Source organism: Ureibacillus sp. FSL K6-3587 (assembly GCF_038593165.1).
Lineage (GTDB): Bacteria > Bacillota > Bacilli > Bacillales_A > Planococcaceae > Ureibacillus > Ureibacillus suwonensis.
On the sequence record NZ_CP151969.1, the window covers coordinates 1,037,954 to 1,095,624 of the forward strand.

The 57,671-nt window shown below is 42.2% G+C and carries 50 protein-coding genes, 9 tRNA genes and 4 rRNA genes (1 of these 63 cut by a window edge); 3 read left to right on the forward strand and 60 right to left on the reverse strand.

Going from position 1 to position 57,671, the window contains the following annotated elements:
* The 14 genes from NSS77_RS05030 to lysS form a co-directional block, all read right to left on the reverse strand.
* Positions 1 to 1,506 (reverse strand): 16S ribosomal RNA (locus NSS77_RS05030); it reaches 47 nt to the left of the window's first position.
* A 109-nt stretch (positions 1,507 to 1,615) separates the two neighbouring features.
* A tRNA-Ala gene (locus tag NSS77_RS05035) sits at positions 1,616 to 1,691 on the reverse strand.
* Positions 1,692 to 1,701: 10 nt separating this feature from the next.
* Positions 1,702 to 1,778 (reverse strand) — tRNA-Pro (locus NSS77_RS05040).
* 15 nt (positions 1,779 to 1,793) lie between these two features.
* Positions 1,794 to 1,870: transfer RNA gene (locus tag NSS77_RS05045), tRNA-Arg, on the reverse strand.
* 7 nt (positions 1,871 to 1,877) lie between these two features.
* A tRNA-Leu gene (locus NSS77_RS05050) sits at positions 1,878 to 1,966 on the reverse strand.
* A gap of 3 nt (positions 1,967 to 1,969) precedes the next feature.
* Positions 1,970 to 2,044 (reverse strand) — tRNA-Gly (locus NSS77_RS05055).
* A gap of 13 nt (positions 2,045 to 2,057) precedes the next feature.
* A tRNA-Leu gene (locus NSS77_RS05060) sits at positions 2,058 to 2,142 on the reverse strand.
* 9 nt (positions 2,143 to 2,151) lie between these two features.
* Positions 2,152 to 2,226, reverse strand: a tRNA-Lys gene (locus NSS77_RS05065).
* 4 nt (positions 2,227 to 2,230) lie between these two features.
* Positions 2,231 to 2,306, reverse strand: a tRNA-Thr gene (locus NSS77_RS05070).
* 5 nt (positions 2,307 to 2,311) lie between these two features.
* Positions 2,312 to 2,387: transfer RNA gene (locus NSS77_RS05075), tRNA-Val, on the reverse strand.
* Between the two features lie 8 nt (positions 2,388 to 2,395).
* A 5S ribosomal RNA gene (gene rrf / locus NSS77_RS05080) occupies positions 2,396 to 2,511 on the reverse strand.
* 113 nt (positions 2,512 to 2,624) lie between these two features.
* Positions 2,625 to 5,551 (reverse strand): 23S ribosomal RNA (locus NSS77_RS05085).
* Between the two features lie 195 nt (positions 5,552 to 5,746).
* Positions 5,747 to 7,299, reverse strand: a 16S ribosomal RNA gene (locus NSS77_RS05090).
* The 16S, 23S and 5S rRNA genes sit together here with 9 tRNA genes alongside, the layout of an rRNA operon.
* Positions 7,300 to 7,883: 584 nt before the next feature.
* Complete coding sequence (lysS, locus tag NSS77_RS05095; protein WP_342470666.1) at positions 7,884 to 9,383, reverse strand: lysine--tRNA ligase; 1,500 nt, start codon at positions 9,381 to 9,383, stop codon at positions 7,884 to 7,886.
* Between the two features lie 185 nt (positions 9,384 to 9,568).
* Between lysS and NSS77_RS05100 the strand changes: the two genes are divergently transcribed.
* A complete protein-coding gene (locus NSS77_RS05100; protein ID WP_342470667.1) occupies positions 9,569 to 10,045 on the forward strand; it encodes a DinB family protein in 477 nt (158 codons plus the stop codon).
* Positions 10,046 to 10,122: 77 nt separating this feature from the next.
* On the opposite strand, the gene dusB is transcribed toward NSS77_RS05100, so the two are convergent.
* The 23 genes from dusB to pth form a co-directional block, all read right to left on the reverse strand.
* Positions 10,123 to 11,139 (reverse strand): tRNA dihydrouridine synthase DusB, encoded by a 1,017-nt coding sequence (gene dusB / locus NSS77_RS05105; protein ID WP_342470668.1) that lies wholly within the window; start codon positions 11,137 to 11,139, stop codon positions 10,123 to 10,125.
* Between the two features lie 69 nt (positions 11,140 to 11,208).
* On the reverse strand, positions 11,209 to 11,709 hold the full coding sequence (gene folK / locus NSS77_RS05110; RefSeq protein ID WP_342470669.1) for a 2-amino-4-hydroxy-6-hydroxymethyldihydropteridine diphosphokinase: 501 nt from the start codon (positions 11,707 to 11,709) through the stop codon (positions 11,209 to 11,211).
* Positions 11,702 to 12,073 carry a dihydroneopterin aldolase gene (gene folB / locus NSS77_RS05115; protein ID WP_342470670.1) on the reverse strand — a complete coding sequence of 124 codons (372 nt, stop codon included), beginning with the start codon at positions 12,071 to 12,073 and terminating at the stop codon, positions 11,702 to 11,704. Before folB ends, folK begins: the two co-directional genes overlap by 8 nt.
* A 19-nt stretch (positions 12,074 to 12,092) precedes the next feature.
* A complete protein-coding gene (gene folP / locus NSS77_RS05120) occupies positions 12,093 to 12,956 on the reverse strand; it encodes a dihydropteroate synthase (protein ID WP_342470671.1) in 864 nt (287 codons plus the stop codon).
* A gap of 195 nt (positions 12,957 to 13,151) precedes the next feature.
* The gene (gene cysK / locus NSS77_RS05125) at positions 13,152 to 14,087 is read right to left on the reverse strand and encodes a cysteine synthase A (RefSeq protein ID WP_342470672.1); all 936 of its coding nucleotides are present in this window, start codon (positions 14,085 to 14,087) and stop codon (positions 13,152 to 13,154) included.
* 128 nt (positions 14,088 to 14,215) lie between these two features.
* Entirely contained in the window at positions 14,216 to 15,166 is a 951-nt protein-coding gene (locus NSS77_RS05130; protein WP_342470673.1) for a peptidyl-prolyl cis-trans isomerase, read from the reverse strand.
* Entirely contained in the window at positions 15,135 to 16,031 is an 897-nt protein-coding gene (gene hslO / locus NSS77_RS05135; RefSeq protein WP_342470674.1) for an Hsp33 family molecular chaperone HslO, read from the reverse strand. The genes NSS77_RS05130 and hslO overlap by 32 nt, the downstream gene beginning before the upstream one ends.
* A gap of 20 nt (positions 16,032 to 16,051) precedes the next feature.
* Entirely contained in the window at positions 16,052 to 16,819 is a 768-nt protein-coding gene (locus NSS77_RS05140; protein ID WP_342471206.1) for a type III pantothenate kinase, read from the reverse strand.
* A gap of 125 nt (positions 16,820 to 16,944) precedes the next feature.
* Complete coding sequence (ftsH, locus tag NSS77_RS05145) at positions 16,945 to 18,999, reverse strand: ATP-dependent zinc metalloprotease FtsH (protein WP_342470675.1); 2,055 nt, start codon at positions 18,997 to 18,999, stop codon at positions 16,945 to 16,947.
* A 135-nt stretch (positions 19,000 to 19,134) separates the two neighbouring features.
* Positions 19,135 to 19,677 (reverse strand): hypoxanthine phosphoribosyltransferase, encoded by a 543-nt coding sequence (gene hpt / locus NSS77_RS05150; protein WP_342470676.1) that lies wholly within the window; start codon positions 19,675 to 19,677, stop codon positions 19,135 to 19,137.
* A 137-nt stretch (positions 19,678 to 19,814) separates the two neighbouring features.
* Positions 19,815 to 21,215 carry a tRNA lysidine(34) synthetase TilS gene (gene tilS, locus NSS77_RS05155; RefSeq protein ID WP_342470677.1) on the reverse strand — a complete coding sequence of 467 codons (1,401 nt, stop codon included), beginning with the start codon at positions 21,213 to 21,215 and terminating at the stop codon, positions 19,815 to 19,817.
* A gap of 23 nt (positions 21,216 to 21,238) precedes the next feature.
* Positions 21,239 to 23,620 carry a SpoIIE family protein phosphatase gene (locus tag NSS77_RS05160; RefSeq protein WP_342470678.1) on the reverse strand — a complete coding sequence of 794 codons (2,382 nt, stop codon included), beginning with the start codon at positions 23,618 to 23,620 and terminating at the stop codon, positions 21,239 to 21,241.
* Between the two features lie 519 nt (positions 23,621 to 24,139).
* Positions 24,140 to 24,565 (reverse strand): S1 domain-containing RNA-binding protein, encoded by a 426-nt coding sequence (locus NSS77_RS05165; protein WP_342470679.1) that lies wholly within the window; start codon positions 24,563 to 24,565, stop codon positions 24,140 to 24,142.
* A gap of 226 nt (positions 24,566 to 24,791) precedes the next feature.
* Positions 24,792 to 25,211: a septum formation initiator family protein gene (locus NSS77_RS05170; RefSeq protein WP_342470680.1), complete on the reverse strand. Its 420-nt coding sequence runs from the start codon at positions 25,209 to 25,211 to the stop codon at positions 24,792 to 24,794.
* A gap of 48 nt (positions 25,212 to 25,259) precedes the next feature.
* The gene (gene yabQ, locus NSS77_RS05175; RefSeq protein ID WP_342470681.1) at positions 25,260 to 25,754 is read right to left on the reverse strand and encodes a spore cortex biosynthesis protein YabQ; all 495 of its coding nucleotides are present in this window, start codon (positions 25,752 to 25,754) and stop codon (positions 25,260 to 25,262) included.
* Positions 25,751 to 26,050: a sporulation protein YabP gene (gene yabP, locus NSS77_RS05180; RefSeq protein ID WP_342470682.1), complete on the reverse strand. Its 300-nt coding sequence runs from the start codon at positions 26,048 to 26,050 to the stop codon at positions 25,751 to 25,753. The genes yabQ and yabP overlap by 4 nt, the downstream gene beginning before the upstream one ends.
* Before the next feature lie 113 nt (positions 26,051 to 26,163).
* Positions 26,164 to 26,454 (reverse strand): RNA-binding S4 domain-containing protein, encoded by a 291-nt coding sequence (locus NSS77_RS05185; RefSeq protein ID WP_342470684.1) that lies wholly within the window; start codon positions 26,452 to 26,454, stop codon positions 26,164 to 26,166.
* 3 nt (positions 26,455 to 26,457) lie between these two features.
* Entirely contained in the window at positions 26,458 to 27,915 is a 1,458-nt protein-coding gene (gene mazG / locus NSS77_RS05190) for a nucleoside triphosphate pyrophosphohydrolase (RefSeq protein WP_342470685.1), read from the reverse strand.
* 8 nt (positions 27,916 to 27,923) lie between these two features.
* Positions 27,924 to 29,543, reverse strand: a complete 1,620-nt coding sequence (locus tag NSS77_RS05195) for a polysaccharide biosynthesis protein (protein ID WP_342470686.1) — start codon at positions 29,541 to 29,543, stop codon at positions 27,924 to 27,926.
* 256 nt (positions 29,544 to 29,799) lie between these two features.
* Positions 29,800 to 30,336: a stage V sporulation protein T gene (spoVT, locus tag NSS77_RS05200; protein ID WP_342470687.1), complete on the reverse strand. Its 537-nt coding sequence runs from the start codon at positions 30,334 to 30,336 to the stop codon at positions 29,800 to 29,802.
* A gap of 242 nt (positions 30,337 to 30,578) precedes the next feature.
* Positions 30,579 to 34,112 carry a transcription-repair coupling factor gene (mfd, locus tag NSS77_RS05205; protein ID WP_342470688.1) on the reverse strand — a complete coding sequence of 1,178 codons (3,534 nt, stop codon included), beginning with the start codon at positions 34,110 to 34,112 and terminating at the stop codon, positions 30,579 to 30,581.
* Positions 34,113 to 34,246: 134 nt separating this feature from the next.
* Positions 34,247 to 34,474 (reverse strand): anti-sigma-F factor Fin, encoded by a 228-nt coding sequence (locus NSS77_RS05210; protein ID WP_342470689.1) that lies wholly within the window; start codon positions 34,472 to 34,474, stop codon positions 34,247 to 34,249.
* Positions 34,475 to 34,563: 89 nt separating this feature from the next.
* Positions 34,564 to 35,121 (reverse strand): aminoacyl-tRNA hydrolase, encoded by a 558-nt coding sequence (gene pth, locus NSS77_RS05215; protein ID WP_342470690.1) that lies wholly within the window; start codon positions 35,119 to 35,121, stop codon positions 34,564 to 34,566.
* A gap of 361 nt (positions 35,122 to 35,482) precedes the next feature.
* Between pth and NSS77_RS05220 the strand changes: the two genes are divergently transcribed.
* Positions 35,483 to 36,703, forward strand: a complete 1,221-nt coding sequence (locus tag NSS77_RS05220) for an IS110 family transposase (RefSeq protein WP_342468463.1) — start codon at positions 35,483 to 35,485, stop codon at positions 36,701 to 36,703.
* A gap of 208 nt (positions 36,704 to 36,911) precedes the next feature.
* On the opposite strand, the gene NSS77_RS05225 is transcribed toward NSS77_RS05220, so the two are convergent.
* The 15 genes from NSS77_RS05225 to metG form a co-directional block, all read right to left on the reverse strand.
* Complete coding sequence (locus NSS77_RS05225; protein WP_342470691.1) at positions 36,912 to 37,535, reverse strand: 50S ribosomal protein L25/general stress protein Ctc; 624 nt, start codon at positions 37,533 to 37,535, stop codon at positions 36,912 to 36,914.
* A gap of 174 nt (positions 37,536 to 37,709) precedes the next feature.
* Positions 37,710 to 38,669, reverse strand: a complete 960-nt coding sequence (locus tag NSS77_RS05230) for a ribose-phosphate diphosphokinase (RefSeq protein ID WP_342470692.1) — start codon at positions 38,667 to 38,669, stop codon at positions 37,710 to 37,712.
* A 13-nt stretch (positions 38,670 to 38,682) separates the two neighbouring features.
* Positions 38,683 to 40,047: a bifunctional UDP-N-acetylglucosamine diphosphorylase/glucosamine-1-phosphate N-acetyltransferase GlmU gene (glmU, locus tag NSS77_RS05235; RefSeq protein WP_342470693.1), complete on the reverse strand. Its 1,365-nt coding sequence runs from the start codon at positions 40,045 to 40,047 to the stop codon at positions 38,683 to 38,685.
* Between the two features lie 233 nt (positions 40,048 to 40,280).
* Positions 40,281 to 40,586: a septation regulator SpoVG gene (spoVG, locus tag NSS77_RS05240; protein WP_342470694.1), complete on the reverse strand. Its 306-nt coding sequence runs from the start codon at positions 40,584 to 40,586 to the stop codon at positions 40,281 to 40,283.
* Positions 40,587 to 40,785: 199 nt separating this feature from the next.
* Entirely contained in the window at positions 40,786 to 41,160 is a 375-nt protein-coding gene (locus NSS77_RS05245) for a RidA family protein (RefSeq protein WP_342470695.1), read from the reverse strand.
* Positions 41,160 to 41,987, reverse strand: a complete 828-nt coding sequence (purR, locus tag NSS77_RS05250; RefSeq protein ID WP_342470696.1) for a pur operon repressor — start codon at positions 41,985 to 41,987, stop codon at positions 41,160 to 41,162. Before purR ends, NSS77_RS05245 begins: the two co-directional genes overlap by 1 nt.
* 67 nt (positions 41,988 to 42,054) lie before the next feature.
* Positions 42,055 to 42,921, reverse strand: coding sequence for a 4-(cytidine 5'-diphospho)-2-C-methyl-D-erythritol kinase (ispE, locus tag NSS77_RS05255; protein WP_342470697.1), 867 nt, complete (start codon positions 42,919 to 42,921; stop codon positions 42,055 to 42,057).
* A gap of 168 nt (positions 42,922 to 43,089) precedes the next feature.
* Positions 43,090 to 43,284 (reverse strand): small, acid-soluble spore protein, alpha/beta type, encoded by a 195-nt coding sequence (locus tag NSS77_RS05260; RefSeq protein ID WP_342470698.1) that lies wholly within the window; start codon positions 43,282 to 43,284, stop codon positions 43,090 to 43,092.
* Positions 43,285 to 43,405: 121 nt separating this feature from the next.
* On the reverse strand, positions 43,406 to 43,669 hold the full coding sequence (locus tag NSS77_RS05265; RefSeq protein WP_342470699.1) for a Veg family protein: 264 nt from the start codon (positions 43,667 to 43,669) through the stop codon (positions 43,406 to 43,408).
* Between the two features lie 144 nt (positions 43,670 to 43,813).
* On the reverse strand, positions 43,814 to 44,692 hold the full coding sequence (gene rsmA / locus NSS77_RS05270; protein WP_342470700.1) for a 16S rRNA (adenine(1518)-N(6)/adenine(1519)-N(6))-dimethyltransferase RsmA: 879 nt from the start codon (positions 44,690 to 44,692) through the stop codon (positions 43,814 to 43,816).
* Positions 44,685 to 45,251, reverse strand: a complete 567-nt coding sequence (gene rnmV, locus NSS77_RS05275) for a ribonuclease M5 (RefSeq protein WP_342470701.1) — start codon at positions 45,249 to 45,251, stop codon at positions 44,685 to 44,687. Before rnmV ends, rsmA begins: the two co-directional genes overlap by 8 nt.
* A 400-nt stretch (positions 45,252 to 45,651) precedes the next feature.
* Entirely contained in the window at positions 45,652 to 46,845 is a 1,194-nt protein-coding gene (locus tag NSS77_RS05280) for a ubiquitin-like domain-containing protein (RefSeq protein WP_342470702.1), read from the reverse strand.
* Between the two features lie 133 nt (positions 46,846 to 46,978).
* Positions 46,979 to 47,749 (reverse strand): TatD family hydrolase, encoded by a 771-nt coding sequence (locus NSS77_RS05285; protein WP_342470703.1) that lies wholly within the window; start codon positions 47,747 to 47,749, stop codon positions 46,979 to 46,981.
* A gap of 179 nt (positions 47,750 to 47,928) precedes the next feature.
* Positions 47,929 to 49,716, reverse strand: a complete 1,788-nt coding sequence (locus NSS77_RS05290) for an IS1182 family transposase (protein ID WP_342470704.1) — start codon at positions 49,714 to 49,716, stop codon at positions 47,929 to 47,931.
* 139 nt (positions 49,717 to 49,855) lie between these two features.
* Positions 49,856 to 51,817: a methionine--tRNA ligase gene (metG, locus tag NSS77_RS05295; RefSeq protein ID WP_342470705.1), complete on the reverse strand. Its 1,962-nt coding sequence runs from the start codon at positions 51,815 to 51,817 to the stop codon at positions 49,856 to 49,858.
* 365 nt (positions 51,818 to 52,182) lie between these two features.
* On the opposite strand from metG, the gene NSS77_RS05300 reads away from it, so the two are divergent.
* On the forward strand, positions 52,183 to 52,464 hold the full coding sequence (locus NSS77_RS05300; protein ID WP_342470706.1) for an AbrB/MazE/SpoVT family DNA-binding domain-containing protein: 282 nt from the start codon (positions 52,183 to 52,185) through the stop codon (positions 52,462 to 52,464).
* A gap of 108 nt (positions 52,465 to 52,572) precedes the next feature.
* Here NSS77_RS05300 and rsmI read toward each other — a convergent pair whose 3' ends face one another.
* The 8 genes from rsmI to NSS77_RS05340 all read right to left on the reverse strand — a co-directional run bounded on the left by rsmI (position 52,573) and on the right by NSS77_RS05340 (position 57,577).
* Positions 52,573 to 53,445, reverse strand: coding sequence for a 16S rRNA (cytidine(1402)-2'-O)-methyltransferase (rsmI, locus tag NSS77_RS05305; RefSeq protein WP_342470707.1), 873 nt, complete (start codon positions 53,443 to 53,445; stop codon positions 52,573 to 52,575).
* Positions 53,417 to 53,704, reverse strand: coding sequence for a GIY-YIG nuclease family protein (locus NSS77_RS05310; RefSeq protein ID WP_342470708.1), 288 nt, complete (start codon positions 53,702 to 53,704; stop codon positions 53,417 to 53,419). Before NSS77_RS05310 ends, rsmI begins: the two co-directional genes overlap by 29 nt.
* Positions 53,688 to 54,437, reverse strand: coding sequence for a tRNA1(Val) (adenine(37)-N6)-methyltransferase (locus NSS77_RS05315; protein ID WP_342470709.1), 750 nt, complete (start codon positions 54,435 to 54,437; stop codon positions 53,688 to 53,690). The genes NSS77_RS05310 and NSS77_RS05315 overlap by 17 nt, the downstream gene beginning before the upstream one ends.
* A 60-nt stretch (positions 54,438 to 54,497) precedes the next feature.
* The gene (gene yabA / locus NSS77_RS05320) at positions 54,498 to 54,845 is read right to left on the reverse strand and encodes a DNA replication initiation control protein YabA (RefSeq protein WP_342470710.1); all 348 of its coding nucleotides are present in this window, start codon (positions 54,843 to 54,845) and stop codon (positions 54,498 to 54,500) included.
* Positions 54,846 to 54,869: 24 nt separating this feature from the next.
* Entirely contained in the window at positions 54,870 to 55,685 is an 816-nt protein-coding gene (locus NSS77_RS05325; protein WP_342470711.1) for a stage 0 sporulation family protein, read from the reverse strand.
* Positions 55,678 to 56,682, reverse strand: a complete 1,005-nt coding sequence (gene holB, locus NSS77_RS05330; RefSeq protein WP_342470712.1) for a DNA polymerase III subunit delta' — start codon at positions 56,680 to 56,682, stop codon at positions 55,678 to 55,680. Before holB ends, NSS77_RS05325 begins: the two co-directional genes overlap by 8 nt.
* A gap of 82 nt (positions 56,683 to 56,764) precedes the next feature.
* Positions 56,765 to 57,205 (reverse strand): YaaR family protein, encoded by a 441-nt coding sequence (locus NSS77_RS05335; RefSeq protein WP_342470713.1) that lies wholly within the window; start codon positions 57,203 to 57,205, stop codon positions 56,765 to 56,767.
* Positions 57,206 to 57,247: 42 nt separating this feature from the next.
* Positions 57,248 to 57,577 carry a cyclic-di-AMP receptor gene (locus NSS77_RS05340; protein ID WP_342470714.1) on the reverse strand — a complete coding sequence of 110 codons (330 nt, stop codon included), beginning with the start codon at positions 57,575 to 57,577 and terminating at the stop codon, positions 57,248 to 57,250.
* Between the last annotated feature and the right edge of the window lie 94 nt (positions 57,578 to 57,671).

Sequence of the window (57,671 nt, forward strand, 5' to 3'; positions counted from 1 at the left end):
ACTTCACCCCAATCATCTGTCCCACCTTCGGCGGCTGGCTCCCGGAGGGTTACCTCACCGACTTCGGGTGTTACAGACTCTCGTGGTGTGACGGGCGGTGTGTACAAGGCCCGGGAACGTATTCACCGCGGCATGCTGATCCGCGATTACTAGCGATTCCGGCTTCATGCAGGCGAGTTGCAGCCTGCAATCCGAACTGAGAGTGGCTTTTTGGGATTCGCTCCCCCTCGCGGGTTTGCTGCCCTTTGTACCACCCATTGTAGCACGTGTGTAGCCCAGGTCATAAGGGGCATGATGATTTGACGTCATCCCCACCTTCCTCCGTATTTGTACGGCAGTCTCCTTAGAGTGCCCAACTGAATGATGGCAACTAAGGACAAGGGTTGCGCTCGTTGCGGGACTTAACCCAACATCTCACGACACGAGCTGACGACAACCATGCACCACCTGTCACCGCTGTCCCCGAAGGGAAGGCCATGTCTCCATGGCGGTCAGCGGGATGTCAAGACCTGGTAAGGTTCTTCGCGTTGCTTCGAATTAAACCACATGCTCCACCGCTTGTGCGGGCCCCCGTCAATTCCTTTGAGTTTCAGTCTTGCGACCGTACTCCCCAGGCGGAGTGCTTAATGCGTTAGCTGCAGCACTAAGGGGCGGAAACCCCCTAACACCTAGCACTCATCGTTTACGGCGTGGACTACCAGGGTATCTAATCCTGTTTGCTCCCCACGCTTTCGCGCCTCAGCGTCAGTTACAGGCCAGGAAGCCGCCTTCGCCACTGGTGTTCCTCCATATCTCTACGCATTTCACCGCTACACATGGAATTCCGCTTCCCTCTCCTGCACTCAAGTCTCCCAGTTTCCAATGACCCTCCCCGGTTGAGCCGGGGGCTTTCACATCAGACTTAAGAGACCGCCTGCGCGCGCTTTACGCCCAATAATTCCGGACAACGCTTGCCACCTACGTATTACCGCGGCTGCTGGCACGTAGTTAGCCGTGGCTTTCTAGTAAGGTACCGTCAGGGCGCAGCCAGTGACTGCTGCGCTTGTTCTTCCCTTACAACAGAGCTTTACGATCCGAAGACCTTCTTCGCTCACGCGGCGTTGCTCCATCAGGCTTTCGCCCATTGTGGAAGATTCCCTACTGCTGCCTCCCGTAGGAGTCTGGGCCGTGTCTCAGTCCCAGTGTGGCCGATCACCCTCTCAGGTCGGCTACGCATCGTCGCCTTGGTAGGCCGTTACCCCACCAACTAGCTAATGCGCCGCGGGCCCATCCTATAGTGATAGCAGAACCATCTTTCAACCCCGAAGCATGCGCTTCGGTGTGTTATCCGGTATTAGCACGCGTTTCCGCGAGTTATCCCGGTCTATAGGGCAGGTTACCCACGTGTTACTCACCCGTCCGCCGCTAACCAATCAAAAAGCAAGCTTTCTAATTGGTCCGCTCGACTTGCATGTATTAGGCACGCCGCCAGCGTTCGTCCTGAGCCAGGATCAAACTCTCCATAAAAGAAAAGTTGATTAGCTCAAACTTTTGTCCGTATCCAATCCGCCAACGAGGGTCAACGAATTGGAAAATTTATATCATTAACGTTTCGGTGTTCAGTTTTCAAGGTTCATGGTGGAGCATAGCGGGATCGAACCGCTGACCTCCTGCGTGCAAAGCAGGCGCTCTCCCAGCTGAGCTAATGCCCCAACATAACAATGGTCGGGAAGACAGGATTCGAACCTGCGACCCCTTGGTCCCAAACCAAGTGCTCTACCAAGCTGAGCTACTTCCCGTTCCTTTTGATTTTATGGCGCGCCAGGCAGGAGTCGAACCCACAACCTTCTGATCCGTAGTCAGACGCTCTATCCAATTGAGCTACTGGCGCTTTATTTTGGTGCCGAGGACCGGAGTCGAACCGGTACGGTAGTCACCTACCGCAGGATTTTAAGTCCTGTGCGTCTGCCAATTCCGCCACCCCGGCAATTGGAGCGGAAGACGGGGTTCGAACCCGCGACCCCCACCTTGGCAAGGTGGTGTTCTACCACTGAACTACTTCCGCATAAATTAAAATATGGTGCGGGTGAAGGGAGTCGAACCCCCACGCCGTAAGGCGCTAGATCCTAAGTCTAGTGCGTCTGCCAATTCCGCCACACCCGCAATATTAAATGGTGAGCCATGAAGGACTTGAACCTTCGACCCTCTGATTAAAAGTCAGATGCTCTACCACTGAGCTAATGGCTCATGATGGTGCCGGCGAAAGGAATCGAACCCTCAACCCACTGATTACAAGTCAGTTGCTCTACCAATTGAGCTACACCGGCACGTATGGTGGAGGATGACGGGATCGAACCGCCGACCCTCTGCTTGTAAGGCAGATGCTCTCCCAGCTGAGCTAATCCTCCATCTGATAGCCTAGCGACGTCCTACTCTCGCAGGGGGAAGCCCCCAACTACCATCGGCGCTAAAGAGCTTAACTTCCGTGTTCGGTATGGGAACGGGTGTATCCTCTTTGCCATCGTCACTAGACTATTTAATTTGGAACATGAATTATTATAACACTTTATTAACGAATTACAAGTGTTTTTTTTAAATAATTTTTGTTCCTTCAAAACTGGATAACGGCATTGAAAGCATTTCTTTTGGTTAAGTCCTCGATCGATTAGTATCCGTCAGCTCCACACGTCACCGTGCTTCCACCTCGGACCTATCTACCTCATCGTCTTTGAGGGATCTTACTTGCTTATGCAATGGGAAATCTCATCTTGAGGGGGGCTTCATGCTTAGATGCTTTCAGCACTTATCCCGTCCACACATAGCTACCCAGCTGTGCCTTTGGCAAGACAACTGGTACACCAGCGGTGTGTCCATCCCGGTCCTCTCGTACTAAGGACAGCTCCTCTCAAATTTCCTGCGCCCACGACGGATAGGGACCGAACTGTCTCACGACGTTCTGAACCCAGCTCGCGTACCGCTTTAATGGGCGAACAGCCCAACCCTTGGGACCGACTACAGCCCCAGGATGCGATGAGCCGACATCGAGGTGCCAAACCTCCCCGTCGATGTGGACTCTTGGGGGAGATAAGCCTGTTATCCCCGGGGTAGCTTTTATCCGTTGAGCGATGGCCCTTCCATGCGGAACCACCGGATCACTAAGCCCGTCTTTCGACCCTGCTCGACTTGTAGGTCTCGCAGTCAAGCTCCCTTATGCCTTTACACTCTGCGAATGATTTCCAACCATTCTGAGGGAACCTTTGGGCGCCTCCGTTACCTTTTGGGAGGCGACCGCCCCAGTCAAACTGTCCACCTGACACTGTCTCCCAAGCCGATCAGGCTTGCGGGTTAGAATTTCAGTACAACCAGGGTAGTATCCCAAGGGCGCCTCCAGGGAAGCTGGCGCTCCCCCTTCTACGGCTCCTACCTATCCTGTACAAGTTGCACCGAAATTCAATATCAGGTTACAGTAAAGCTCCACGGGGTCTTTCCGTCCTGTCGCGGGTAACCTGCATCTTCACAGGTACTATAATTTCACCGAGTCTCTCGTTGAGACAGTGCCCAGATCGTTACGCCTTTCGTGCGGGTCGGAACTTACCCGACAAGGAATTTCGCTACCTTAGGACCGTTATAGTTACGGCCGCCGTTTACTGGGGCTTCAATTCGGAGCTTCGCTTGCGCTAACTCCTCCTCTTAACCTTCCAGCACCGGGCAGGCGTCAGCCCCTATACGTCACCTTGCGGTTTTGCAGAGACCTGTGTTTTTGATAAACAGTCGCCTGGGCCTATTCACTGCGGCTCATCGGGGCTTGCACCCCAATGAGCACCCCTTCTCCCGAAGTTACGGGGTCATTTTGCCGAGTTCCTTAACGAGAGTTCTCTCGCTCACCTTAGGATTCTCTCCTCGACTACCTGTGTCGGTTTGCGGTACGGGCACCTCCCGCCTCGCTAGAGGCTTTTCTTGGCAGTGTGAAATCAGGAACTTCGCCTCCAAAGAGGCTCCCCATCACCGCTTGGCGTTATGGGAAGCGGATTTGCCTACTTCCCCGCCTTGCGGCTTGGACACGCGCGACCAACGGCGTGCTTTCCCTATCCTCCTGCGTCCCCCCATTGCTCAAACGGCGGGGAGGTGGTACAGGAATATCAACCTGTTGTCCATCGCCTACGCCTTTCGGCCTCGGCTTAGGTCCCGACTAACCCTGAGCGGACGAGCCTTCCTCAGGAAACCTTAGTCATTCGGTGGATGGGATTCTCACCCATCTTTCGCTACTCATACCGGCATTCTCACTTCTAAGCGCTCCACCAGTCCTTCCGGTCTGACTTCTGCGCACTTAGAACGCTCTCCTACCACTCGTGCGAAGCACGAATCCACAGCTTCGGTGAACCGTTTAGCCCCGATACATTTTCGGCGCAGCGTCACTCGACCAGTGAGCTATTACGCACTCTTTAAATGATGGCTGCTTCTAAGCCAACATCCTGGTTGTCTAAGCAACGCCACATCCTTTTCCACTTAACGGTTACTTTGGGACCTTAGCTGGTGGTCTGGGCTGTTTCCCTCTTGACCACGGATCTTATCACTCGTAGTCTGACTCCCGCGTCTAAATAGCTGGCATTCGGAGTTTGTCTGAATTCGGTAACCCGAGGTGGGCCCCTAGTCCAAACAGTGCTCTACCTCCAGTATTCGTTACGCGAGGCTAGCCCTAAAGCTATTTCGGAGAGAACCAGCTATCTCCAAGTTCGATTGGAATTTCTCCGCTACCCACACCTCATCCCCGCACTTTTCAACGTGCGTGGGTTCGGGCCTCCAGTGAGTGTTACCTCACCTTCACCCTGGACATGGGTAGATCACCTGGTTTCGGGTCTACGACCACGTACTCTTTCGCCCTATTCAGACTCGCTTTCGCTGCGGCTCCGTCTCCTCGACTTAACCTTGCACGTAATCGTAACTCGCCGGTTCATTCTACAAAAGGCACGCCATCACCCGTTAACGGGCTCTGACTACTTGTAGGCACACGGTTTCAGGTTCTCTTTCACTCCCCTCCCGGGGTGCTTTTCACCTTTCCCTCACGGTACTGGTTCACTATCGGTCACTAGGGAGTATTTAGCCTTGGGAGATGGTCCTCCCGGATTCCGACGGAATTTCACGTGTTCCGCCGTACTCAGGATCCACTCTGGAGAGGATGGATTTTCGACTACAGGGCTGTTACCTTCTACGGCCGTCCTTTCCAGAACGGTTCGTCTAACCCATCCTTTTGTAACTCCGTATAGAGTGTCCTACAACCCCAAGAGGCAAGCCTCTTGGTTTGGGCTGTTCCCGTTTCGCTCGCCGCTACTCAGGGAATCGATGTTTCTTTCTTCTCCTCCAGGTACTTAGATGTTTCAGTTCCCTGGGTGTGCCCTCTTAACGCTATGAATTCACGTTAAGATACTGCTCCATTACGAGCAGTGGGTTGCCCCATTCGGAAATCTCCGGATCAAAGCTTACTTACAGCTCCCCGAAGCATATCGGTGTTAGTCCCGTCCTTCATCGGCTCCTAGTGCCAAGGCATCCACCGTGCGCCCTTACTAACTTAACCTTACGGCTTACGATTTGCTTGCGCCTCGTAACCCTTGATGGTTTGCTTTTCTATCAGAAAAGCGTAAGAACTTTACAGTAAATTTCTTGCTTTCAATGTCGTTTATCCAGTTTTCAAAGAACAAAACTCTTGATTGAAGGCATGAACCTTCAAAACTGAACCCAAAACGTTAATGTTTTCCGTTTATATCCTTAGAAAGGAGGTGATCCAGCCGCACCTTCCGATACGGCTACCTTGTTACGACTTCACCCCAATCATCTGTCCCACCTTCGGCGGCTGGCTCCCGGAGGGTTACCTCACCGACTTCGGGTGTTACAGACTCTCGTGGTGTGACGGGCGGTGTGTACAAGGCCCGGGAACGTATTCACCGCGGCATGCTGATCCGCGATTACTAGCGATTCCGGCTTCATGCAGGCGAGTTGCAGCCTGCAATCCGAACTGAGAGTGGCTTTTTGGGATTCGCTCCCCCTCGCGGGTTTGCTGCCCTTTGTACCACCCATTGTAGCACGTGTGTAGCCCAGGTCATAAGGGGCATGATGATTTGACGTCATCCCCACCTTCCTCCGTATTTGTACGGCAGTCTCCTTAGAGTGCCCAACTGAATGATGGCAACTAAGGACAAGGGTTGCGCTCGTTGCGGGACTTAACCCAACATCTCACGACACGAGCTGACGACAACCATGCACCACCTGTCACCGCTGTCCCCGAAGGGAAGGCCATGTCTCCATGGCGGTCAGCGGGATGTCAAGACCTGGTAAGGTTCTTCGCGTTGCTTCGAATTAAACCACATGCTCCACCGCTTGTGCGGGCCCCCGTCAATTCCTTTGAGTTTCAGTCTTGCGACCGTACTCCCCAGGCGGAGTGCTTAATGCGTTAGCTGCAGCACTAAGGGGCGGAAACCCCCTAACACCTAGCACTCATCGTTTACGGCGTGGACTACCAGGGTATCTAATCCTGTTTGCTCCCCACGCTTTCGCGCCTCAGCGTCAGTTACAGGCCAGGAAGCCGCCTTCGCCACTGGTGTTCCTCCATATCTCTACGCATTTCACCGCTACACATGGAATTCCGCTTCCCTCTCCTGCACTCAAGTCTCCCAGTTTCCAATGACCCTCCCCGGTTGAGCCGGGGGCTTTCACATCAGACTTAAGAGACCGCCTGCGCGCGCTTTACGCCCAATAATTCCGGACAACGCTTGCCACCTACGTATTACCGCGGCTGCTGGCACGTAGTTAGCCGTGGCTTTCTAGTAAGGTACCGTCAGGGCGCAGCCAGTGACTGCTGCGCTTGTTCTTCCCTTACAACAGAGCTTTACGATCCGAAGACCTTCTTCGCTCACGCGGCGTTGCTCCATCAGGCTTTCGCCCATTGTGGAAGATTCCCTACTGCTGCCTCCCGTAGGAGTCTGGGCCGTGTCTCAGTCCCAGTGTGGCCGATCACCCTCTCAGGTCGGCTACGCATCGTCGCCTTGGTAGGCCGTTACCCCACCAACTAGCTAATGCGCCGCGGGCCCATCCTATAGTGATAGCAGAACCATCTTTCAACCCCGAAGCATGCGCTTCGGTGTGTTATCCGGTATTAGCACGCGTTTCCGCGAGTTATCCCGGTCTATAGGGCAGGTTACCCACGTGTTACTCACCCGTCCGCCGCTAACCAATTAAAAAGCAAGCTTTCTAATTGGTCCGCTCGACTTGCATGTATTAGGCACGCCGCCAGCGTTCGTCCTGAGCCAGGATCAAACTCTCCATAAAAGAAAAGTTGATTAGCTCAAACTTTTGTCCGTATCCAATCCGCCAACGAGGGTCAACGAATTGGAAAATTATAACATTAACGTTTCGGTGTTCAGTTTTCAAGGTTCATTTATAATAGAGACAACTTATATAATATAACATTTAAACTTTCGTATGTCAACAACTTTTTAAGTCGTTCTCTTATGAATCGCCAAGCATTTTATTAAAATAACTTTCATCGGCGACAGCTTTTATATAATAACATCCGAAAAATCAGATGTCAACACTTTTCGCTATTTTTTATTTGTATTTTTCATCGATCAAACATTGATTTTTGGCTATCCACAAAAACAAAGCTCTCTGACTATTATGTTAATAGGTAACCGATTCAATTACAACTCTATGAAAAAACCTTCACTTAACATTCAAATCTATATAAAAATTTATTCGCGATCGTTTAAATATTATTATCCGTCAAAAGAAAACAAGGATGGTCTTGAATTGAAATCCGCAAGACCTGCCCGTTCGCAAAAAGAAATCGCTGTCTGGAAAATTAGGAAGTTTCCAGACAGCCATAATAACTTATTATTTTCTATTAAAAACAATCAGTCTCTTGGACGCATTGTTGGGAATAGTAATACGTCACGGATAGATTGAGAGTTTGTCAATAACATCACTAAACGGTCGATACCGATCCCTAAACCGCCAGTTGGAGGCATACCGTATTCCAATGCTTCAAGGAAGTCTTCATCCATTTCATGTGCTTCATCGTTTCCGGCAGCTTTTTCAGCTAATTGCGCTTCGAAACGTTCCCGTTGGTCGATTGGATCGTTTAATTCTGTAAAGGCATTGGCATGTTCGCGGCGAACGATGAACAATTCAAAGCGATCCGTGAAACGTTCATCTTCTGCATTTTTCTTCGCTAATGGAGAAATTTCAACAGGATGACCGTACACAAATGTCGGCTGGATTAATGTTTCCTCCACTTTTTGCTCGAAGAATTCGTTAATGATATGGCCTACATCATGCATATCTTGAATTTCCACACCATGCTCTTTTGCAAGGCTTCTTGCTTCTTCAAGTGTCATTGGTTGCCAGAAGTCCACACCCGTTACTTCTTTAATGGCATCCACCATATGCACCCGTTTCCATCCTGGTGAAAGGTCGATTTCATCTTCCCCGTATTGGATTTTTGTTGTGCCGAGCACTTCTTGGGCTACATGGGAAATCAAGTTTTCCGTAAGCTCCATAATATCGCGGAAATCCAAATAAGCACCGTATAGTTCCAATAACGTAAATTCCGGATTGTGACGTGTTGAAATACCTTCATTACGGAATACTCGTCCAATTTCGTAAACTTTTTCGAGTCCGCCTACAATTAAACGTTTTAAATGCAATTCCAGTGCAATGCGCAAGTATAAATCCATATCCAAGGCATTATGATGGGTAATGAATGGGCGTGCTGCTGCGCCCCCGGCAACTGTGTGTAAAATTGGTGTTTCCACTTCCAAATAACCTTGTCCATCTAAAAAGTTGCGGATTGAACGAATAATTTTGGAACGAGTAATAAACGTTTCTTTGCTTTGAGGATTTGTCATCAAGTCTAAATAACGTTGGCGATAGCGTTGTTCAACGTCCTGCAACCCGTGGAATTTCTCAGGCATTGGCCGCAATGATTTTGATAGGAAAGTGAATTCATTCGCTTTTACGGAAAGTTCCCCGGTATTTGTTTTGAAAACGACTCCGCGAACACCAACGATATCTCCCAAATCCGCATGTTTAAATAAATCGTAGGCTTCTTCCCCTACCCGATCTTGACGTACATAAATTTGAATTTGACCAGCTACATCTTGGATGTGGGCAAATCCGGCTTTCCCTTTTCCACGCTTTGTCATGATACGCCCAGCAACAATTACTTCATTCTCTTTTTCTTCCAACTCTTCTTTTGTAAATGCATCAAATTCTTCGCGAACCCCAGAAGACAAGTGTGTGCGTTCGAAACGTTGACCAAATGGATCGATACCCTTTGCACGAATATCATTTAACTTTTGGCGTCTCACCAAAAGCTGATCATTTAATTCTTCAATATTTGACACGTCTTTCACTCCTCATAAATTTTAAAACGTTCTTTTCATAGTCCACAATGTTTCTATTGTACACAATTTCTATCTTCTCTTCATCTATTTTGAAAGATTTTTTACGTTTTCCCGACGATTAAAAAGATAAATACTTTCGGATATAATGTTCTTATATTCAGAAGTAATAATATACTTTTCAGGAGGTATTTTCAATGTATCGCAAAATTGATGACTTCATCAAAGATTGGAAAGTCAATTGTGCCGGAACCATTGCCATTATGGAATCCATCACGGAGGATAAAAAACATGTTTCCATTGCGGAAGGCCACAATTCCCTTGAGTTCCTAAGTTGGCATTTGACGAATGCCCCTTCTTTCTTCTTCGGTTTAATCGGTCAGCCGTTGAATGTACAGCTTAATCCGTCCACACCGCCGCAGACAATAAAAGAAATCATCAATGAATATAAAAAAGTAAGCGATGAAGTTGTTAAGAATGTAAAAAACTTAAAGGATGAATCATTGGAAAAAGAAGTGGACATGCTCGGAAAACCGACGCCTATTGGTGAAATACTCCGCTCATTGGTCGATCATCAAACCCATCACCGCGCGCAAATGCAAGTATTATTGAGACAAGCCGGTTTGCCTGTCCCTGGCGTCATGGGACCGACAAAAGAACAATCAAAGGCGTAAAGATGTACATTCAGTACAAGCCGTCTCAGGTTTTGAGACGGCTTTATCACATACTTTATTTAGATTGAGAATAATTTCTATACAACCAGAAACTCCGGTTGCGGCTGTTCTTCCCATTGTTCCACTACACCGAGTAAAATGGCACGCATTTCATCCGCTGTTTCCACTTGATTAATCGCATTTCGAACATTGCCGTTGCCGCGGATTCCTTTTAAATACCAAGCTGCATGTTTACGCATTTCCCGTACGGCCACATATTCCCCTTTTAATTGGATGAGGCGTTCAAAATGCAATAAACAAACATCGATTTTTTCCCGAACGGACGGCTCCGGTTTCAACTCGCCGGTTTCCAGGTATTGCACTGTTCGATAAATCATCCATGGATTTCCTAGCGCAGCCCGACCGATCATCACGGCATCAACGCCGGTTTCATCCAACATGCGTTTGGCATCTTGCGGCGTTTCCACGTCACCATTGCCTATGACTGGGATGTTGACATGTTCCTTTACTTGGCGAATCACATTCCAATCGGCTTTCCCTTCGTACATTTGAACCCTTGTCCGTCCGTGTACGGCTACGGCGCTGCCGCCAGCTCTTTCAATGGCTTGCGCATTTTCAACAGCAAAGATATGTTCATCATCCCAACCGATGCGCATTTTTACCGTCACCGGCTTGTTCACCGCATCCACAACCGCCGCCACCATTTCATACACTTTTTCCGGATTCAACAACCATTTTGCACCCGCTTCACATTTAATGACCTTGTTTACAGGGCAGCCCATATTAATGTCAATGATATCCGCATTTGTATATTGATCGACAAATTTGGCCGCTTCCACTAGGGTCTCCTTTTCTCCTCCGAAAATCTGCAGGGCAATCGGTTTTTCCCTTTCATCTATATAAAGCATTTCCAACGTTTTCTTGTTGCGGGTAACCAATCCTTTATCGCTGATCATTTCAGCGTAAACGAGACCCGCCCCAAATTCCTTCACCGTGAGTCTAAAAGCCACGTTGCTTACTCCCGCCATTGGAGCCAGCACCACGCGGTTTGCCATCACAATATTCCCAATTTGAAAAGGCTTTTTCTCATTCAACGCGCCGTCCCCCCTTTCCGTTCGAACAATTGTATATAAACGCCTGCTATTACACGTTGTCAATCATCGTTACAAAGAGATCGAATCCTTCCACTTCCGGATGCCTTCTTTTTCAAGATCCATGTCCTTTAATGCGGCTTCCGCTTGAACCAGTTTTTCAGTGAATGGCTTCCTTGCCACATCTTTCAGCGGAACGAGCACAAAGGCTCTTTCAAACATCCGCGGATGGGGAATGATTAAATTCTCCGTTTCAATATTGTCGTTATTATACAATAAAATGTCAAGGTCAATGGTCCTTGGTCCCCATCGGATTGTCCTTACGCGCCCCAATTCATTTTCAATGGACTGGCACGCTTCCAACAATTCAAATGGAGTTAAAGTTGTACGGGCATAAATCGCAATATTTAAAAAGGAGGGTTGATCAACATATCCTACTGGCGCCGTTTCATATACGGGAGATATCTTTTGGACAAAAATCCCCGCTTTCCGTCGAAGCAATTCAATTGCCGCTTTTAAATTTTCTTCCCGGTCTCCCATGTTGGTTCCTAAAGATAAATAAACATCATTCACTGTAATGACCCCTTACAATTTCGACCGCCACTTCCTTATAATGTCCTGGAATTGGCGGATCCGGTTTAACGAGTTCCACTTTGCATCCAAACACTTGTCCTTCGTATTTTTCCAAAATGGTTGAAGCAATCGTCTCCGCTACAGCTTCAATCAATTGATAAGGTTTTCCTTCCATAATGGATTTGCATAATTCATACACTTCCACATAATTCACTGTATATTGCAAATCGTCGGTTTCTCCTGCTTTTCTTGTATTTACCGCAAGAGATACCGTCACCCGGAACCGTTGACCCAACACCGTTTCTTCGGGCAACACACCGTGATATCCATAAAATTGCATATCTCTCAAATGAATATAATCCATAACACTCCTCCTAAAAGAATTAATGTCTTTCAGGGAGTTCACCCTTCACTTCAAATTTTCCCATCAAAGCATCCATCATTTTCACCGTTCTTGCCACTTCCTTCACATCGTGGACCCGAACGATATGGCAACCTTTCATGACACCATATACACATGTGGCGGCTGTACCCTCAACCCGTTCATGCAACGGCAGTCCCAAAATCGTACCGATCAGCCGTTTTCTTGATGTGGCTAACAACACCGGATATCCCCATTCGACGAGCTCGTCCAATCGCTGCATCGTTTCAATGCTTTGCTGCAAGTTCTTCACAAAGCCGATACCCGGATCCAGAATGATATGCTCATCCGGCACGCCGGCAGCTTTGACGATCTCAATACTTTCCTTTAAGTCATTTAAAAAATCCTCAAAGTAATTGGTGTAATTCGCATCCTCCCGATTGTGCATCAAAATGATGGGAACGTTATACTGGGAAGCGACTTTGGCCATTTCCGGATCCGCCTTTGCGCCCCATATGTCATTAATGATATGCGCACCCGCTTCAATGGCAGCCCGGGCAACAGCCGATTTATAAGTATCAATGGATATGATGGCCGGTACTTCTTCTCTCAATGCTTTTATGACCGGAACGACACGGGCAATCTCTTCCTCATCCGAAATGCGGGTATATCCAGGACGGGTCGACTCACCGCCGACATCAATGATTTTCGCGCCATCTTGCACCATTTGTTTGGCATGCTCTATAGCTGCATCAAGGGAATTGTACTTCCCTCCGTCAGAAAATGAATCCGGCGTCACATTTAAAATCCCCATCACGAAAGTCTCTTTTGTATAATCGAGCTCTATATTATTAATCATTAACGGTTTAGGATATTTCGATAACATGAAAAACGCACCCCAAATCATTCTTCGTCCTAAATTCATTCGATACAAGTATACCATTTCCGTAGAAGAAGGACTTAATACTTTTTCTCTTCGCTCTTGGATGAAACACCCAAAATTTCCCGTGCAATATCCAATTAAAATTTTGCAAAAAAAATCGACATCATCCAAAAAGGACAATGCCGATTTTTCTTCATATTAGTCTTCAAAGTTGTATAAAGCTGTTGATAAGTAACGTTCACCGTTAGATGGAACAATTGCTAGAACGTTGGAACCTTTGCCTAAGCGTTTTGCCGTTTGGATTGCTGCGTAGATGGCAGCACCTGAAGAAATACCGCATAAAATACCTTCTTCACGGCCTACTTTACGAGCTGTTTCGAAGGCTTGTTCATTTTCTACCGGGAATACAGAATTGTAAACTTCAGTATTTAATACTTCCGGTACGAAGCCTGCACCAATACCTTGGATTTTGTGTGAACCTGGTTTACCGCCGGATAATACTGGTGAATCTTTAGGTTCAACCGCAATAATTTCAATGTTAGGGAATTTTTCTTTTAACACTTCCCCGGCACCTGTGATTGTACCGCCAGTACCAACCCCAGCAACAAAGGCATCCAATTGTACTCCTGAATTTTCAAATGCTTCCACAATTTCAGGACCTGTAGTTAAACGGTGGATTTCTGCGTTTGCAGGGTTTTCAAATTGTTGTGGCATGAAATAACCATTTTCTTCTGCAAGAGCTGTTGCTTTTGCAATGGCACCTTTCATACCTTCAGGACCAGGTGTTAATACCAATTCAGCACCATAAGCGCGAAGCAATTTACGGCGTTCGATACTCATTGTTTCAGGCATTACTAAAATTGCGCGGTAACCTTTTGCGGCAGCAATCATTGCAAGCCCGATACCAGTGTTTCCTGAAGTTGGTTCGATAATTGTGCCGCCTGGTTTTAATCGGCCGTCTTTTTCAGCCGCTTCAATCATCGCTAAAGCAATACGGTCTTTAACTGAACTTCCTGGGTTGAAATATTCCAATTTCACCCAAACTGTTCCTTCATCTTCAGTTGTTTGATGATTTAATTTTACGATTGGTGTACGACCTACTAATTCAGTAATAGAATTATATAATTTGCTCATCACGGGTTCCCCTTTCAAATACCGACTATGTTTATAGGTTTTCATGCTTTAATATTAACAACAATTATTGTTTTTTGTCAATGAAAATGCCAGTGAAATTTTGTAAAAATTTATTAAAGTTTTATTATTCATTCTTCCCCATAGAACCAAGTTACATTAAACTCTTTCCAAAACATTTCTGTGGAAATGGTTGATGGCAATTGTTCCATCGCCAAAACTCTTTTAATATGCTCTTTTACCTCTTTGTATTTGAAGGATTTCCCTTCGATCTTTTCATCTACTTGAACAATTCCATACCGCCCATCTCTTAATAAGACCGGTTCGCTGATTTCGCTTTTCTCAAGTTGTTGAAGCGCTTTCACAATGGCAGGATCCACATTTGAGTTTTTTGTGATATAACCGATATCCCCGCCCAGACTTGCTGACACTTGTTCAACAGAGCGCTCTCTGGCCAATACGGAAAAGTTTGAGCCTTCATCAAGTTCCTTCAATACTTTTTCTGCATCATCCTTTGTATTCACCACAATCAATTTTGCGCGGTACGTCGCTGGGATATTATATAACGATGCATTTTCTTTATAATAATTCTCCATTTCTTCTTCATCGATAATGACATCTTTCGTTAATACTTTTTCCAAGATCAATTGGGATCTAATTTGTTTTTTCAGTTCATCTTCCCCCAATTGCCGCATTGACGAATCCATCTCGCTTGATGAAATCATTAAAGACAATTCCAGATCGATTTCCTCATCAGTTACGTCAATGTTGTATTCTTTCGCAGCCTTCTTCATGACTTTGTCGTTCACCATGCGCTGCAAGGTTTCTTTTCCGTAATAGCGTTCCATTTCAGCCATCCATTGCTGCCTTGTAATTTTCTCGCCACTTACGCTGGCGACAACGGTTTCATTGTCGCCATTGTCGCCATCATCTCCAAGCGCAAATAACCAAAGGACAAACCAAAAGATATTTCCTGCAAACAAAATAGCAAGTAAAGTCAACACCGGTTTTGTTTTTAAACGACGTTTTGACAGCGGCACTTTTTGCATATTATTTTGATTCATTCTTTGACTGTATTTCACGGATAAAACCTTCCAAATCCTCTTGGCTATATTGATATTTTTCTAAACAGAAGTGGCATTGCGCTTCTGCTCCGCCATCTTCATCAATCATTTCTTGTATCTCTTGCACACCTAATGACATAATGGCCGCTCCAAAACGCTCTTTTGAACACTGGCATTTAAAACTAATCGGCATCGTATCTAAAATTTTTACATTTCCTTCACCTAAAACAGCTTCTAATATTTGTTCCGGTGTATAGCCCTTCTCAATCATTTTGGAAATCGGTTCGACGGTTTTTAAGTGATTTTCAATCGTCTCAATCGTCTCTTCATCGCATCCCGGCAATACTTGAATAATGAATCCCCCTGAAGCCAGTACGGAATTGTCGGTATTAACCAATACACCTAACCCCACTGACGAAGGAACTTGCTCCGATGCTGCATAATAGTAAGTGAAGTCCTCCGCAATTTCCCCGGAAACAATCGGTGTTTGTCCTGAAAACATTTCTCTTAATCCTAAGTCTTTTACAATAGTGAGATTGCCTTGTGTTCCAACTGCACGGCGCACATCTAATTTGCCTGCTTCATTCAATGGGAAATGCACATGAGGATTCGTTACATATCCTCTTACTTCCCCTTTTCCATTGGCGTCAATTAAAATGATTCCTATTGGACCGCCGCCTTCAATTTTTATGGTGATTTTATCATCCTCATTCATCATGGAACCCATCATGGCACCTGCCGTCAATGCCCGTCCCAAAGCGGCCGTTGCGGTTGGCCAAGTATCATGTCTTCTTTGCGCCTCCCCAACGGTATTGGTTGAAACAGCCGCATAGGCGCGAATCTTCCCATCAAATCCTAACGCTTTTACTAAATAATCTTGCATGCAAATTGTCCTCTCTTCTATTATTGATTTCTTTTGTAGATGATATATAAACCTTTTAATGTTAGAAATTTGTCCACTATATCAATCACCGGCGTTTCGTTTGAAAAGAATTCCGCAAGTCCTCCGGTGGCAATGACGAGCGGGTCGTTGTCGCTTTGTTCTTTCATTCGATTGACGATTCCTTCAACAAGCCCAAGGAAACCATAGAAAATGCCTGATTGGATGGAAGCGATCGTATTTTTCTCGATCACATCCACAGGTTTTGCAAGTTCCACACGGGGCAATTTCGATGCCTTTGTAAATAGCGCATCCAAAGAGATTGTGACACCGGGCGCTATGGCACCACCCATATAATGCCCTTTTTCATTAATATAACTAAAGGTGATGGCTGTTCCAAAATCCACCACAATAAGCGGCTTCGTTCCATATTCATGAACGGCTGCCACTGCGTTGACAATGCGATCTGTACCCACTTCCCGCGGATTGTCGCATTTGATATTTAATCCTGTTTTAACCCCTGGGCCAACGACAAGCGGTTTAACGTGAAAATATTTTTGGCACATGTCTTCCAAAATGTGCATGATGGGTGGAACAACGGAGGAAATAATGATTCCGCGAATATCGTTGAAGGAAAGCCCTCCATAGTTAAAGAAAGCATATAAATGCATCGCATATTCATCGGCCGTCTTATTTTTCTCCGTTTCCATTTTCCAATGATGAATCAATTGATCATTTTTATAAACGCCCAAAGATATTTTTGAATTTCCCACATCGATGGCTAAGATCATGAAAACCACTTCCATTTTTCGTTTGATGAAATCATACCATATTGCATTTGTTTTCCTCAAAAGGATTAAACTTCGAAACAAAAAAGTAGCATCAGAAAATTTTCTGATACTACTGAAAGCAACGGTTATTCTTTTTTCTCTTCATGGAATCCATTCGGATCCGGAGAATTTTCTTTTGGCAAATCATCCGTTGTAGGAGCTTTTTCTTCGCCGGCCACCTCTTGATGAATTTGGGCAGATCCGGATTTTTCGATGCTTGCTTGTGCGGAACCGGAAGCACCATTCTCTTTCTTCGGCTCAACCGTTGTAATCTTAATCGTTTCTTCCTCATCGGATTTCTCTGGCAAAGTGCCATGATCTCTCAAATATTCGATTTGTTCCGCATTCAATGTTTCGTGTTTCATCAACGCTTGAGCAATTTTATCCAATAGGTCGCGTTTTTCCGTCAAAATTTGTTTCGCCCGTTCATATTGCTCATTTACAATCTTTTGCATTTCTTTATCTATTTCGTAGGCAATGGCCTCAGAATAGTTTTGATCCGTATTGAAGTCACGGCCCAAGAATACATTTCCGCCTTGGGAAGAGCCGAATTGCAATTGACCCAATTTTTCGCTCATCCCAAATTCCGTCACCATCCGGCGGGCAATATCCGTCACCTTCTGGAAGTCGTTATGGGCTCCTGTGGATACTTCTCCCAATACAATATCCTCTGCTGCACGACCGCCAAGCAATCCCGTAATGCGGTCCAACAATTCTTCTTTTGTTTGGAAGAAACGCTCTTCTTTCGGAAGCATGATTGCGTAACCGCCCGCTTGGCCACGCGGAACAATGGTTACTTTATGGACTTTTTCAGCAGAATCGAGCGTTAAACCGATCACAACGTGACCCGCTTCATGATAGGCAACAAGTTTTTTCTCTTTCGGCGTATAGGCACGGCTTGTTTTGGCTGGACCGGCAATTACACGGTCACTTGCTTCATCGATATCATCCATATAAATTTTTCGTTTTCCTTTACGTGTTGCGACTAAGGCTGCTTCATTCAATAAGTTTTCCAAATCCGCACCGGAAAATCCAGGCGTTCTTTGGGCAACCGCTTTTAAATCCACTTCTTCCGCCAACGGTTTGTTGCGTGCATGGACTTTCAAAATCGCTTCCCGGCCTTTTACGTCCGGATAACCTACCGTAATTTGACGGTCAAAACGGCCAGGACGCAATAAGGCTTTATCTAAAATATCTGGCCGGTTAGTTGCCGCGATAATGATAATACCTTCATTCGCGCTGAAACCGTCCATTTCCACAAGCAATTGGTTCAATGTTTGTTCACGCTCGTCGTGGCCGCCGCCAAGACCTGCTCCGCGTTGGCGTCCTACCGCATCGATCTCGTCAATGAAGATGATACATGGCGCATTTTTCTTCGCATTTTCAAACAAGTCGCGAACGCGGGATGCACCGACCCCAACAAACATTTCCACAAAGTCGGAACCGGAAATGGAGAAGAACGGAACGCCCGCTTCTCCGGCAACAGCCCGGGCAAGCAATGTTTTACCTGTACCTGGAGGCCCCACCAACAAAATCCCTTTTGGAATGCGTGCCCCCATTTCCGTAAACTTGCGATGATCCTTCAAAAACTCCACTACTTCGACCAATTCGGCCTTTTCTTCATCTGCCCCCGCCACATCTTCAAAGCGAACTTTTTTCTTGTCCGAATCATACAGTTTCGCTTTGCTTTTGCCGAAGTTCATCACTTTATTGCCTCCGCCTTGAGTTTGGCTCAAGAGGAAGAAGAATAAAATGATAATGATGATGAATGGGATAATTCCGGTAAAGAATTGCACCCATCCACTTGTTTCAGGGGCTGGCAAAAAAACAATATCCGGGTTGTTCTGAACGGCTTCGTCCACAACTTTGTCTATTTTTTCCATCAGCGCTGGGTTATTTTGAGGAAGGTTTACGGTGAACGTTTGATCTTCGTCACCTTTCAACTGACCTTCTACAACAAAAACACCCGCATCCGGCTGAATGCTTAAAGATTTTACTTTTCCATTCTCCAAAGCGTTAATGAATTCACCATAAGTTAACTCTTTTGAAGGATTCGCACCCCTATTAAAGGTGCCAAAAATTCCTATTACCACAAGAAAAATCAATAAATAAAGTATGGTGTATCGAAATATTCGATTCATCCCCAGCCTCCTCACAACTTGACACAAAAACTATAAGTAAAATCTTAACATACCATTATTTCATCATACAATGAAAAGCACTGATAATGTAGCATTTTTGGTTTTTTGTCAATTTTTTTATAAAATTAATAAAAATCAAAACGAATATACTTCGCTTTTCAATATACCAATGTAAGGCAGGTTGCGGTATTTTTCCGCATAATCCAAACCATACCCCACAACGAATCCATCCGGAACTTCGAATCCTACAATATCCGCTTTTAAATCCACTTTCCGGCCGGATGGTTTATCCAACAATGTCACGATTTTGATGGATTTGGCTTTGCGGTATTTAAATAAGTCCACTAAATAACTCAATGTTAATCCGCTATCGATGATATCCTCGATAATGATGACATCCCGGCCTTCAACGCTCGTATTCAAATCTTTTAATATTTTTACCTCTCCAGAAGAAACCGTTGCATTGCCATAGCTTGAAACATCCATAAAATCTATTTCAATGTATGAACCGAAACGTTTCATCAAATCCGTCATAAAAGGAATCGCGCCTTTTAGTACACCAATGGCCAGCGGAAATTTATCTTTATATTCATCGGTTAATTGGGCGCCGATCTCTTTGATCCGTTCTTGAATTTGTTCTTCCGTAATTAATATTTTTTCGATATCATTTTGAATCATAGTGTTCCTCCTAGCATGAATAACAATTTCAAAACTGTGATAAAAAAGCTGACCAACACGGATAATAATTTCGTGTTAATTGCTCTTAAAAAGAATTATAGCCATTTTTAAAAAATATTTAAAATAAACCTTATTTATTATAAGGAACTTTTTTCTACGATCATTACCATATCATCATCAGCCCTTTTCTTTTTCGAAAAGTGATCGTTTACCCGAACACCCAATACCGCTAGGATTTCATCATTTGAATCGACAAGAATTGGCCAAGTATCTCTTTCAATCAAAGGGATTTTTTCATCTATAAAGAGGCGGGATATGCGTTTTGGTTCAAACATTCCTTTTAACCGAATTCGATCCCCTTCTTTCCGAATCCGCACTTTGAGGGGAAAGGCAATGGTGTTGGAATTGCAATAATAAACAACCGCTTCATTTTGTTGAATGCCGGCGTCTTCCGGGAGTTTTCCTATGTATACACGAAAACCGTTGAAAACATTCCACTCTCCCATTTCTATTGAACAAGGATATTGTTCTCCTTCAGATGTCTTTCGTTGAAAGAATGTAATGATTCCATAACTTCGGTTTGCAACATATTGATCCGGCAAATGAATCGTTGCGTTCCCTTCCTGTGACTTACACAATTCCAGAATTTCGCGGGAAATAGCAAAATTTTTGGCGTCTGAATGATGATAAAGATAGTTTAATAGTATTAAAATGATTCTTCTTTGTAAAGCAAGTGGCTCTTTTTGAAGCCGATCAATATGTAATACAAAGCGCTCCCCGATGTTTTCAACAACAGAAGAGAAGCGGCTTTTGGCAAGTTCATTCAAATACTCGTCATCTTGCTGCAGATTCTGGGCGAGTTCAGCCGCATGAATGGCAACCTGATGATTCTCCTTTTTCATTAATGGAATAATATGGTGGCGGAACCGATTACGGGTATAATCATCTTTCAAATTGCTCGCATCTTCCCGAAAAGTCCCGCCTTTCTCCATCAAATATTTTCCGATTTCCTCTTTTGTCACTTTTAAAAAAGGACGGATGACCGTGCCGACCGTAAATGGCCGTTTTGAAGATATCCCTTTGAACCCGTTGACGCTTCCGGCCCTCGTTAATGACATCAGCATCGTTTCCAACTGGTCATCCGCATGATGGGCAGTTACTAATTTATTGATTTGATGTTGTTTCATGATTTCCGCAAAAAAAGCGTAGCGCTCTCTGCGGCAAACGGCTTGGGAGTTCCCTCCCTCTTTCGCCAACAATTCCGGAATGGGTATGCTCGTGCTGAAAACAGGAATATTCCGATCTTTGCAAAACTGCTCCACAAATTGCCGATCTTCGTAGGAGACTTCTCCTCTTAGCATATGGTCCACATGGGCCACATACAATTCCACTTTCCAATGTTTTTGGAAATGAATGAAAAAATGAAGCAACCCCATGGAATCGATGCCGCCGGAACACGCGATGAGAAGACGGTCCCCCGCTTCGACCAATTGCTGCTCCTCGATATATTTTTCCACTTTCTTTTCAAAAGTCGCCATCTTCTCACCCCAATTGATTTTTATTAACTGACCGGACTAAATACAGCCCATTTTGGCGCCACGTGGGAAACATTGAATATAATCACCGTACAGTCGTCTTCCACTTCGTATTCGCTCCGATAACTGTCCATCACATCGTAAAGAAGCGCTTCTATTGGCATGCCCAAACGGATTTTTGATTTTAATAATGTTACAAAATACTGTTCTTGTTCATCCCAATCGTATTTGCTGGAGAACAGGCCGTCAGAGACCATTACAACATAATCATCCGCAAGCAAATTCACCTTTTCCGTCTCTATGGAAAAGACAGGCATGAAACCGACCGGTGCCGATGAACCTTCCACTTTGATCAGCCGCTCTCCCCTCAAAATATATGTGGACATGCTGCCCGCTTTCCAAGACCATAATTCTCCCTTTTGCAAATCCACCAGTGCAAAATCGATCGTTGCATACATATCCACTTCACGGTTCAAGCTCAACACGTAATGAAGCGTATGCATCGCTGTCTCCGGATTCATATTATAGCTCAAACATTCCCTCATCAACCTTACTAATCGTCTGCTTTCCCGTTTAGCTTCACGGCTTTGCCCCATGCCATCCGATAACATCACAGCCACCAGCCCCGGATGGATGTGGAAGATGGCATGAGAATCTCCGGAAACGATATTCGAATTTTTTGCTTTGCTATATATATCATACTGAATTTTGTAGCGAACGGCAGAGCGAAATCTCACTTGGAAGTGAGCAAATGGTGTCTTATGATTTGAAATCCGATCCACTTGGAACGGTTCGGAAAATACTTCATAAAGCACCGGAAGAATCACCCGTTCACACAATAAATACAGATCATCTTTATTTTGGGTGTTCACAAAGGAGCAGACAATCACCCGTTCGCCCAATGTGTTATTTAAAACGTCAATTTGGAAACAATCAATATTTGCCCTTTTAAACTCCTGGCTTAATTCTTCCTCGACCGTTTTAAAAGATAGTGTCTCGTTTTTCATATCTTCCATCAATTTATTTAGATGATTGCTTAAATCCCTTAACTGCAAGGCAATCATTTTTTTCCCATGATAGAATTGCCCATTCATTTTATCGTTATACAACTGATAATCAAGTTCTTCCAACAATTTTGACGATTTTACACATCTCGCTCTAATTTGTTCTTCCGCACGGATTTGCTCTGCTTCATTCAATCCCGATTTTGCCATGAACCATCTGCGAATATTTTCATCCATTCCGATATTTTTTTCTCCCCAGCACCGTTCGTATCGGAAACAGCTCATGCAAGTGGCGCAAGGTTCAATTTTCCGGATTCCGCTCACATTTTCCGTTGAGGTGAAGTGGTCGAAAACCAACTCTTTCATGAACAGGACAAAACGCTGGAACATTTCCAGTTTTTCCGTCGTATGTTCTGTCAACCATTCCTGCCGTTTCAGCAACACTTCATCCCGTTTAGGATGGATGATATTCTCCAAAAAGTCTAACATCTTCTGGGGCAATAGTAAAAAGACCACTCCCGCAATGAATACCGACACAAAATATACGCTATCAAGCGGCAACGTTGAATCGTAAAAAAAGAAAAAAATGCTCGGCAGAAGGCTTCCCAACACAACGCCTGCCCTTCCAATCCCTTTAAACAGCCCGCTCGAAACACCCGTCAACGCATAAACGGCAATCATCCCTGTAAATGAAAGCTCGGAAATCCCCACCAATGCCCCAATAATGGTGGATACACTTGAAGCAACGGTCACTCCTCCAGTGATGGCGGCAATGCAAATGGATAAATGCAATACAAATGTAAAAAGCGAAAAATAGGAGATTGTAAATGCATGCATCCCGGTCAAAACAACCGCCAAAATGACCAATCCCGCTCCGATGCGCTCATAACTCCATGAAGCAGTCCAAAAACGGTATGGCTCAACAAAAAACAGCTTCACAAAGATGGTCATAAAGAATGCCAAGATCATTTCATAATAAACGTACAATTGAACCATAAAAGGAGGGATGCCCATATGCACCATTCCCTGCCACATAAATTGACCAAAAAAGATGGCAAGGGCTACGGCAATCGCCGTCGGTGGCTTCCAATACCGGAAACGCATCAACAATTCATAAATGAATAGCTGAATTAACAATATGAACCCTTGTCCCAAACTTAAACTCACCGCACCTGCCAGCCCGCCAACAAACACAGCCCACTTCTCATTTTCATATTTTTGTCTTACAACCGCCCATAACGGCAACAGGAAAGGGACAGCCGCTTCAAACATAACCGCTCTCGATAGAAAGAATGCCAAGAACAAAAAGAATAAATGGAGAATGACGCTCATCTTTTTAATAGAATAACGGCTGATCCGATCTTGCCATGTTGATTTTTGATTCAGCATTTGTATATTTGACATATTTTCCATCCCCCTTAGAGATATCGTTGCGCTCTATTATAAAAAATTGGGAATGTAAAATTTGTCTAGTACTGTTCCAGTTAAAAAAAATTGTTCGACGAATTACTTAATAACTTAACAAAATACTCGCTTCCGCAAGTTCAGCCGCTTTGAAGTTTGCTTATTTGATTACAATAGGGGTTTTCAAGAAAGAATGGAGAGGAAAAGTAAGGGATATAAGGGCATTATAAAAAGTACGGAGAAAATAAAACTTTGATAATATATCTTTTTGAATATGGATTACCTTCACCGGATGAAAACTTGCAGCGATTATAGCCATTGCATTGACAAAACACTTGTCCGGTTACATTCCGTAAAATGGGGACCGAAAAAATAAAATAAAGTCGACTATTGACGGAACATAGTCGACTCTTTTTTTGCAAATAACCGATGATATCATTTGGATTTTGACAAATTTATCGTTCAAACATGTAAAAACATGCGAATCTTCTTTATCACTATTATCTAATAGACAGCAAACTACCCTCTTCTTGCGCCACGTCCACCTCGTTTGGACTCAGTTGCACGTCTTAAGGAAGCAAGACGCTCATCACTATCTTTCAAAAATTTTGCTATTTTCTGTTCAAAACTTTCTTTTGATTGACGTTCATTGCGTTCATTTGAACGGTTTTCACGACGTGGTCTCTGAGGACGTTCAGGTCTTTCTGATTGTGCTTTAGCCTTTCTGATGGATAGGCCAATTTTTCCATCCTCTTCAACGTTTAACACTTTCACTTCAACGATGTCTCCAACTTTAAGATGATCGTTAATGTCTTTCACGTAGTTATCAGCTACTTCACTAATGTGGACAAGGCCCGTTTTACCATCTGGCAGCTCAACAAACGCTCCAAAATTTGTAATTCCTGTGACCTTACCTTGTAATTTGCTGCCTACTTCAATTGACATAAAAAAAATGCTCCTCCTTAAAAATTTAACGGCTAAAACAAAGCCTGTAATATAATTATGATAAAAAATGAGCCTAAAAATTGTAAATGCTCTCTTTTATTATAGCCGACAAAAAAAGAGTGTCAACAAGACAACTCTTTTTCAACAGCAATTTTTTTAATTTTAATTCTGCTTTATTTACAAAATTTTCTTTTTAGTGCAATAATATTTTAACCCGCCGAGAAAATTATTCGTCATTATGATCTTCTTCTTTATCTTTGTCTTTGTCCCGCTCATCTTTAGGGATGGTAAAAATGATTTCCCCATCATCAGACAAGAAGTATTCTTTCCTTGCCAATTTTGCTATATACTCATCATCTTCAAGTTTCTTTATTTGCAACTTCAGCCGTTCTTGTTCTTCTTTCATTTCCTGGAGTTCCGCCAACATTTTTTCTTTTTCCGCTTCTTTTCCCGATAATCTTTGGTTTTGGTTATACAGCGTGCTAATTAAACTGACAATGACGACGGATGCGATAATGAAGAACGTTGTTAACCTTCTGCGTAGCCCAATTTTTCTCTTCGTCAATTTTTCCATTTGGCGATCCGCTGTACGAACATAGTCATTTTCGATTTTTCGGATATTTTTGTTCCCGTATCTCTTATTCACATCCGTCACCTCCTGTTTATTTATTGTATCGTCATTATAACTTAATCATTAATGCTTTTTAAAGATTGCCCGTTTAAAGTTTGCAATTTTTCTATAAAAGGGCCTTTTTATCTTGATAAAAAGTTTATAGAAAGGTCTAAACAGTACAGCAATTATGCGGGTCAACATCCTGATGATTCCCCGTACCAATTTTATTGTCATTGTGATGATGGCAACGATCGGCCTGATGACCAGTACGATAAATACCCGGCCAAGGAAACGGAAAAATGGCTGTAAGAAAGATTCATAAAGGAAAATGCCTAAAATTTGTGATAATGGGTCTACTAAACGCCACTCTCCACCCTTTATTAAAAATATGATATAAAAACTTGCCACACCTAACAGTGCCCATATAACAATTTCGAGGATCCACGAAAACTTTCGCAATAATGACTTGGGTGAGATGGCGCTGGTGAAAATTCTTGTTGCATCAATCACCGCGCCAATGAAAATCCCGCTTGCCGTCATTATTACGATGCTGAAAAATTGCTCGTTAACTGTCATCCAAACAATTTATGGAGGAAGCCTTTAGTCAACCCATTTTCATCATCATCGTATTGGAGGGCTTTGACATTGCCTTCTAACGTCAATAATCCCTTGTCCACATCTAAATGAACAATGCGCAATTCCTCTCCCCGAATGAGCAAATGCCCTTGGGAAGTTCTTACGTAAAATTCCTCCTGATCGAATCTCTCAATTTCCTTTACTGATGTCATGTCCATTCTTTTTCTATTTCTCACAGTCACAAGATGATCACCAGAAGTTATAGTGTAATTGTTTTCTTGATGGATTTGTGTCATTATCGTTCCTCCTTCTAATGGTTTGTTCTGTTCACTTTATGCGGGAAATAAAAAAAGCATGACAACAAAAATGGTTGTCATGCTATAAAAAAATATTTCGGGCTTCTATTTTTCTATTCTTCATCATCGATAAATTCCGGTTCAATTTTATCTAGTTTTTCTTCTTTCAATATCGTGAACATTTTATTAGCATCTTCTTTTCGGACGTTTTCTTTGATTTCTTCCACACGGACCGTGACGATTTTCTGCCCAAAGCGGATCGTCAGCTCGTCACCGGCATTGACGTTGGAAGAGGCTTTGGCAACCTTGCCATTAATGGTGATTCGGCCTTGTTCAGCCACTTCTTTTGCCAACGTACGGCGTTTAATGAGTCGAGATACTTTTAAAAATTTGTCTAATCGCATAGCCTACTCCTTCTCTAATCGTTTTGCTTCATTCCAAAATTCATCCAATTGTTCCAATGTAAAATCGTCAAAAGTTTGACCGCTTTTTCTTACCTGTTCTTCAACAAATTGAAATCTTCTGGCGAATTTTTCGTTGGCATGCACCATCGCTTCCTCCGGGGAAATTTTATAAAAGCGTGCAATGTTGACCAGCGTAAATAACACGTCCCCGAATTCATCCAACACGGTTTCACTTGTACCTTTCTCTAATTCTTGGCAAAATTCCTGCCATTCCTCTTCAAATTTCTTGATGGCTCCGCCCGCATCAGGCCAGTCGAAGCCGACAGATGCCGCCTTCTTCTGATAATTATACGATGTTTGCAAAGATGAGCTTGGCCGATATTCCCCTTTGAGCAGCGATCCTTTTTGTTCTCCCTTTTCCTGTTTTTTTATTTCCTCCCAATTCGTTACGACTTCATCGGCATTTTTTACAGTGATGTCGCCGAATACATGAGGATGACGTCGGATCATTTTTTCGGAAATGCTCTCCAACACTTCTTCCAAATTGAAATAACCTTCATCCTCCCCGATTTGGGCATGCAGGAAAACCTGCAACAAAATGTCGCCCAATTCTTCCACCATGCCAAAGTCGTCTTTTTCATCAACCGCCGCCAAAAATTCATGTACCTCTTCGATCAAATATTTTTTCAAACTTTCGTGGGTTTGTTTCCGGTCCCACGGGCAACCATTAGGCCCCCGAAGTGTTGCGATGATGCTTCTGAACGTTCTCCAATCTTTTAATGCATCAAGATCGCTTTTTACCGGTGGGACATAAATGGTCGTCAAATTGTTGATTTCCACCGCCTGATCCAGCTCATAAAGAGGAACCGTTTTAAGCTGTTCCTGTATTGAACCTGCCGCTGTAACAATCGTCACCGGATAATCATCCCGGTATTTTTCCATTAACGTTAACTTCACTTCCGATGCGCTGAATTGGTCATATACCTGGGCAATCAGCACATGGGAACGCATATTGACATCATGAATGGAAAAGCTTGTGCCATCCAACAATTGAAACCCTTCAATCGGGTCAATTTTTAATGCGGTAAAGATGGGATCCAAAAAGCTTTGGCCACCGGCAAAGGAGATTTGCACTTTGCCCTGTCTTTCAGCCTCAATCAACAATTGCACCGTTTGTTCTGCCACCAATGGATGCCCGGGTACCGCATATACAACCGGCTCTTCCTTCGCCGCTTCGATTAACCGTTCGGCAATCTCCTCATAAACCGGTTGGAAGGAATCATGTTTTTCATAAACTTCATCAAAGCTTTTAAATTGCAATCCTTCCTCTTGCAGTTCATGGAGAACCGGGTGATCCATTGTGCGAACATACACTTTTTTTGCTTCCTTCAATTTTTTATAAACGCCCATCGGCAGTTGCTCGTAATCTGATGCGCCTAAACCGACGATTGTGATATGCATACATCCACCTACTTTCTTTTATTTAACCAAAGCTGATAAGCGGCCATTCGGCGGCCAAATGGAATCAAAAACCATTCTTTTTCGGAAAGCATCCGGGATTTTGCCACAAAGGTCAAAAATACGAACGCCCCTGTCACAATTAATACAGAGCCGAAAACGACCGCTTCCATTCTGCCGCTGGAAAACATACCGCTCTTCATTTGCAGACATTCATTCAGCAAAAGCACAGCCAATGCCATCGCTATGCCGGCACCGGTCAATTTTATGTAAAAACGCAGAGGAGCAAATTGGACGGATGTCAATTTTTTTAAGTATCCAATAAATAATATTGAAGCGAACAATAACACGACACCGCTTGAAACTGCAGAGCCCAGCACATTCCATAACGGGACAAGGGTCATATTTCCAATCCCTTTGAATAGAATGGCCCCTGTTAAAATTAAAAACGGCACTTTCAGTTTCCCCATCCCCTGCAAGATGGCTGTAAATGTCAAAATGATTGACAACGGTATGATTTGTAAAACATAAATGGTCAAAACCATTTGCAATGCATTCGTTTCAAATAGCATTTTATTGACGTACGGCATGACGATCACCAGTCCGAGAGAAGAGGCCACTCCAAAAAGGAGGGCAGTCCTGTAAGTCAATTGGATAAAAGGCTTTGCTCCTCTTCCCGTTTTCTTTTTGGACTGGACCGCCACCAGCGGAACAATGGCAATGGATAATGAGGAAGCGATGACAATCCCCAATTGAACAAGAGATTGACCACGGTCATAAATCCCTTTCATTTCTTTCGCCAACTGGGATTCGATGCCGTTTTCCACCATCAATGAATAAACCGTGAAGGAATCGATCAGTTGGAAACACAAAAGCAATAGACTGCTCATGCTGATGCTGATACTCAATAGTGTCACTTCTTTAATGATGGGCCACTTCTTTTCACGATGATGCTTTCCTATGTTTTTAAAGGGAACGGTGGAAAAGGATTTTCCGGAAAAATAAACCAACAACAACACCCCTGCCACTTCCCCAATGACCGTTCCCAGCACAGCCATATGCCCGGCTGAATAAAGGGAGCGGGAAGTCGCCATCACAAAAAAAGCGCCTGCCAAAATAATCGTTACCCGGATGAATTGTTCGAATACCTGTGCTTTGGCAACGGGCGACATTTCGCCACGGGATTGAAAAGAGCCCTTCATAATCGCCAAAAATGGCATAAACAACGTGACAAAGGAACCCGTTCTCAATAAGGGCGACAGCTGTTCATCCCCCATCCACTCCGCCAACAACTCTGCGCCAAAAAATAAAACGGAGAAAAAAACGAGGGATAATCCGGCCAAGTATAAAAATACCGTCCGAGAAATCAGGCCTTTTTTCAAAGAAGCATCCGGACAAAGTTCCGCATCCGCCAACATTTTCGAAATGGCAACCGCAAATCCTCCTGATGTCCATGCAACGAAAAAGGATATGAACGGATAAACTTGCTGATAAATATAAAATCCCGCATCTCCCACTAAATTTTGAAAGGGAACCCGGTAAATGGCACTCATAATTTTTACAATGATCGCGGATATTGTCAGAAGCAATGCTCCTTTCATATATCCTTTCATTCCGATTGAATTCGACATACCTATATTCTCTATCCTTTCTACATACTAGAAAGTATACCAAAGAGTCATTGAAATAAAAAAATGAACTTTCCTATGCCACGATAATGGAAAAATTCCCGCGGGTTTCCATCAAATCGGATTTCCCAAAACATAGTACCGCAAATCATCTTCATTTACTATGCCTCCATTTTCATTCGTCCAATTGAGCCATTGAGCCGGTCTTCCTAAATAAAGAAAAAACGCCTCTTATGCAAAGAGACGTTTTCAAACTGATTTAGTTTTCCATTTGCTTTCCTAAGAAGTGAGCCGCCGTTTCCGCCGCTTTTTGTTCTACTTCGCTTAAAAAGTGCACTTTCGAAAGCAAATATACCGCCCCAATTGTGTCACCGTTTGCAACAATTGGTGCAACACAATAGGATTTGACTTGTTCAAATTGTCCTGGCACCAATTCAATCGTCGTTTCATTCTTTTCCAATACGACAGAACGTTGTTTCATGAAATCCTCTGCAAAACTTGACAGGCGACGATTTGTGTAATCCTTCTTCGATAAACCTGCCACAGCAATCATTTCATCACGGTCGCTGATCAACGCAGGTGTCCCTATCGTTTCATACAAGGATTCAACATATTCTTTTGCAAACTCGCCTAAATCATTAATCGGGGAATATTTTTTTAGGATAACTTCTCCTTCGCGATCCGTATAGATTTCCAAAGGATCTCCTTCTCGAATTCGCATGGTTCTGCGAATTTCTTTCGGGATTACAACACGACCTAAATCATCGATACGACGTACTATTCCTGTTGCTTTCATCTTTGCTGCCTCGCTTTCTGAATTCGTTTTATTTCACAGATAGTATGTTTACTCTTTAGGCAAAGTATGCAAAAAATGCATGGGGAGGATTTTGTGTGAAATGTTTTTAATTCGTCAAAAATTTGTAAAATTAATATGCCCCAAAAATTTTAAAAATATAACAATTTAGTGAAAAACAAAATCAATCTAAAACTTTTGGTAAACAAAATGACCCAATCAAATTTGGGTCATTGTTTACAGTATTATTTTGCTTCTTGTTCCACTACATTATTCTTCCTTGCCTTATAAATTATTTCAGCGACTTGTTCCAATACGTCCAGCGGATTATATTTCCCACATTTTTTCTCATCAATCGTCACGGTCAAAATAGGTCCATCCATGCTGAAACCGACCGCTTTTTCAAATTTCATTGTTTCAGCGACTACGACGGAACCATCGACATTTTTAGTCCCCTCTTCAGAAAAGACGATGGAAATGATTTTTTGTTTTTCTTTAATGGAAACAATGCCCGCTTTGCCTGCCCACGCCTTGATTCTTGCGATGCGCAACAGTCTTTCGGTTTCAGGAGGCAAATCGCCGAACCGGTCGTGCAATTCTTCGAGGATTTCATGATAATCTTCCGGATTTTCCATCGCTTTGATCCGTTTATACATTTGAATTTTTTGGTAGCCATCCGGAATATATTGATCCGGAATGTAGGCATCTACATGAAGGATGATTTCCACTTCTTCCTTCTCTTCCCGTTTTTCGCCTTTCAGTTCCACAATGGCTTCTTCCAATAATTGTGAGTATAAATCAAATCCCACCGTATCGATGAAGCCGTGCTGTTGAGCCCCGAGCAGATTGCCTGCACCACGAATGGACAAATCGCGCATGGCAATTTTAAAACCGGAACCTAATTCCGTAAATTCTTTGATCGCTTGAAGGCGTTGTTCCGCAACTTCCGTTAATACTTTATCCCGCTGATACATGAAATAAGCGTATGCGACCCTGTTGGATCTTCCGACGCGGCCGCGCAGCTGATAAAGCTGGGAAAGTCCCATTTTATCAGCATCATGAACGATTAACGTATTAACATTCGGCATATCCACGCCGGTTTCAATAATGGTCGTTGTCACAAGTACATCAAATTCGCCATTTAAAAAGCTGAGAATGACGGATTCCAGTTGCGTTTCAGTCATCTTGCCATGGGCGTATGCCACCCGGGCTTCCGGCACGAGCGTCTGAATTTCCTCGACTTTTTTCGTCATATCTTCCACACGGTTATATAGATAAAATGTTTGACCTCCCCGCGCCATTTCCCGCTCGATGGCTTCCCGAACCAAGGCTGGACTATATTCCATCACATATGTTTGAACAGGGAAACGGTTTTGCGGAGGCGTTTCAATAACCGAAAGATCTCTCACACCCACCATCGACATATGAAGGGTTCTTGGAATCGGTGTCGCTGTCAGTGTCAACACATCCACGTTCGTTTTCAACTGTTTAATTTTCTCTTTATGAGCCACGCCAAAACGTTGCTCCTCATCCACAATCAATAATCCCAAATCTTTGAAGGCCACATCTTTCGAAAGAAGGCGGTGTGTGCCAATGACGATATCCACTGTCCCATCTTTCAATCCTTTTATCGTTTCCGCCTGTTCTTTTCTCGTGCGGAAACGGCTCAGTAAACCGACATTAATGGCATAATCCTCAAATCTTGCGCTAATGGTTTCATAGTGTTGTTGTGCCAATATCGTCGTCGGCACGAGAAAGGCCACTTGTTTGCCATCCATAATCGCTTTGAAAGCTGCACGGATGGCCACTTCCGTTTTCCCGTATCCCACATCTCCGCAAACAAGCCGGTCCATTGGCCGTTCCCGTTCCATATCCCGTTTAACTTCCATAATGGTGCGAAGCTGGTCTTCCGTTTCTTCATACGGGAAAGCATTTTCGAATTCCCGCTGCTCATCTGTATCCGGAGAAAAGGCATATCCTTTTTCCGCTTCCCGTTTTGCATAAAGTTTAATGAGTTCTTCCGCAATATCCTTAACAGCGGATGACACTTTTGCCTTCGCTTTTTTCCATTCCGTACCGCCCAGCTTGTGGAGTTTTGGTTCCTTTCCTTCCGATGAAACATATTTTTGGACTAAATCAATTTGATCGACAGGAACAAATAATTTGTCATCACCGCGGTAGCGGATATGGAGGTAGTCTTTGTGGGTGCCGTTCACTTCAAGGGTTTGAATGCCCACATATTTCCCGATTCCGTGATGCACATGGACCACATAGTCTCCCGGTTTGATTTCCGTATAACTTTTAATTCTTTCCGCATTGGTCATTTTCTGAGGCCGGGATTTTTTCCGCTTTGTTTGTTGTTTGAATAATTCATCATCCGTCACAACGGCAATCCGTTGCAAAGGAAATTCAAAGCCGGCGGTCAGCTGGCCATCCACCAGGAAAATTCCTTCTCCGTTCGGCAGCCCGATCGTCACATCAATCTTGTAATCTTCCAACATATTTTTTATCTTTTCTAAACGCTGTTCCCCATCCGCTACAATCAACACGGTGAACTTTTCTTTCTTCCAACGCTCAACTTCATTTTGCAAAAGGGAAATTTGCCCATGGAATTGCTGCATCGGTTTACATGAAAAGTTCGTTGTTTGGTCAAAGCGAATGCCGGAGAAAGTACGTGTAAATAAATTGAAGTAAATTTTCGGAAGATCCAACATGGACAAGATTTCTTTTAAGGAATAGGAAGGGTGGACGTCATGCACCATTTTTCCTTCTTCAATTAATGAAATGAACCACTCTTCCTCTTCCCGCTCCCAAGCTTCGGAAACCTCTTGGATCCGTCCCAGTTCATCGAATAGAATCAGGCCGTCTTCCGAAAAATAATCTCCTAAAAATGCCGGTTTTTCGTATAATAAGGATCCATACTTCGTAACATGGTTAGGCAGATTCCCCTGTTTCAACATTTCAATGTCGTACTGGATATTTTCATATAACGCTTCTTGCACTTCCTGTTTTTTGACCTTTTTAATGCTTTTGGCAAGCGCTTTTTCAAGCCGTTCAGCCAGTTGGACGCGCTGTTCCATGGTGAGCAGGAGCTCTATGGCTGGCAGGATCCGGCATGACTCCAATTTTTTAATGGAGCGTTGATCATCTGCGGAAAACTCACGGATGGAATCCACTTCCGTATCAAAAAGTTCAATACGAAATGGTGACTCTGCATATGGTGGATAGATATCAAGTATTCCTCCACGCAATGCAAACTCACCTGGTGTTGTGACCATTTGGCTTCGTGTATAACCCATCTCTACCAACTTCGAAAGCCAGTGGTCTATATCCATTTCTTGTCCGACATGTACTTCCAAAAGATTTTGTTTCCATTGTGCCACAGGTGTCATATATTTTCTCATTCCGGCAATCGGAATGACATATACCGCCGCTTCTTCTCTCGCTAAATGATCCAATGTGGATATCCGCCTTGCTCTCAGCTCAGGAGATGCGATTGTCATGTCCGCGGCAATGAATTCATCCGCCGGATAATAATGCACTTTTTCCTCTCCCACAAGGGATGTTAAATCATCCACCAGCTTTTGTGCCTGCAATAAATTGGGGGAAATAATATATAAAGGCCGATTTAATTCTCTGAAGAGGGAGTTAATCAATACGGCGCGCGCGCTTCCCGTCAATCCCGTAATCAAATGGGATTTCTCTTTTGGCTCTTTCAAGTCATTGATCAACTTGTTTATATGTTTTTCTTGAGAGAATAATTGAGTAATTCCTCTCATGAAGTGATCCTCCTTTCATCAAGGCGCTCGCTTATGTAATCCATTCTATGAATCAATGAAAACATGCCGCTCACTACTAAAAATTCTAAATACTGGAAAAGCCTTGGACTGAAGAGCCCAAAGCGTGTTTTCATTTATTGAATCCATTTATTTAAAGCGTAGTAATCAGGAAACTGACGTAACGATTCTTCGCAATGTTCACAAATACAGTGTATTGTCGTTACTCCAAGTTCATCTTTCTCAATAAACTCTTCGATTTCTCCAACTTCAAATAAATGAATCTTGCGGATTGTTTCTTCTTCGTTAAAAGGTAAAGTGCCCAATTCTGTATTACAATATCTACAACGGTAACGAACAGTCATACTGGACCTCCTTTGAAAGCTGGGTATATTCCAAGTATAGACTGTTCCATAATCAATTATGCACTTCATTAATTCAGCAATAAAACGATTTAATTATACTCGTTCATTACATCGATAAATTTCTTTGACAGCCATGCTTCACAAGCTTGAACCACTTTCTCAATCGCTTGCTCGATGACCGGTTCTTCTTCCTTCGAAAATTTGGACAGCACGTAGTCGGGCACTTTCATGCCAGCCGGGGGACGGTTGATCCCAACACGAATCCGTTTAAAATCCTGCGTTCCAAGATGCTGGATCAGCGACTTCATTCCATTATGCCCGCCGGCACTCCCCTTTTGCCGCAATCGGAGTTTTCCGGTTTCCAAATCCAAATCGTCATAGATGACAACGATTTCATCAATATCTATATCAAAGTAATCAATGATCGGACGGACGCATTCACCCGATAAATTCATATACGTGAGAGGTTTTAACAGCATGACTTTTCCTTCGGGACGATGGACAATGGCATACATGCCGTTGAATTTTGTTTCACTTAAAGTTGCATTCCATTTATTTGCCAATGCATCCACGCACATGAATCCGATATTATGCCGCGTCCGTTCATACTGTTTTCCCGGATTTCCTAAACCAACAATCAGTTTCATGAAACCATTCCTTTTATTATATCTAATCGTTGCTTATTTTATCACATAATATCAGAAAGTTCCTACTTAAAAGAAATGCACCTGAACGCAACCGTCGATCATTGAACATAAAAAACATACTAACATTAGTAGTACAGACCTAGGCCAAGGTTTGTGCTACTATTTTTTTTATAGTAGAAGTGAAGGAAGGTCGAACAGCCCCTGGGACCAAATAGAGTCCGTATTAAAAACAGACCAACTTCACATCCTTATTTGAATCAGTTTAGTATGTTGGGTCCGAAGAGACCGTGTATAAGAAAATGGAATCGATAAGGCAATGTGAAGAACTTCTATGTTTGGCTAAAAAGGAGAGGCAGAAAATATGAAACACGTAGTGGCATTTGATGTCAGTATGGGGAAAAGTACAATGGTCATTTACGACCGTTATCGTCAATGCGAATATGAGGGTGAAATAACCCATAACCGTTACTCTTTCAAGAAATTAAACGAAACCCTTATATCTTTAACACAAAAAGATGGACAGGCACCTGATATTGTCTTTGAAGCAACAGGCGTATATTCAAAACCACTAGAACGATTCTTAGGTGATCAAGGTTATATGTATTATCGAGTTAACCCACTCGAAGCGAATATTCAAATGGCTTCAATGAGGAGACAAAAAACAGATAAAAGCGACGCTCATGAACTTGCGAAAACTCACTTTAGAGTTGAACGTGAACAAACTTATCAAGAAGAGGATTATTATAAACAAATGCGTGCAATGACGAGATATTATGATGAATTAAGTAGTGAAATGACGCATTTATATAGTCGTTTACATGCGATTCTACAATTGAGTTTTCCCGAGTTAGAAAAGCTATTCAGTAAACGTTCTGCTTTATTTTTGAATGTCGTTCAATTATACCCTCATCCGGATCATGTGTTAGTTTGTTCAAAAACAGTGATTCGTAATCGTTTAAAAGCCAACACAAGAAAAAACTTATCATTGGCACGTGCTGAAGAAAAAGGGATCGCTTTAATCGAAGCAGCAAAAGAAGCGTATCCAGCAATTTCAAAAGATGATATTCGCTGTGAACAAGTGCGGGATTATGCCAAACGGATTGCAGACTTGAAGGAGAAAAGAGATCAACTTGTCCAAAAGATGGTTAAATTATCGAAAGATAAACAAGAGTATCAGATTTTAATTTCATTTCCAGGAATCGGAGAAACGACTGCAGTTCGTTTAATTGGAGAACTAGGAGATATTCGACGATTCAAAAACCATAAACAACTGAATGCTTACGTCGGTATTGATATCATGAGATATCAATCTGGGAATACCTTTTATAAAGACAAGATTAATAAAAGAGGAAATAACAAACTTAGAAAGATTCTATTTTACATGATCCAGACCATGATCCAACTACGGAAAAATACACAAAATCATATTGTAGATTATTATGATAAATTAAAAACGCAACCCCAGAGGAAACCTCATAAAGTTGCGTCCATAGCATGCGTGAATAAGTTCTTGAAATCGGCTTATCACCTTATCACACATAATCTGAAATACGATTACGAAAAGGCAACAATGCATCAGTAATCGTAAGTAAGATTATATCACAAAGACCTGGCGAAAAAAATGGAAATCGTGAGGTCTATTTGTCATGCGAAAATTTATTTTGGAAGGAAGGGGTACCCCTTCCTTCCAAAATAAAATCTATGTGAACCAAATTATTTAATAAAAAACACTTGACTAGAGGTAAGAAAGGGTTGTCCAAGCTGAAAACCGCTCAGACAACCCAATGGGCTCATGCTTGAGATTGAGGCGCTTCTGTCGCTTTGATATCTTGATTATCATCATCGCCTTGTCCGGCATCACGGGCAGTTGCCGGTGCAGTGACGGTAAAGATTGTCACATCATCGCCTTCCAAAATTTTATAATCGACTCTCTCCCGAATATCACTTACAAACAATGTATCTCCAATGCCTAATGTAGAAATATCAATGTCGATTTTTTCCGGAATCTCAGCCGGCTTCACTTTGATTCTTAGCGTATTTAATATTTGCGTCAATACGCCTCCTTCTTTCACACCAATGGATTCACCGACTGCATGGATTGGAACATCCACTTCCACTTCTTCATCCATGTTGACGGAAAAAAAATCGATGTGCAAAACTTCTCCTTTTAACGAATCTCTTTGCACTTCATGAATCAGTGCTTTTACTCTTTTTCCTTCCACATCCAAATCGAAAATACCCGTTTTTCCCCTTTTTTGCACTTCTTTCGCGATTTCTTTATAATCGACTGAAATCGGAGTATTTTCGATATTGTAGCCGTAGATAACGGCAGGTATTCTTCCTCCTTTTCTAAGTTGGGCTAACTCTGAACGCACACCAGTCTTACGTTTTGTCGCTTGTAATACTGTGCTCATGCTTTTTACCCCTCCTTTAGAAAATGATGGACTTCCCAATTCTTATTATAGTCCACTTTTGAAAAGTTTCCATTCATCGCACAAGCTTTAAGAAAAGTATGTGTTCTTCACTATTCTGCCCAAAATAAAAAAATGTAGACAAAATCCGGAAAGATTTGTCTACATTTTTTATAATTAATCAAATAATGTACTTACTGATTTGTTTTCGTAGATACGAGAAATTGCTTCCGCCATTAATTGGGCTACAGATAATTGAGTAATTTTTGGAATCATTTTTTCCTCTGGCAATTTAATCGTGTTTGTCACCACTAATTCTTTAATGACAGAGTTTTGGATTCTCTCAATTGCCGGACCGGATAGCACCGGATGTGTACAGCATGCATACACTTCTTTGGCTCCACTTTCGATCAATGCATTGGCACCAATTGTGATCGTTCCAGCTGTATCAATAATGTCATCAATCAAAATGCAGATTTTTCCTTCTACATTACCAACAATATTCATCACTTCTGCCACGTTTGGTTTTGGGCGGCGTTTATCGATAATGGCAATCGGTGCTTTCAAGCGCTCAGCCATTTTGCGGGCTCTCGTTACACCACCGTGGTCTGGTGAAACGATCACTACATCATCTTCTGAGAAACCTTTTGATTTGAAGTATTCAGAAAGCAATGGTACCGCCATTAAATGGTCGATTAAAATGTCAAAGAATCCTTGGATTTGCGGAGCATGCAAATCGAGCACGATTACTCGGGTTGCGCCGGCTGTTTCCAACAAATTCGCCACCAATTTCGCAGTAATTGGTTCCCGCGCTTTTGCTTTGCGATCTTGTCGTGCATATCCGTAATAAGGAATTACCACATTCACTGTGCGGGCGGATGCACGTTTTACAGCATCAATCATAATTAAAAGTTCCATTAAGTGTTCATTCACTGGATAGGAAGTAGATTGGACGATGAACACGTCGCAACCGCGGATACTTTCTTCAATATTGATTTGAATTTCCCCATCACTGAAGTGTTTTACAGAACATTTTCCCAATTCCACACCCATTAGTTCCGCAATTTCTTGTGCTAATGGATAATTTGAATTTAACGAGAATATTTTTAATTTTGTGTCAGCGTATGAATACGGCATGATGGCCTCCTAATTATCTTAATTTTTTTGCATAGTCAATTTTATTTTCTTGTCTAGCGCGAGCAATCGCCAGTGAATCCTGCGGCACTTCTTTTGTAATCGTGGATCCAGCCGCAATGAATGACCCTGTTCTCAATGTAACAGGAGCTACTAAGTTGGAATTGCATCCAACAAATACATTGTCTTCAATAATGGTTTTATGTTTATTTTTACCGTCGTAGTTAACGGTAATAGACCCACATCCTATATTAACATTTTTCCCAATCTCTGCGTCGCCTATATAACTCAAATGAGATACTTTTGTTTCATCTCCAATTGTACTTTTCTTCACTTCTACAAAGTTTCCAATTTTTACATGATTACCCAATTCCGCTTCTGGTCTTAAATGAGCAAACGGGCCAACAGAAGTATCTTCTCCGATCACGCTTTGTTGCACTACGGAATGTTTTACAACTGACCGGTTGCCCACTTGGCTGTTAATAATTTGGCTATTCGGACCAATGATGCAATCTTCGCCAATCACTGTTTTTCCTTCAATGACAACACCCGGATATATGATCGTATCGCGGCCTATTTCAGCGTCAATACTAATATGTGTCATCGATGGATTAATAATCGTTACTCCATTGGCCATATGCTTTTGATTGATGCGTTCACGCATTATTTCTTCCGCTTGAGATAGGGCAATCCGATCATTTACGCCAAGGGTTTCATTGAAATCTTCACAGACGTAAGCGGTAACAATTTCACCTTTTTCCTTAAGAATTCCAATTACATCCGGCAAATAATATTCACCTTGCGCATTGTTATTATTCACTAGCTTTAATGCCTCAAACAATGCCTTGTTATCGAAGCAATAGGTGCCAGTGTTAATTTCTTTTTCTAATCGCTGCTCTGGTGTTGCATCTTTATGTTCTACTATTTGCGCTACTTGCCCTTCTTCATTGCGAATCACCCGGCCATAACCTGTTGGATCATCCGCAATAGCCGTTAAAATTGTAGCTTTTGCCTTTTGAGCAACGTGATGTTCGAAAAGCGCTTTCATCGTTTCCGGGCGAATTAAAGGTGTATCTCCACAAACAACAAATGTAACGCCTTCTAAATCACCTAACAATGATTCTGCCTGCATGACGGCATGGGCTGTGCCAAGCTGCTCTTCTTGAAGTACATACTCAGATTTATCTCCAAGTTGTTCTTTCACTTTTTCTGCACCATGACCAACGATTGTTACAATACGATTAACATTTAAAGTTAGTATATTGTCAACAACGTGTTCTACCATAGGCTTTCCACATACTGGATGTAATACTTTGTATAATTTGGACTTCATGCGAGTTCCTTGGCCGGCAGCCAATACAATCGCAAAAATATTCGTCATTCAAAGTCCCCCAATTTCAGCTCATGTTCTCTTATGACTATATAGTAATTTTGTTCGATTTTCAAGGCATGATCAGCTGACAAGACATCTATTCTCCCTCTCTATTATATTTTTTTCGCCTCCGTTTTCATATTATTTTTTTTGTGAAAGTTTATGAAAAAGAGGGACCGCCTTCAGACTTTAAAAAAAGAAAGTGTCCCAAAAGTAAAATGCATTACTCTTGGGACACTGTTTTAAGCGTTTGCTTCTTCTAATTGGGATTCGCTTTGATCTTCTGTTTTTTCTTCACCGGCAGCGTGATATGCGGCCAACACAACATCCTGAATTTTGTTGCGTGTTTTAGAATTGATTGGGTGTGCAATATCACGGAATTCCCCATCCGGTGTTCTTTTGCTTGGCATAGCGACAAATAAACCGTTATTCCCATCAATCACTCGAATATCATGAACCACAAACTCGTCATCTAGTGTGATGGAAGCAATTGCACGCATGCGCCCGTCTGTTTGCACACGTCTAAGTCTCACGTCAGTAACTTCCATTCTTTCACTCCTCTCTTCCTCTAGGATGCCTTTAAGGCTATACAATTCTACAAAAATAAAAAAATTCCTTCTTTATTTTTGAAAAAATTTTCAAATAATTTTTAAGTGTTTTTAATTTTTGTAAATAGATGTTTTTCTTTGTAATTATTTCTGAATACAAAAAAGCGGTGAATCCATGGATGGATTCACCGCCTGGCGATTATTCAAATGCTGCAATCACTTCAATTTCCACTTTTACATCTTTTGGAAGTCTTGCAACTTCTACAGCGGATCGGGCAGGTTTATGATCGCCAAAATTCGCTTCATATGCTTCATTCATTTTTGCAAAGTCATTCATATCGCTTAAAAATACCGTTGTTTTCACAACATTATTTAGAGATAGCCCGGCTTCCGCAAGAACCGCTTTTAAGTTTTTGAACACTTGGTTTGTTTGGGCAACAATATCCCCTTCCACCAATTCGCCTTCAGGAGTTAAAGGGATTTGACCTGAACTGAAGAAGAAACCACCTGCAATAATCCCTTGGGAATAAGGTCCAATTGCTTTTGGTGCATTTGTAGTAGCTACTGCTTTCATCATGATCTCTCCTTTAAAAAATAATTTCCTTCACTTAATTGAATCGTTCTCTCTTTTTCATTTACAGAATGGAGTTTTACCAATGAATAATAATCATCGACAAGAGTTTCACCCGCATGTTCCGCCTCAACGAGAACGGCGATTCCCGCCAAAGTGCAATCAAATTCCTCCAGCAAGCTTTTCATGCCATTCATCGTTCCGCCGACTTTCATAAAATCGTCTGTCAGTAAAACTCTTTGTCCGCTCTTCATGCTACGTTTTGATAATACCATTGTTTGGATTCTTCTGGAAGAACCTGATACATAATTGATACTCACCGTTGAACCTTCTGTCACTTTGCTGTCTCTGCGCACAACCACAACCGGTACATTTAAATATCTGGCAATCGAATGGGCAATGGAAATTCCCTTCGTTGCCACCGTCATAATGGCATCGATTTGTTGATCTTTAAAAATGCTTGCAAAGACTTTTCCTACCCGATTCATCAGGCCGGGATTGCCCAATAAATCCGTCATAAACAAATATCCTCCAGGAAGCAGGCGGTCTGATTTGCTTAACTCGGCTATTAAAATTTGAATTGTTTCCCGAACCTCGTCGTCTGTTACGGTAGGAATGTATTTTACTCCTCCGCTTGCTCCGGGAACCGTTATCAATTCCCCAATGCCTCTTTCTTCAAAAGTTCCCTTCACAATGGCCAAATCTTCGCTAATGGAGGATTTAGCAGAATTATATAATTCAGCAAAATAGGTTAACGGAATGAGTTGATGCGGATGCTCCAACAAATAATGCGTCATATCTACCAAGCGTTCACTACGCTTCCATTTCATGAGACCCTCTCCTAATGAAAATTAAAATACGAATATTTTATAGAAAAAGTATCATAAATGTACGTATTTAGGCAAGTGAATTCCTTTGTCCCAACATGCGCACCGCATAAACTTCATCACAAAAGCCTTTCAATCCATTGTACACCCGATGCAATCTTGACTCGCTATTGACAAAGCCAAAAACCGTCGGACCGCTTCCGCTCATTAACGCTGCGTCTGCCCCGAACCGCAACATATGTTCTTTAATAAAGCCCACTTCAGGATATAATGCACATGTGACAGATTCAAGAACATTTCCTAAAGCCCTGCACATTAAAGAGTAATCTTTATTTTCCAATGCCTGAATCATTTGTTTTGTGTCAGGATGTTCTATATTTTCCAATTTCAATCCTTCATAAACTTTTGCGGTGGAGACTCCGATTCCCGGTTTTGCAAGGATGACCCAGCAAGTCGGAGGGGAAGGCAAATGTTGTATTTTTTCTCCTCTTCCAGTAGCCAAGGCTGTTCCGCCATAAACACAAAACGGAACATCGGATCCAATGGCTGCCCCCAGCTCCGCCAATGTATCAATGGATAAATTTAAATTCCAAAGCTGATTTAATCCCCGTAGTGTGGCGGCTGCGTCGCTGCTGCCTCCTGCAAGTCCGGCTGCTACAGGGATTTCTTTCTCGATCGAAATGGTTGCCCCCGCATCAATGTTATATGTATTTTTCAAAAGCATCGCAGCTTGATAGGCAAGATTTCGTTCATCTTCCGGCACTATACCGCTCGATGAATGAATCTTAATTTTGCCATCGTTCCTCCGTTCAAGCCCGATGCGATCCGCCAAATCGACCGTCGTCATCACCATTTCCACTTCGTGATAGTTGTCCGGACGTTTATAAAGTACATCCAGCGTTAAATTAATTTTGGCAGGTGCTTTTATGTAAAGCATGATGATCCTCCTAACAGACTATTACGGTAAATTCCTTCCGTATATTGTACCATAATGAAGGGTTCACCATAGATGCTAAATATTAAACATAAAAGTATTAAGTAATTTCCGAAAAAATAAAAAAATGCCAACAGCTCTTATAAGAGCCATTGGCATTGTCAACCCTACTTATTGGTTGCTGTTTTGGTTCCCTTGCTGAGCCAAACTTTGTTCAGCCAATTCAATGGCTCGCTTCACCATGTTCCCTGCGTCCCGGGCTCTGATTCCTCCCCAACCTTCCCGTTGGACCACATCATAAAACCCGAGTTCCTTTGCAATCTCCTCTTTTAGACGACTCGACATGACTCCGCCTCTCCGTGCCATAGAGATTACCTCCTTCAAATAAGTAGGTTGACAACCGTAGTATGTGCAAGTTCCAAAAAAAATTGTAGACAAAGTCGATGGAAAAATCGGCTTTGTCTACAATTTACAACTGGGCAGACTATTATTTTACCGCGAGTGCTTCGTTATTGTCATCCAGGAAAGTAATTTCCACGGCTTCCGTTAAAATGTCAGTGTAACTATAAGAAACACGCTTACAAGCATTTTCTTTTTGATCAAGCTCAACGACAAATACTGCATTGTAAGTTTCACTTAAAATCCCATTGCACTCAACCGTTTTTTTACGGCCTCCATTTGCCTTTAACCTCAATGGCTTCCCAATGTGTTCATCCATTGTACGTTTTATCTCCGCTAATGTTTTTGGCATTTCCGCATACACCTCACTAAAGTCAATTATAGCGCAGAAATGCCAATCTGTCAATAAATTATATTATTTTAACAGCAGTCAATTATTCTTGTCAACTTATTTTTCCATAAAAAAAGAGAGTTTTTGTTAGCAATTTCGCAATTTTTAGTGAAAATGCGGATAAAGTTCATTGGAAAGATTCCCAAATTCTTCAATGGTCAAAGTTTCTCCTCTTCTGGAAGGCTCAATGCCGCATGATAATAAAGCATCCAAAATTTGCTGCTTTTTTTCTTTTCCTGATTTAAGGCCCGACTGTAAATTGTTCAGTATCGTTTTTCTCCGTTGAGCAAAAGCGGCTCTCGTTACCACAAATAAAAAGTCTTCATCCACCACTTGAATCGGCGGAGCTTCCCGCATCGTAAGCCGGATGACTGCCGAATCAACATTTGGCTGCGGCATAAATACCGTCTTTGGAACCGGCATGACCACTTCGGCGTGAGTATAATATTGCACAGAGATGGACAGTGAACCGTAACTTTTTGTTCCCGGTTTTGCTGTAATGCGATCAGCGACTTCTTTTTGCATCATGACAACAAACCCTCTTATCGGCAAACGGTCATTAAGCAATTTCATCAAAATTGGGGTTGTTACGTAATAAGGCAGATTCGCTACCACCATAATATCTTTGATGTCCTGCATTTCTTCTTCAATGATCTTCGCCACATCCGCCTTTAAGACATCAGAATGGATGATTTTTACATTTGGATAAGGACTTAATGTATCCTCCAATACAGGAATAAGCCGGCCATCAATTTCAAAAGCCACCACTTTTTTGCAATTTCTCGCCAAATGTTCCGTCAAAGCGCCAATACCAGGACCGATTTCAATTGCTCCGCTTTCTTCGGTCAAGCCGGCATAATTCACGATGTTTCGAAGGATGTTTGGATCAATAATAAAGTTTTGGCCTAAACTTTTCTTGAAGGAAAAACCGTATTTTTTCAATATTTCTTTCGTACGTATTGGTGTTGCAATATCTTTATTCATTTTGTTCCTCCCGATCGATTTGCGCTACCGCTTGCGCAAATTGTTCAAAGGTAATTTGAAACATCAATAACCGCTTATGGAGTTGCTTCCCATTCGTCATGCCGATATTCAATATTTCCCCTAACCGGATGCGCCGATTTTTGGCTGATGGATGTCCGATAAGCCGCGCATTCATCAAATCAGCCACCGTAATTTCTTCGGTTTCCGGCAATTCCGCAGCCGGTGTATATACGTTTTTTAAGGCTTGCCGTATATCCTCATCGCTTGCATGTTCAATGCCAACGCCTCTCCCGTTTGCAGCGATGCACTTTTCTTTTGAGAGAAAGGCATGTTTTACACCCGGAATGCGCTCTTCGATAATCGCCCGGATCCGTCTTCCGGGATAATCCGGATCCGTAAATACAATGACCCCGCGTTTTTCCTGGGCATGCTGGATACGGCGCAATGTTTCTTCAGATATGGCGGAACCGTTTGTTTCAATCGTATCTGCATTCACTGCTCTTTGGATGGCAACTGTATCATCTTTTCCTTCCACAACGATGATCTCTTTGATTTCCAATGTTGAACCCCTCTTCTACCTTTTATCTTGGACAATTGTACAAAACCTGAACCTTTTTCACAAGAAATGTCCGTTATTTCGATGTCAAAAAAATAGAGGCTGGGACAAAAGATAAAAAACACCATTTTCCCCCGGGAGAAAATGGTGTTTTTTTGATAATTGAAGAAAATTGATTTCCTTTCCGGGGACGCTTTCCGCAGGCCCGGCTCGAGCCTCCTCGGAGCTCAATCCTTCGCTCCTGCGGGGTCTCGAGAGGGCTCGTCGCAGGAAAGCTTTTGCTTTGCGACTAAGCGTGCGCGACAGAAACTCGCCCCGTCACTCCAATCAATTTTTTACAAAAAATCTTTTTGCAGCTCGTTCACTTTATTAGTTATGTCCCAGCCTCTCGATCTTCCATTATTCAGTTAAGCACTTTAATGCGGACTTTTTTTCGTCCCCAGCTGCTTGCTTCCTGCTTGGTTTGCACCAGCACATCAATTCTATTTCCTTTGATTGCGCCGCCAGTATCACCGGCAATCGCATATCCATAACCTTCCACCCAAACTTTTGAGCCTAATGGGATGAGATTTGGATCAACAGCAATCAATTTCAAATTCGGATTGTTGCGTAAATTGATTCCGGAAGCCGATGTGCCGGAACAACCGTTACAGTATGGGGTATATGCAGTTGCAATCACATAGAATTCTTTTCCGCCCGCGCTTGTTCCACGGGATACTTGGGCAGTCACCACTTTTGTTCCCACTGCAACCACTTTTGCTTTCGGTTGTTCGATGATTTTTTCATCTTTAATGACCTTATTTACAACCTTGCCATTTTCTTTTGTAATTTCATAAGTTCTTGAAACTTTGCCTTTCTTTCCTTCCGAAATTACTTTTTCTTTCCCTTTCAGCAAGGAAGAATCTGATTTTGTTTGTACCGGGAAGTCAATTTCTTCCTCCACTACATCGGTAACCTTTTCTACGCGAACAACCGTGATTCGATCATTTGGTTTCACATTGTCGCTCAATTTATTTTCGACACGATCAAGTTCATTAAGTGTTATACCTTGTTGCTTTAAAAAGTTAGCGACCGTAGTGGAAGTGGACCACACTTGCTTTTCTTCTGTACCATCGACAAGTGTCACCTGAAACGCTTTATTGATTTTGATTTTGTCTTCATCGCCCAAGTCTTTATCTAAAGCGATGGAAACTTTATCATGATCCGATACTTTGATGTTTGCTGCATTCAAAATATCTTTGACTTTCGTTTCAGTTGTCCAGATTTCTTGTTCTTTTCCATCAACGATGATTGTTACCGGTTTTGCTTTGATCCATTCAATCGTCATGCCGGGTTTTATTTTTGCATCAAGCGAATAGGATAATTTGTCATGCCTCGTTATATCGATGTTTTCTTCTTCGAATAATTCTTCAACTGTCTCGGCATGAGTTAATATGTTCATTTCTTCACCATTCGCTATAATTGTCACAGGTGTTTTTGTTCCTTGATACAGAACAAAGGTGGTAACCACCGCAAGCAACGCGATAAACAAAATGGTGACCAATAATTGTTGGTGCTTGATCCCAAATAAAAGTTTTTTTATGGGACTACTTGACATTAAAAAACGCCTCCTTAACACCCGTTGAATTATACGGGTATCTTTTTATTATGTCAACTAATAAATGTTCTCAATTACTAGTTTAGCAATTTATGATCCTATTAAACTGCAGTATTGGAGGCTATTTTTCGTTTTATACATCCAATTTAAAAAGTTTCTTCGCATTTTCTGTCGTTGCCTTTGCAACCTCTTCCACCGGGATTTCTTTCAACCGGGCAATTTCCTCGGCAACTAGCGGCACCAGAGAAGGCTCATTTCTTTTTCCGCGATATGGATGCGGCGCCAAATATGGTGCGTCCGTTTCAATCAGTAAATGCTCCAATGGAATTTCTTTAGCCACCTTCTTTGGCATACGGGCATTTTTAAAAGTAACAGGCCCGCCCAAACTGATCATAAAATTCATTTTTATGCATTCCAGTGCCGTTTCGACGCTTCCACTAAAACAGTGCATGATTCCACCAACCGTTTTGGCGTTTTCTTCCCTTAAAATCCTTACAACATCTCCTGTTGCTTCCCGATTATGGATGATAATCGGAAGATTCGTTTTTTGCGCCAAACGGATTTGTTTGCGGAATAGTTCCTGCTGGATTTCTTTTGGGGATTTGTCCCAATGATAATCCAGTCCTGTTTCGCCGATCCCTACCACTTTCGGATGATGGGTCAGCTCTTCAATCCATGCCAGGTCTTCTTCTGTACAATCGATTGCGTCTACTGGATGCCAACCAATTACTGCATAAAGAGATTCGTATTTCTCTACGAGTTCCATCGCTCTTTCGATGGTTTTCCGATCAAAGCCAACAACAATCATTTTTTCTACTTTTGCTGCATGTGCCCGATCGATGACTTCTTGTAAATCTTCCTGAAATTGATCTGCATTCAAATGGACATGTGTATCAATGAACATATTAATCACACCTACCGTATATTGTATTGGACTGGTATATTACTGATTTCACAAAAATGTTACATTTTCATTACGAGAATCAAAACTCATGACATTCTTCATATCGTTTTGTAACAAAACTAGTCTTTTTATACTAAACCGTTTTCATCAAATTCTGATGACCGACTTTTATTGTTATTTTAAAATAATTTTTTGACAACAAAAATGGGCTTGTCTAAAAAGTCCATAAAAACAGAGCGAATGGAGAAAACAATGAGTTTTTCCATTCGCTCTGTTTCCTTATTTTTGAAATTGGTTTGGGAATTTGCGGCCCATTTCAGTATGTTGTGGGCCATTGCCACAATCCCGAATTCTGTTCGGACTTTATGAAGCCCCCGTAACAGAAATCGAGTGAAACGCAAATTGCCCTTGATGTTCCCGAACACACTTTCGACATCCACTTTACGCTTCGCATAAAGAGCTGCCTTTTGTTCGTCACCAAGAGCTGCTTTGGCTTTCGCTTTCATTTCTTCATAAATCGTGTTCCAATATACTCGACGATTTCCTTTGGCTTTCGTACACCCATTCTTCAACGGGCAATCCGTACAATCTTCACACTCGTACACTTTCAAATCTTGTATGTATCCAGATGCATTTTTTCTTTTTTGATAATACTTGAATACGACTTTCCGATTGTTCGGACAGATAAAGCAATCGTCTTCTTCGATGTATTTCCAGTTTTGTACTTTTGATAAATCCTTTTTAAACTTTTTACTTTGTTCCTTCAAATAGGTTTGGTATGGGGCTAATAATTCAAAACGAGGTTCTTTTTCTTCGCCAATCGCATATAAATAGTTTTCTTCACTCGCATATCCTGCATCGGCAATGACATACTTGAGTTTCTTTTCCTTCGGTATCGATTCCAATAACTTTTCCATAAATGGTTGGAAACAGCGAGTATCTCCTGGATTTTGATAAATTTCAAATCCCACGATAAATTGATGTTGTGTGGCGAGTTGAACATTATAACCCGCCTTGAGTTGGCCGTTTTTCATATGGTCCTCTTTCATTCGCATAAAAGTGGCCTCATGGTCGGTTTTCGAGTAGCTATTTCGTTCACCTAGAATCTGTTTTTGTACTTTGTATTTTCGTAATCGTGGAAGATAATCCGTTTGAATCGTTTTCAGTTGTTTGGTGAGTTGGGATTTTTTAGAGCGAAGTTCTTTTTTTCTTTCTTTGTCTTCTTCCTGTTTATAATCTTTTTCCAAAGCTTCTATTCTCTCAGAAAGTTGTGCCGATGATTTTTCTAATTCTTCTTCTAATTGTTCTTCTTTTAATTCCTCCAAGGCGATTTGGTGCGCTTCTTGTAGAAACGATTGAATTTTGGCTCGTAGTTTCTGATCATATTTTTCTACGGATTTTCGCCATACAAACGTATATTTGTTGGCATTCGCTTCTATTTTCGTACCATCCACAAAAATATGGTCGAGGTCGATAAATCCTTGTTCTACTAGTTGAAGGACAAATTGTTCAAATACAGAATCCATCATGTTTGACATACGAACACTACGAAAATCATTTATTGTGCGATGGTCAGGGGTTTGCAATCCCGCCAACCACATCATCGGAAGATTTTCTTTCACCATTTGCGCCATTTTCCGACTTGAATAAACGTTTTGAGTGTACGCATATAAAATCACTTTCAATAACATTTTAGGGTGATAGGGTGCACGACCCCCACCAACATAATGAGTATACAACACTTCATCCGGAATCGATTCCACCATTTCATCCACTAAACGGGCGACATGATTTTCAGGAATATACATTTCGATATCTAAAATGCTCATGACTTGACGATTGCAATAAGGTTGGAAAACTAGTTTTTTGCGTTTCTTATTCTTTTGAACCTCTATTTTTTGAATACCCTCTAGAGTCATTTCTAATTGCGTGTTATAATTTTCTTGAATAGTCATTTGATTATTCATAAAAAATCGTCCTTTCTTTAGAATGTTTTTTGGTCAATTTCATTCTATAAAAAAGGACGATTTTTTTGTACCCTAAAAACAGAAAAAAGGGCTGAGCCCAAGGTCGATTCAATCGACTTTTCGGACAGCCCCTTTCACTTTACTTCACTTTTGCTCCATTTTCCAAAGCAGGATCTACAGTCGCGAGTTTTAACACTCCATTATGCGACCCCGCCAAAATCATACCTTGGGACAACTCGCCACGAAGTTTCACCGGTTTTAAATTGGCAACGACAATCACTTTTTGGCCAATCAATTCTTCCGGTTTATAATGCTCGGCAATCCCTGAAACGACTTGACGTGTCTCATAACCCAAATCCACTTGGAGCTTTAATAATTTATCCGTTTTTGGCACCGGCTCACATGCTGTCACCGTACCTACCCGCAAATCAAGTTTTTGGAAATCTTCAATTGTGATTTCCGGTACTTCCGGTGCTTCCGCTTTATTTGTTTTCTCTTCTTGCGGTGTTTTCACACTGGCACGCATTTGATTGCGAATATATTCGATTTCCACTTCCGGATCTAATCTTGGGAAAATAGGAATTCCTTTTTCTACCACTTTTGTTTTCTCAGGTATAACATTTCCGAATCCCTCAATTGTCTCCCAAGCCAACAATTTTTCATCCAATCCAAGCTGTTCCATGATGCGTTTTGGCGTTTGCGTCATAAACGGTTGTAACATTACTGCAATATGGCGCAAACTTTCGGCTAAATTGTACATAACTTGAGCCAATTTGCCACGGTTCTCTTCATTTTTCGCCAATACCCAAGGCTCTGTTTCATCGATATATTTGTTTGTTCTTGAAATAAATGACCACAAATCCGCAAGTACTACACTGAATTGCATTTTTTCCATGTTCGCTTCATATAAAGCTTTTGTTTCTTTTGCATGGGCTTTTAATGAAGCATCGAATTCCGTTTCTTCCAAACCTTCTGTTGGAATGACGCCATCGAAATATTTATTGATCATTGAAACCGTACGATTTAATAAATTTCCTAAATCGTTTGCCAAATCATAGTTTGTGCGTTCCACAAACGATTCCGGAGAAAATACGCCATCTGCTCCAAATGGCAATTCACGAAGCAAAAAGTAGCGTGTTGCATCCAACCCATAGCGGTCAATCAGCATTTCAGGATAAACGACATTCCCCTTCGATTTCGACATTTTTCCGTCCTTCATCATGATGAAACCGTGGGCAAACACTTTTTTTGGCAGTGGGAGACCCAACGCCATTAAGAAAATTGGCCAATAAATTGTATGGAAACGGACAATATCTTTACCTACAACATGCACATCAGCCGGCCAATATTTTTTAAACAACTCGTCATTGTCTGAACCGTATCCCAAAGCGGTAATATAGTTTGTCAAGGCATCCACCCAAACGTAAATGACATGTTTGGGATCTCCGGGAACTTTAATTCCCCAGTCAAAGGAAGTTCTTGAAACGGAAAGATCCTCCAATCCCGGTTTAATAAAGTTGTTGATCATTTCATTTTTTCTGGATTCCGGTTCAATAAACTCAGGATTTTCTTCATAATATTCAAGTAATCGATCCGCATATTTTTGCATATTAAAGAAGTAGGATTCTTCCTTCAATTTTTGGACAGGACGTCCGCAGTCCGGACAATTGCCATCCACCAACTGTGTTTCGGTGTAATAGGATTCGCAAGGCGTACAATACCAGCCTTCATATTCTCCTTTATAAATATCTCCGTTATCCAAAAACTTCTTGAATATTTTTTCTACACTTTTTACATGCCGTTCTTGTGTAGTCCGAATTAAATCATCATAAGAAATGTCCATCTTCTTCCATAATTCTTTTGCGGCTTCAGCAATTTCATCCACATATTCTTGGGGATGCTTTCCTACTTCTTTCGCTTTTTGTTGAATTTTTTGTCCGTGTTCGTCCATTCCTGTCAAAAAACGGACATCGAATCCGCGCAATCTTTTATACCGAGCCATCGCATCCGAAGCCACTGTCGTATAGGCTGTTCCAATATGGAATTTTCCGCTTGGATAATATATTGGGGTTGTTATATAAAACGTCTTTTTTTCACTCACCTAAACTGCCTCCATTGTCAACGATATATAGTATTAATTGTAACGATTAACGATTTTTGTTTCAACGCTTACATATTATACTAAAATTTTGTCGAAATTTATTTGAAGTTGTAAATAAAAATTTGTTGATACTATTCTTAATTCACTTGTATTGTATTGTTAAACAATTACAAATCATACTTTTTTATTAAAAAAAACGAATTTTTATAATTTTTATTAATATCTCTCAAAACTTGAATGCTAAATAATTGACGTTTATTCCTTTTATTGGTATTATTTTAGACAGACAAAGAATAGATGTCGAATTTTGGCGAATACGAGATTTATTCTAAATTATGACGCAAAAATAGGAGGAAAACATTGTCATGAAATCTACTGGTATTGTCCGTAAAGTTGATGAGTTAGGTCGCGTGGTAATTCCAATTGAACTTCGCCGTACGTTGGGCATTAATGAAAAGGATGCATTGGAAATCTATGTAGATGATGATAAAATCATCCTCAAAAAATACATGCCTAACATGACATGTGCGATTACGGGCGAAGTTTCAGACAAAAATTTCCGTTTAGCTGGAGGTAAGTTGATTTTAAGCCCAGAAGGCGCGGAAATTTTAATGAAAGAAATCCAGGAACATTTAAACAGAAAATAATTTGAGATCGACAAAAGCATAACTGAAAGTCTTGTTGAAGCACCCGCAAACAACAATGATGACATGGCGAAATTTCGGCTGTCTGGAACATTAGACAGCCTTCTTTTTTTATAAATGATATTCTTGATAAACTTCCCTTTTTGGAATCCCTCTTAATTTGGCCACTTCTTTTATCGCTTCTTTTGAAGTGAGTTGTTTTTCTTTCATCAATAACTCCACATGTTCTTTGATGGTCATGTTTGACCAATAAGGGGCTTCGTCTTCACTTTCTTCCCCATCTTGCGACCCTTCGATGATAATGCAAAACTCTCCTCTTACTTCATTGTCTTTTGTCCATTGGACGGCCTCCTCTACCGTTCCTCTCAAAAATTCTTCAAATTTTTTTGTCAATTCTCTCGCAAGCACAATGTTCCGATTGCCCAACACAACCTCCATATCTTTTAATGTATCTTGCAGCCGGTGGGGCGCTTCGTAAAAGATCAGCGTTTCTTTCCGATTTTTTAAAAGGGACAACTGTTTTTTTCTTTCTTTACTGCTGCGATGCAAAAAGCCGAAAAAGTAAAATGGCTGCGGAGACAAACCGGAGGCGATCAAAGCCGTCAATGCCGCATTGGCCCCTGGTATCGGAACGACTGCAAAATCTGCTTCAACCGCTTTTCGGACAATGTCAGCACCCGGATCCGAAATGCATGGCATCCCCGCATCACTGACTAAAGCGACCGTTTTCCCTTCCCCCAACCATTGCAATATTTTTTCGCCAGCCTGTTCCTGATTATGTTCATGGTAGCTGACTAAAGGGGTGGAAATGTCGTAATAAGACAACAGTTTTTTTGTGTTTCTCGTATCTTCTGCTGCAATAATATCCACTTCTTTTAAAATTCGTAATGCCCTCAAAGTGATGTCTTCCAAATTGCCGATGGGTGTGGCCACCAAATATAGACAACCGCTTTGTTCATGTAAGCTGCTTTTTTGAGATTTCATTATTTTCTCTCCCGATATATTTCATTTTTTCACTGCGTTTTAATTGTTTGAAGGCATACTCCGCCCTCATCGCTTCTTCCTTTGTATCGTAGGTTTCATAATAGATGCATTTTACCGGGCGCTTCGATCGTGTGTATTTCGCCCCTTTTCCCGCATTGTGCTGATTCACTCTCCGCTCCAAATCATTTGTATATCCCGCATAAAAAGACGAGTCGGCACATTCCAGCACATAAAAATAATGTCTATCCTTTTTCTCCATATAACAATTCTCTCATTTCAGCTGTATACTTATTATCATCATCATATACATACAACGGGGGCATAATTTTTAAATCCGGCTTGCCATCCTTGATTCCTTCGATCAACAACATATTCGCCTCTTTTCCCATTTTCGGGTAAATTAGGCGGATGCGTTTCGGTTCCAATCGATGGTTCCTCATGGAAGTTATGATATCAAGAAGCCTTCCCGGTCTATGTACAAAGGCTGCCTTTCCGCCCTGTTTCAGCAATCTGCTGGCCGCATGAATGGCTTCATCCAATGTGAGCAACACTTCATGGCGGGCGATTGTATAATGCTCATTCAAGTTTTTATCGCTTGTTTCAATATCCAAAAAGTAAGGCGGGTTGCATGTAACCGTATCGTATTTCTCAATCCCCAAGATCGGAGGGATTTCCTTTACATCGCCGTGAATCATTTGAATCTGCTCTTCCAATCCGTTATATTGAATGCTTCTTACAGCCATATCATACAACCGTTCCTGAATTTCCACCCCAATGATTTTTGCCTTCGTTCGAGTGCTTAAAAACAAGGGAATCACACCGTTTCCTGAACATAAATCAACAATTTGTCCCTTTGAAATGGGAATGCTCGCAAATTTGGCCAATAAAACGGCATCCAATGAAAAGGAGAAAACGGAAGGACTTTGAATGATGCGCAAATTTTCCGCCAATAAATAATCCAGCCGTTCGTCGCCCTTTAACCAATTTTCCAATCCTACACTCCTCCTCATGAAAATAAAAGACTGTACCCATTTTCGGGTATCAGCCTTGATTTAAGCATTTTTATTAAAAAACGAAAGACAAAACAAGCAGTCCTCCCCTTTTCGGGAGCTTCCAAAGTGCACATTGCATACGTGAAATCCTTCTTGATACAGCCGGGCCAAATTATCATAGCCTTCCCCAATATCCAAATGGCTTTTCTTTTCACCATGTTCAGAAGTTTCTGCTGCTTTTGTCAATTCATCTAATCGTCTTCTCAGATGATAATTTTCTATTTGAAGTGACTGATATTCTTCCACCATGTGCGCAACAGATTTTTTTATTTCATGAAACTGCTGTTGTAGTGTTTCTAGTTGCTGTTCAAATTCCATTATAGCATCTAAAAAATTTCGGTCCCTCAACCAAGCCACCCCATTAGTATTAATCTATATCAGATTCTTTTCGCACTCAAGTATTTCCTCCAGCGTATATTCAGCCGTGCGTTCCAGTTCTTCTAAATAGACTTGGACGACTCTTTCCAGCACATTGATTCCAACAACCGTTCCAAAGCCATCAGGAGTGATTGTTGTCTCGCCAATATCAGGCATTCCATCTTTCGCTGTTTCATAATCATCATTTTCATATTTCAAGCAGCACATTAGGCGACCACATAATCCAGATATTTTTGTAGGATTTAGTGATAGATTTTGATCTTTTGCCATTTTGATGGAGACCGGATCAAAATCCCCCAGAAATGTTGAACAGCATAGCATTCTTCCGCAAGGACCAATACCTCCGAGAAGTTTTGCCTCATCTCTCACCCCGATTTGGCGGAGTTCGATACGAGTCCGGAAAATCGCGGCCAAATCTTTTACCAGTTCACGGAAATCGACTCTTCCCTCTGCTGTAAAATAGAAAATCACTTTATTCCGATCGAATGTATATTCAACATCCACAAGTTTCATTTTCAGTTGATGTTCGGCTATTTTTACATTCGCTATATCAAAAGCCCGTCTAGCTTCGGCTTTATTTTCTTCCACTTGGATTTTATCCCGCTCAGTTGCAGGCCGTAAAACTTGCTTCAAAGGCAAAACAACATCATTTTCACCAACTTGTCTCATCGGAACAACAATTTTTCCATACTCGACGCCCCGAGCCGTTTCAACTATGACATATTGGTCCTTTTCAAGTTGATATTCTCCAGGGTCAAAGTAATATATTTTACCCGCCCGTTTAAAGCGGACTCCTACCACATTATACAAAGGAATACCCCTCCTGCAATTTCAGCATCAGCTGTTCCAATAAAAGCGTGCGATTCATATTGCGACCTACATTTTGTCTTGCTTGCAATATTGCTTGCATTTGATTCGACAACTGCTCAAAAGTTGAAGTTAATGCAATTTCTTTCCATCTATCCATCATATCCGGATAAGTGCAAGCACTTTCTGGATTTGCCTTTATTGCTACAATATCACGATAAGCCAACAGAAGTAAATCGAGACGGAGTTCAAAATCGCTTTTTTCCTTCAGGTTTGGAAGCCATTCGTCGTATACAATCAACAAGGCTTCGTTTACATTTTTTCTGACAGTCTCAACTAATTTTAACACTGTTTTTCTTGCCAGTGCAAACTGCTCATCCTGCGCTAAAGCAAGACCTTTCTCCACACTGTTCGTCACTTGGCTGACAGTGGAAGCCATGGAAAAGGTTAACCCTTGTTGCTGCAACTGTTGAATCAATAAGTCTTTCGGAATGCTTGAGAACTTGATATGTTGGCAGCGGGATTGAATCGTCGGCAATATGGATTGATATTGTTCCGTCAGGAGGATGGCCGTTACTTGTCCATCCGGTTCCTCCAAAAACTTCAACAGCGTATTGCTGGCGGCGATATTCATTTTATCCGCTTGATGAATGACATATATCTTTCTTCCCTCTTCTATGCCCGTCCTTGTCATATTCGAAATTAAGTCCCGGATTTGTTCCACTTTGATAAATTGCCCATCCGGTTCTATATGTAAAATGTTCGGATGGTTCCCGGATTCGACACGTTTACAATTTCTGCATGTTTCACATGGAACATTTTTCGACGGATTCAGACAGAGCATCAATTTGATAAAAAATTTTGCCACTTCTTTTTTTCCCGTCCCTTTTTCCCCTTCAAAAATATAAGCATGGGCAATGCGCCCTTTTTCAAAAATCATCTGCAATTGTTTCATGACAATGGGCTGCAATTTCATAAGCTCATCTATTGTTTCAAACATGTTCTTTCACCTTTTCCCCAATCTGGACGATTATTTTTTTAGAAAAAATCCCGTGTCTATCAAAAGGGGAAAGACACGGGTTTTACATATATAGATTAATTAGCAGGCCTTTTATTTCGCCAATTTTATCGAGCAAATCAATCGTATCCTTTTCTTCGTCCAAAATATCCTGAGCAAGTTCAACCAAACGTTGATCAATCGTTTTAATAATTTTCAACCTTCTGCCTTCACCGAATCGATTCCAAGTGTGGGACTGTTTCAATTCAAGGCCGTATTCGACAGCTTCTTGCAAAAAACGCTTTACGAGCATTTTAAACCTAGCCAAATCCCGCAGGTTTCTCGACCTTGCGACCCGATCGCCCGCCGCAGAAATATCCCCCAGCAGCCGGGTCAATTGCTCGTTTTGCAATTTTTGTCCCTGCCTTAAAACCAGTTCTCCGAAGCGGTTGTTGGTTTCGGCCGGTTGTTTCATTTCATGTAAATTTGTTTTGATTCCTACCCGTATATCTTGGTTAATCTTCATGTTACTCAGCCCCTACACACTTCTTTTTGGAAATTCGGTTTATTAAAAGTGGTGATATGCTTCGATCGGCAAAACGAATACCGTTGCGCCGCCAACTTCCACCTCGACCGGATACGGAATATAGGTGTCCGCATTTCCTCCCAGAGGTGAAACAGGAGTGACCATTTGTTCCCTTGCCCGACAATTATCCCGAATGATATCCAGCACCTTTGAAACATCTTGATCTTCTACGCCTATCAAAAATGTCGTATTTCCCGAGCGCAAGAATCCGCCGGTACTTGCCAACTTAGTCGCGCGAAAGTTTTGCTTCATTAAAGCATTCGACAGCCGGTTGCTATCTTGGTCTTGAATGACCGCAACGATTAATTTCATTCACTCACTCCTATAATTGCGTATTTTTATTATATCATATTACCCATTTTCACTTCATTTCCTGCTTTCAAAAAAATTCGCCATTCAGATGGTG

What these genes read in the sequence shown, in the direction of transcription:
- folP (WP_342470671.1), bottom strand. Translation starts at nt 12,956, where the DNA reads ATGTTATCGAAATATCCTAAACCGTTAATGATTAATAATATAGAGCTC.
- NSS77_RS05310 (WP_342470708.1), bottom strand. Translation starts at nt 53,704, where the DNA reads ATGGAGAAAAAGGATAGACATTATTTTTATGTGCTGGAATGTGCCGAC.
- yabP (WP_342470682.1), bottom strand. Translation starts at nt 26,050, where the DNA reads ATGACACAAATCCATCAAGAAAACAATTACACTATAACTTCTGGTGAT.
- mfd (WP_342470688.1), bottom strand. Translation starts at nt 34,112, where the DNA reads ATGAGAGGAATTACTCAATTATTCTCTCAAGAAAAACATATAAACAAG.
- spoVG (WP_342470694.1), bottom strand. Translation starts at nt 40,586, where the DNA reads ATGGAAGTTACTGACGTGAGACTTAGACGTGTGCAAACAGACGGGCGC.
- NSS77_RS05300 (WP_342470706.1), top strand. Translation starts at nt 52,183, where the DNA reads ATGAAATCTACTGGTATTGTCCGTAAAGTTGATGAGTTAGGTCGCGTG.
- NSS77_RS05195 (WP_342470686.1), bottom strand. Translation starts at nt 29,543, where the DNA reads ATGTCGAATTCAATCGGAATGAAAGGATATATGAAAGGAGCATTGCTT.
- tilS (WP_342470677.1), bottom strand. Translation starts at nt 21,215, where the DNA reads ATGGCGACTTTTGAAAAGAAAGTGGAAAAATATATCGAGGAGCAGCAA.
- spoVT (WP_342470687.1), bottom strand. Translation starts at nt 30,336, where the DNA reads ATGAAAGCAACAGGAATAGTACGTCGTATCGATGATTTAGGTCGTGTT.
- ftsH (WP_342470675.1), bottom strand. Translation starts at nt 18,999, where the DNA reads ATGAATCGAATATTTCGATACACCATACTTTATTTATTGATTTTTCTT.
- holB (WP_342470712.1), bottom strand. Translation starts at nt 56,682, where the DNA reads ATGTTTGAAACAATAGATGAGCTTATGAAATTGCAGCCCATTGTCATG.
- ispE (WP_342470697.1), bottom strand. Translation starts at nt 42,921, where the DNA reads ATGCTTTACATAAAAGCACCTGCCAAAATTAATTTAACGCTGGATGTA.
- hpt (WP_342470676.1), bottom strand. Translation starts at nt 19,677, where the DNA reads ATGATTCAAAATGATATCGAAAAAATATTAATTACGGAAGAACAAATT.
- NSS77_RS05340 (WP_342470714.1), bottom strand. Translation starts at nt 57,577, where the DNA reads ATGAAATTAATCGTTGCGGTCATTCAAGACCAAGATAGCAACCGGCTG.
- mazG (WP_342470685.1), bottom strand. Translation starts at nt 27,915, where the DNA reads ATGCATATCACAATCGTCGGTTTAGGCGCATCAGATTACGAGCAACTG.
- NSS77_RS05185 (WP_342470684.1), bottom strand. Translation starts at nt 26,454, where the DNA reads ATGCGATTAGACAAATTTTTAAAAGTATCTCGACTCATTAAACGCCGT.
- NSS77_RS05165 (WP_342470679.1), bottom strand. Translation starts at nt 24,565, where the DNA reads ATGTCAATTGAAGTAGGCAGCAAATTACAAGGTAAGGTCACAGGAATT.
- NSS77_RS05225 (WP_342470691.1), bottom strand. Translation starts at nt 37,535, where the DNA reads ATGAGCACAGTATTACAAGCGACAAAACGTAAGACTGGTGTGCGTTCA.
- NSS77_RS05210 (WP_342470689.1), bottom strand. Translation starts at nt 34,474, where the DNA reads ATGACTGTTCGTTACCGTTGTAGATATTGTAATACAGAATTGGGCACT.
- rsmA (WP_342470700.1), bottom strand. Translation starts at nt 44,692, where the DNA reads ATGAATAAAGATATTGCAACACCAATACGTACGAAAGAAATATTGAAA.
- NSS77_RS05160 (WP_342470678.1), bottom strand. Translation starts at nt 23,620, where the DNA reads ATGTCAAATATACAAATGCTGAATCAAAAATCAACATGGCAAGATCGG.
- glmU (WP_342470693.1), bottom strand. Translation starts at nt 40,047, where the DNA reads ATGACGAATATTTTTGCGATTGTATTGGCTGCCGGCCAAGGAACTCGC.
- NSS77_RS05100 (WP_342470667.1), top strand. Translation starts at nt 9,569, where the DNA reads ATGTATCGCAAAATTGATGACTTCATCAAAGATTGGAAAGTCAATTGT.
- NSS77_RS05265 (WP_342470699.1), bottom strand. Translation starts at nt 43,669, where the DNA reads ATGCCAAAAACATTAGCGGAGATAAAACGTACAATGGATGAACACATT.
- cysK (WP_342470672.1), bottom strand. Translation starts at nt 14,087, where the DNA reads ATGAGCAAATTATATAATTCTATTACTGAATTAGTAGGTCGTACACCA.
- NSS77_RS05290 (WP_342470704.1), bottom strand. Translation starts at nt 49,716, where the DNA reads ATGAATAATCAAATGACTATTCAAGAAAATTATAACACGCAATTAGAA.
- hslO (WP_342470674.1), bottom strand. Translation starts at nt 16,031, where the DNA reads ATGCAAGATTATTTAGTAAAAGCGTTAGGATTTGATGGGAAGATTCGC.
- NSS77_RS05335 (WP_342470713.1), bottom strand. Translation starts at nt 57,205, where the DNA reads ATGAAGATTAACCAAGATATACGGGTAGGAATCAAAACAAATTTACAT.
- NSS77_RS05230 (WP_342470692.1), bottom strand. Translation starts at nt 38,669, where the DNA reads ATGCCGTATTCATACGCTGACACAAAATTAAAAATATTCTCGTTAAAT.
- NSS77_RS05260 (WP_342470698.1), bottom strand. Translation starts at nt 43,284, where the DNA reads ATGGCACGGAGAGGCGGAGTCATGTCGAGTCGTCTAAAAGAGGAGATT.
- purR (WP_342470696.1), bottom strand. Translation starts at nt 41,987, where the DNA reads ATGAAATGGAAGCGTAGTGAACGCTTGGTAGATATGACGCATTATTTG.
- NSS77_RS05140 (WP_342471206.1), bottom strand. Translation starts at nt 16,819, where the DNA reads ATGATCTTAGCCATCGATGTGGGAAATTCAAAAATATCTTTGGGCGTT.
- NSS77_RS05220 (WP_342468463.1), top strand. Translation starts at nt 35,483, where the DNA reads ATGAAACACGTAGTGGCATTTGATGTCAGTATGGGGAAAAGTACAATG.
- folB (WP_342470670.1), bottom strand. Translation starts at nt 12,073, where the DNA reads ATGGATTATATTCATTTGAGAGATATGCAATTTTATGGATATCACGGT.
- yabQ (WP_342470681.1), bottom strand. Translation starts at nt 25,754, where the DNA reads ATGACAGTTAACGAGCAATTTTTCAGCATCGTAATAATGACGGCAAGC.
- rsmI (WP_342470707.1), bottom strand. Translation starts at nt 53,445, where the DNA reads ATGAAATCTCAAAAAAGCAGCTTACATGAACAAAGCGGTTGTCTATAT.
- NSS77_RS05280 (WP_342470702.1), bottom strand. Translation starts at nt 46,845, where the DNA reads ATGTCAAGTAGTCCCATAAAAAAACTTTTATTTGGGATCAAGCACCAA.
- NSS77_RS05245 (WP_342470695.1), bottom strand. Translation starts at nt 41,160, where the DNA reads ATGAAAGCAGTAGCTACTACAAATGCACCAAAAGCAATTGGACCTTAT.
- pth (WP_342470690.1), bottom strand. Translation starts at nt 35,121, where the DNA reads ATGAAACTGATTGTTGGTTTAGGAAATCCGGGAAAACAGTATGAACGG.
- NSS77_RS05285 (WP_342470703.1), bottom strand. Translation starts at nt 47,749, where the DNA reads ATGTTCATTGATACACATGTCCATTTGAATGCAGATCAATTTCAGGAA.